Raw genomic sequence first — 55,801 nt, 5'->3', positions numbered from 1 at the left:
ATGGTAAAAAACGATCCGCAAGTGCGGAAAAAAATGCTGGAGGGGCAGCTTAATGCTCACTTTAGGTACAAAAACCGATAAACGATAAAAGTCCGCCTCGCAATCTGAGACGGACTTTTATCGTTTATAATGAGTGAATGAATGCAGTTGCAATACCAAAATAAATTAATAAAGACAAGATATCATTTAGCGTCGTAATGAGCGGGCCTGACGCAATGGCCGGGTCTACATTCAGCCTGTGCAGAATAATAGGGATGATTGTTCCGGACATCGTGCCGATAATCAAGGTCAGCAGCAGTGAAGAGCCGACAACAAATCCTAAAAGCACATTCCCCTGCCATATGATGGCGATTACCGTAATTAAGACAGAGCAGACCGCACCGATATAAATACTCGTTCTGAGTTCCCGAAAAATCAGTTTCATAATCGTTTTTTTATTCATTTCTTCTTTAGATAAACCTCTGATGACAACCGCGAGAGACTGTGTTCCTGTATTCCCTGTCATCCCTGACACCATCGGCATAAAGAATGCCAGCGCCACGACCTGCTTCAGCGTATCTTCAAAATAGCTCATGATGCTGCCTGAAATCAGCCCAATGAACAAGAGCAGGATCAGCCATGGAAGGCGGCGGTATGCTGCAACATATGCATTTGTATCGAAGGTAATGGCTTTACCTGAAGCTGCGAATTTTTCGTAATCCTCATCGGCTTCCCGAATAACGACATCGATGATATCATCGACCGTCACGATCCCGACAAGCACATTGTTTTCTTCCACGATCGGAATCGCTAAGAAATCGTAACGCTCAATCAGCCGCGCCACTTCTTCCTGATCTTGAAGCGCGTCTGCTGCGATGACACGGGTAAACATCAAGTCTTGCACCTTTTCTTCCGGTTCCCCGAGAATCAAATCGCGATATGACAGAACGCCGACAAGCTGCTTACTGTCATTTATGACATATAAGTAGTTGATAGACTCTGCGATTTCCGCGAAACTTTTTAGTTTGACGACCGCGTCTTTTACCGTGTAATGCTGAGGAATCCACACATAACGGTTGGTCATCATGCGCCCCGCTGAATCAGCCGGGTAATTCATAAGGAGCTGAACGGCTTTTGACTCTGAGGCCTCCATGCTGGATAAAAGCTGTTCCTTCAGTTCTTCATCCATTTCTTCAAGCAATTGAGCGAGGTCATCGTTGTCCATTTTGTTCATCGCGAGTGTTGCTTTTGTTTTTCCGACTTTATTTAAGACGGCTAGCTGAAATTCCCGTTCCAGTTCGCCGATCATATCAGTAATATCATCAACAGTTAAATAAGATAAATAGCGGGCGCGGTGTTTTTCCGGCATTTCTTTAAAAATAAACGCCATATCATAGGGCTGAAGCTCATCAATAACACTTCTGAAATCCCTGATTTTTCCGTCTCGCAATAATATAATGATGCGTAAAATGAGTTCGTCATAGGTCATGTTTTGAACCATTGGGACTCGTACCTCCTCTACGGAGACGTGCCGGCCTCGCCAGAAGGTGCGGCAGATCGTCTCCTCATCGTGTGATCAATTGTCTCGCTGTCATAGTATATGGGTACTTCTTCAGATTGACTCGAATGGGGAGAATCCATACTCCGCACCTCCTTTTTGTTCAGCATTTGTTTTCAAGGCATAAAAAAAGCCTTCTGGATTGAAGGGGAAAGAAGCACGGCAAAAAAAGCGTGCGGGCGCCTTCAATCGTAGAGCTTTAGCACTGTATGGCATAGGAGCAATATCCAGCTGCATTAAAAATCACCTTATGTCGATGATTTCTGTTGACCCATTGGCGTCTTTGGACATTTTTGGGCAGCAGCGTATCTCCATACAGGAGCCTCACCTAACGAAGTTCGTAATTGAATTGACACACTGAGATTACAGAAAAAAACAAGCTATGTCAACTTAAAAAAGTTATTAATGCGTTTACACCTCATCAGAAGAAATAAAATAAGGGCCATAAGCCCTTATTCTGTTGTTTGCGTTTCATCATCTTCAGAAAGCAAATGATAGGTTTCATGAAGAAATAAGGCGTACTCCCCTTCCTTCGTCGGATGTGGAACATACTCAGCCTGATTGATGTATTGTTCTTCTTTCTTTTCCATGCGCTTCGCCTCCTTTACTCATTAGATTCTCCAAAAAACCGTTCGTTATCATAAAAAAAACCCCGCGTGTGCGGGGTTAGTCGTCTAATTCCTGTTTAATTATACGTCCGTCCTTTGCAGAGATGTCAAATTCTGCTTCAGTCCCTTGTTTCGTTTGAACCTCAATTTCGTAGATGTACGCACCATCGTCTTCATCCAGCTTGCTTTCTGTGACGGTTCCAGCTGTTTGCTTTAGAGCAATCTGTTCTGCTTCTTCTTTTGTCAAAACAACTTGCTCTTTTTTCTCTTTTAACGGGTCATTGAGAGCTTGTTTGGTCTTAATATCCACATAAACATCATAATCTTCGCCGTCTTTTTCGATTTCAACTTCATAGGCTTCTTTGCCGTTATAGATGTCTCTGTCGATGTCATCCACTGTTCCGTCAACAACTGTTTTGGCAATGGACTCCGCTTCTTGTTCAATAAGTCCGCCAGTTCCAGAAACAGACTGTGTATGTTCATTATTTTCTTTCGCAAGCGCGTTGTAGCTGAACCCTCCGGCCGCTAAACAACCTGCTAATATGCCTATCATCCATCTTTTCTTCAGCATATGTGATTCCTCCCTTGTTTTGTTATGAGTTCAGTTTACACACTCAACATGAAAGGAAAACGAGAGAAAGATGAGAATTTGATGAGAAAACCATTAGTCTTCATAGATAATATTAGAAACTTTGCCGGTATAGGCGTTTATTTTCACTGTAGCTTCCTTGTCATTCGGGAGATCAACATCTACTTCAAACAAGAGAGTGCCTTCGCTTTCTTCCAAATCGGCGTCATCCGCTTTTCCTCCAGCTTCACGCTCTGCGATGGCTTTTGCCTCTTTTTCCGAAATTGTTGTCTTTTGTTTGTCTTTGCTGCTGATTTTATCAGCGGACACCACCGCTTTTGCTTTTATATCTACCTTCACTTCGTATGTTTCCCCATTATTTTTTTGAATGGTATACAACACAATACCGTGTTTTCGCGTGTGTTTTTTGACGGTGCCCGGCACCCGCACCAGAGCAAGCTGCTCAGCTTCTTTTTCTGTCATGTCAGATGTGTTCGTCTCTTTCACTCTGTTCATTGACAATATGTCACCCGATTTAGCATCAGCTTTCAGAAAATAAATTCCTTTTGGATTTTCCAGAGTCATATCATAGGTTTTTTTATCATTGGATCGCGTCACTTTTGTGATGTCGCCTTCATAGGAGGCTTCTACTTTTTTTATGACTGCCTCCTTTGACAGCACGTCCTCATGAGTCTGCTGAATGATAAGAACCGCGCAGATGACAATAGCTAAAACGGTTGCCGCCGCCGCTCCTGTTTTCATACGTTTTGTCATAGCGCTCCCCCATTCTGTTCTCTAAATTGCATTGTGACATTTGTTCCCTGTCCCGGTTTGCTTTTTACAGACAGGTCAATGCCATGCTCATCGGCAATATGTTTCGCAATGGATAGACCTAAACCCGTTCCGCCTGTTTTGCGGTTACGCGCCTCATCCGCCCGGTAAAAACGTTCAAACAGGTGCGGGAGATGCTCCTCAGGTATGCCGATTCCTTCATCCCTTACAGACAAAAACGGCCGGCTGTTTTTGGTTCCTGCGGAAATCACAATGCCCTTGTCACTATACTTTATGGCATTATCAAGCAAAATCGTCAGCAGCTGCTTTATGCGTTCTTCATCTGCCGTTACGAGCAAATGCTCTTTGCCCGTCTCGAGAAAAATGTCGCGTTTATAAACCGGCTGGAGTGTTTGTATGACGGCGCGCGACATTTCAATCAGGTCAACCGTTTTCAGATCAAGCTCCAGTTCTTTATGGCTCTTGGCCAGCGTAAGCAGCTGATTGGTCAGTTTTTTCATATGGATCGCTTCCGAATGAATGGCTTCAATGGATTCCTCAAGCACTTCTGGCCTTTTTGCCCCCCAGCGTTTCATTAGATTGCTGTAGCTTTCAATAATGGTGAGCGGGGTTTTCAGCTCGTGTGAAGCGTCTTGGACGAATTGCTGCTGTTTGTCGTAGTGCTCTTTCAGCATGCTCGCCATCTCATTAAAAGTCAGCCCCATTTGGTATAATTCGTCGTGCGACTGTCCTTTTAGAGAAATTGTTTTGAATGCTTTTTCTCTCTGGATGTCTTTCATCGTTGTCACCAATTGTCTGATTGGATTGATGATGTGGCGGGCGAGTAAGCTGCCGGCAAAGAAGGAAGCGATACAGACCGCTGCGCTGGCCGCAATTAAAATAATTTTTAGCAGAAAAAGACTTTCTTCTGTATGCTCCAGCCTTTCCACGAGCTGAAGAGATACGACTTGTCCATCTGTCCAAATGACAGGGACAGCTGCTGCTGCAAACAGTTTGCCTTTATGCTTTGTCACGTCTGTCGTTTCTCCGCTGTGAAAAGTAAGAGGGAAGTCTTTATATGCTTTTTCCTTGGTGATGGTCATAACGGCTTTCTGATCCGCATTCACTATCCGTACCATTCCGTTTGCCTGAAGATACGCCTGCAGCATATCCTGCAGAGCCACTCCTTGTGTTTCGGCGGTATGAAGAGCTTCGGCGATATTGTCCGTTTCATCGGCAAGACGGGCTGCATCCTTTGAGGTGAGTGCCGATGAAAAAATGAGATAGACCGCAGTATGGACCAACATTAATAAAATCAACAGCCAAATAGATGTATAAAGATGAATCTTAGTCTTCAGCTTCATCATTTACCCCTTAATGGTATAGCCGACTCCGCGCACAGTATGAATCAGCTGTTTTTCGTAAGGATAGTCCAATTTTTTTCTGATATACCTTATGTACACGTCGACGACATTTGTATCACCGATGTAATCAAACCCCCATACAGAGCTGAGAATTTGCTCCCTCGTCAGCACTTGTTGCGGATGCTTCAGCATATAGACGAGCAAATCAAATTCCCGAGGCGTTAATTCAACCTCTTTGTCTCCCCGTCTGACTTCACGTGTTTTCTCGTTTACTTGCAAATCGTCATATGTCAAAAATGTGCCGATAACCTCTGTTTTGCTTCCGGTTTGGCGAAGTGCCGCTCGGATTCTAGCAAGCAATTCTTCAATTTCAAACGGCTTGGTGATATAGTCATTCGCACCGATGTCCAGCCCTGTTACCTTATCTGGAATGCTGTCGCGGGCGGTTAATAAAATAACCGGTGTTCCTTGATCTGTTTTCCTCAGCCGGCGCAGCACTTCAAGCCCGCTCATCCCAGGCAGCATGACATCAAGCAGCAGCAGGGAATACGAACCTTCGGCGGCCGCGTCAAGCCCTTCAGTGCCATTATGTTTGATGGTCACGCTGTATCCTTCATATTCCAATTCAAGCTGAAGGACCCTGGCGATTTTTTCTTCATCTTCCACAATTAATATGTGCCCTTTTTCCAAATCCGCTCATCCTCTCATGTTCCTATATGAAAAAAATGATTTCATTGTTTACAAAATGATTCTTATCATCTATTATGATGTCAAAATAAAAAATTGTATACGGAAAGCACTAGGGGTGCTGTTATGGCTGAGATAAAGCGCGAACAAACGCGCTTTGATCCCTTATGACCCGATCTGGATAATACCAGCGTGGGGAAGTGCAGGTTGACCGAAAGGTGTATTTTTTCGTGCGCTTACTCGATCTATGACTGCATATTCCCTAAGGATATGCAGTTTTTTATTTTACCAAAAAAACAGGAGGTCAGAGAAATGGACAACTTATGCGGTACAAGCAGAATCGCCGGTTTTCGGTTCTCTTTATACCCAATGACGGATGATTTTATCAGTGTGATCAAGTCTGCGCTGAAAAAAACCGATACGTCAAAGGTTTGGACACAAACCGATCATATCAGCACAGTTTTGCGCGGATCGATCGAGCATGTATTCGACGCCGCCAAAGCCATCTACCTTTATGCAGCAAATAGCGAAAAACACATCGTTATGAACGGGACGTTTTCCATCGGCTGCCCCGGCGATACACAAGGAGATACATTTCTGACAGCAGATGAAAAGCGTGTCAACGAAGAATTTGTCCATACCCTGAAAGCAGAGGCTCCATGCCAATTTGCACTTTATCCGATGAATGAGCCGGATTATATGGACATCATCATGAAAGCTGTTGAAATCGCTAAGGCTGACGGCACCTTTGTACAGGGTGTTCATTACGCAAGTGAGCTAGACGGAGATGCACACGACGTGTTCCGAACGCTGGAAGCCGCTTTCCGCATGGCAAATCAGCAAACAACACACGTCACAATGACCGTGAACTTCTCGGCAAACAGTCCATCAAGAAAACAGAAAGCAGGGATAAAATGAAAAGCTGGAAAGTAAAAGAAATTGTCATCATGTCTGTAATCAGTATTGTTTTTGCCATTGTTTATTTAGTATTCACTCATTTTGGAAACGTACTTGCAGGGATGTTCGGGCCCATCGCTTATGAACCGATATACGGCATTTGGTTTATCGTGTCGGTGATTGCTGCGTACATCATTCGCAAACCGGGGGCTGCCCTTGTATCTGAAGTCATCGCAGCTCTCGTTGAATGTTTGCTGGGAAATCCTTCAGGCCCGATGGTTATCGTGATCGGCGTTGTTCAAGGTCTCGGAGCGGAAGCAGTATTTCTTGCGACACGCTGGAAAGCATATTCCCTTCCTGTGCTGCTTCTGGCGGGTATGGGGTCTTCGGTGGCCAGCTTTATTTATGATCTCTTTGTTTCCGGTTATGCGGCGTATTCACCAGGCTACCTGCTTATTATGCTTGTGATCCGTCTCGTTTCAGGTGCGGTTCTGGCCGGACTTCTCGGAAAAGCTGTCAGCGATTCTCTCGCGTATACGGGCGTCTTAAACGGAATGGCGCTGGGAAAGGAACTGAAAAAGAAACGGAAACGGGTATCAAATCATGCAAGCCTATAATACGTTACTTTCGATTGACCGGCTTCGTTTTTCATATGAAGAAAACGAGAAACCGATTTTTCAAGAGATAACGTTTGAGCTCCTAAAAGGAGAATGCGCTTTATTGTTAGGGCCGAGCGGGTGCGGAAAAAGCTCGCTTGCCCTCTGTTTAAACGGGCTTTACCCCGAAGCTTGTGACGGGGTGCTGTCCGGGCATGTATTCTTATTTCAAAAACCGATCACTGATGATGAAACCTCTGAAACGATCGCTCAGCATGTCGGAGTCGTCTTTCAGGACCCTGATCAGCAGTTTTGTATGCTGACAGTGGAGGACGAAATCGCCTTCGGATTGGAAAATTTGCAAATTCCTCAAGAAGAAATGGCAAAGAAAATTGATGCGGTTCTGGATAAATTACACATCTCTCATTTAAAGAAAAGCACAATTTCTACTCTGTCAGGGGGACTGAAGCAAAAAGTCGCGCTCGCCTGTATTTTGGCGATGGAGCCTGATCTCATTATTCTGGATGAACCGACTTCCCTTTTAGATCCTTATTCAGCGCGGGAATTCGTTCAAATGATCAAAGAGCTTCAGCAGGAAAAAGGCTTCGGCCTTCTCGTCATCGAACATCAGCTTGATGAGTGGGCGCCTTGGGTTGAAAGAACAATCGTACTGGATGGAGCAGGCAAGAAAGCCTTAGACGGGCCGACTACGGATATGTTTCAGCATCACTCAAACATGTTAAGATCAATGGGAATCGCTGTGCCAAAAATTTGTGACTTACAAGAAAATGTGATTATCCCGTTTACATTGTCAAAGGAAACGCTGTTCAAGGAACCCTTTCCTGCTGGGCATACTGAAGAAGCTGTGGTTCTTTCTGCTGAACATGCAGTGCAGGTCAAGAACTTATCGTTTTCAAGAGGACAGCAGACCATTTTCAAAGACATCAGTTTTTCATTGCGTGCAGGCTCTTTGACGGCACTTGTCGGGCCAAACGGCACAGGAAAATCTACGCTGCTATCTGTTCTCGCACGTTTGCTCAAAGCGAATAGCGGCAAGATTCTTCTGCATGATAAGCCGCTGGAGTCTTACAAAGAAAAAGAGCTTCGTAAACAATTGGGGTTTGTTTTCCAAAATCCAGAGCACCAGTTTGTGACTGATACAGTATATGATGAGCTGCTGTTCGGCCATACGGCAAATGCCGAAACCGAGAAAAGAGCGCAGAATCTGCTGCAACGCTTCGGTCTAGCACATTTGGCGGACCACCATCCGTTTGCGATCAGCCAAGGGCAAAAACGGCGGCTGAGTGTCGCTACCATGCTGATGCATGATGTAAAGGTCTTGCTTTTAGACGAACCGACCTTTGGGCAAGACGCCAAAACAGTGGCTGAATGTATGGAGATGATTCAGCATATCCAGGCAGAAGGCACCGCTGTTCTTATGATCACACACGATATGGAGCTTGTATCTTCATATGCTGACAGCGTGCTTGTGCTTCACGACACACATTTGGCCTTTGACGGAACACCGGAACAATTATTTTCTAAGGAAGCCGAGCTCGTCCAAAAAGCAAAGCTCACCCTCCCCCTTCGATATGAATGGATGACATACCAGCAGGAGGTGCGTGATGAAGCAGCCGTTACATCTCATTAACCCGGCAGTAAAAGCAGCGGCGGTTTTTTGCTGTGTCGTCATGCTGTCGTTTATTTACAATCCTTACACACCGGCGTGCTTTTATATCATAATTGTTGCGGGTGTCCTGTTTGCGGCCAGAATACCGCTGAAAAAATGGCTTTTGTTCACGATTCCGTTTTTGATTTTAGCATTCGGCTGCGTATGGACAGCCGCTGTTTTCGGCAAAATTCCCACGACTGCAGATAATATTCTGTTCCAAGCCGGCCCTTTTTCGATCAACAGTGAAAATGTGGCTGTCGGCATCTCGCTCGGGTTTCGGATTTTGTGCTTTTCTGCCTTATCAATGATGTTTGTTTTTACAACCGATCCGATTTTATTTATGCTGAGTCTTGTGCAACAGTGTAAGCTGTCCCCGAAGCTCGCGTATGGCGTCATTGCCGGATTTCGTTTTCTCCCACTGTTAAAAGAGGAGGTCCAGCTGATCCAGCAGGCACATAAAATCCGAGGCGGGGCGGCGGAAAATGGCTTAAAAGAAAAAATAAGCGCGTTAAAGCGCTATACAATCCCGCTATTAGCAAGTGCGATCAGAAAAGCGGAACGAACAGCTCTTGCGATGGAATCAAAAGGATTTACAGGCAGCCGAAACCGGACGTATTACCGGTCGCTTACCGTCAGCCCGCGCGACTGGCTGTTCTTTTTCATCGTTCTCTTGTTATTCGCAGGATCTTTTCTTGTGTCTTTATGTTTTACCTCATAAAAAAGCCGCTATGTTGAATAGCGGCTTTCTCATTATTGATGATAGTTCAATGCTTGGGCAAGATTGGTTTTAATATTAATGTTCGTAAAATCAATACCAAGCTGTACAGCGGTTTGCGCGATTTCTGGCCTGATTCCAGACAATGTGGATCTGACACCGATTAAAGTAAGCGCCTCAATCAATTTAAAGATTTGATGCGCCACCATTGTATCAACAACCACGACACCTGAAAGATCGATTAACAGATGCTCAATGCGTCTTTTCGCACATGCACTAAGCGTGTTCTCGAGAATAAACTTTGCCCGTTCAGTATCAATATCACCGACAAGCGGCAGCAGAGCTGTCGTTTTGCTCAGAGTAATGACAGGCGAACTTAATTCCAGTATCATTTCTCTCTGGGCATTTAATTGCTGTTTTGCATTCGATTCAGCGTGATCGACGAATGTATAAATGGTAAAATCAAAAACTTTCACAATCAAATTAGCCCATTTTTGTTTTTCTCCCGGTCCAAATGCCGACTCGTTTTCTTTTGCGAATTTCTCAAAATACTTCGTATATAATCTTCGGTTTCTCATAAACTCACGGATGACGTATTGCACCGGGGTATCGAGATGTTTTTGATCATTCGTCAGCTCAATAACCCATTGTTGAAATTCATCGAGAAATTGTTTTTCCGGTAAAACATACATGTAATTCAGATGCCGGTAGAACTCTCTGTCCTGCTCTTTCAGCTCCTCGGTTACAGTTGCATTATGTAAGGCATAAATTGAATTCGGATCGCTTTCCTCCATTGTGTCAATCCATTCCTCGGCCATTTGTTCTACATGCTCAGAAAAAAATGCAAATATTTTTTCATTCAGTTTCATCACACTGCTCCTTTCCCAGCTTCTATTATAACTTGACTGACAGCTGAATCCCAGTCATACACGCTAAACCCACCCATTATTTTGAAAATGACTAATCCATTGGATTGTATCCTATTTTTTCAAAATGCTTCAAACGACTCTGTCCGAGCGGCTGTTTTTTTCATATAATGTGAGATAACACCCTTGTATCCACTTGCAGGCATAAAAAAGGAGGGCTTTTTTATGAATGGTGAAATCCGCTTGATCCCGTATGTGACGAATGAGCAGATCATGGATGTGAACGAGCTTCCTGAGGGTATTAAAGTGATTAAGGCGCCAGAAGTGTGGGCAAAAGGGGTTAAAGGCAAAGATGTAAAAATTGCTGTATTGGACACCGGCTGTGATACAAGCCATCCCGATCTGAAAAACCAAATCATCGGCGGCAAGAATTTCACAGATGATGACGGCGGCAAGGAAGATGCCATTTCCGACTACAACGGACACGGCACTCACGTTGCCGGAACGATTGCGGCTAACGATTCAAACGGCGGCATCGCCGGAGTCGCGCCTGAGGCAAGCCTTTTAATTGTAAAGGTGCTTGGCGGTGAAAACGGCAGCGGGAAGTACGAATGGATTATTAACGGCATTAACTATGCTGTTGAGCAAAAGGCTGATATCATCTCAATGTCCCTTGGCGGACCGAGCGATGTGCCTGAACTGGAGGAAGCGGTCAAAAATGCCGTCAAAAACGGAGTGCTTGTCGTTTGCGCAGCGGGAAATGAAGGTGACGGCGATGAACGCACAGAGGAGCTTTCCTATCCTGCTGCGTATAATGATGTGATTGCGGTTGGTTCTGTTTCCGTAGCGCGAGAATCGTCAGAATTTTCAAACGCTAACAAAGAAATTGATCTTGTTGCACCTGGTGAAAACATTTTATCCACTCTTCCCAACAAGAAATACGGGAAGCTGACGGGCACTTCAATGGCTGCCCCTCATGTCAGCGGAGCGCTTGCTTTAATTAAAAGCTTTGAAGAAGAATCTTTTCAAAGAGAGCTTTCTGAATCTGAGCTTTATGCGCAGCTGATCCGCAGGACACTTCCGCTCGATATCGCAAAAACATTGGCGGGGAATGGATTCCTGTATTTAACTGCTCCTGATGAGCTGTCGGAGAAAGCAGAGCAGTCACATTTACTGACCCTATAATATTATTTTTCTCATATAATATATCCCGTAATTTGTAAAATAAAATTTAAAATCTCTGTTGACAATGAATTTGACTTGCTGTTAAGATTACCAACAAATGATTCAACTTTTCAAAAAATTAATAACATTTTCTCTTATCGAGAGTTGGGCGAGGGATTGGCCTTTTGACCCCAACAGCAACCGACCGTAATTCCATTGTGAAATGGGGCGCACTGATTTTCGCGCCGAGATTTATATCTCTTAAGGCACGGTGCTAATTCCATCAGATTGTTTCTGAGAGATGAGAGAGGCTATATGTTTTGTAAAAAAGCCTCTTTCTCTCATGGGAAAGAGGCTTTTTAGTTGTGAGAAAACCTCTTAATAGCCTGTATCCGCGGGTCAACAAGAGTGTTTTACATATAAAGGAGGAGAAACAATGACAACAATCAAAACATCGAATTTAGGATTCCCAAGAATCGGACTGAACAGAGAATGGAAAAAATCGCTTGAAGCGTATTGGAAAGGAAACAGCGATAAAGATACGTTTTTGAAGCAAATCGATGAATTATTCTTATCCGCAGTGAAAACGCAAATTGACCAGCAGATTGATGTTGTGCCTGTTTCTGATTTCACACAGTATGATCACGTTCTTGACACGGCGGTCAGCTTCAACTGGATCCCGCAACGCTTCAGACACCTGACTGACCGTACAGATACATACTTCGCCATCGCCCGCGGAATAAAAGACGCCGTATCAAGTGAAATGACAAAATGGTTTAATACAAATTACCATTACATCGTGCCTGAATATGACGAGAGCTTAGAGTTCCGCCTCACAAGAAACAAACAGCTTGAAGATTACCGCCGAATCAAACAGGAGTACGGCGTTGAAACAAAACCTGTTATCGTCGGCCCTTATACGTTCGTCACGCTTTCAAAAGGCTACGAGCCATCTGAAGCTAAAGCAATTCAAAAGCGCCTCGTTCCTTTATATGTTCAGCTTTTAAAAGAGCTTGAAGAAGAAGGCGTAAAATGGGTGCAAATTGATGAACCTGCGCTTGTCACCGCTTCAGCAGAGGATGTACGCGGCGTAAAAGAGTTATTCGAGAGCATCACAAATGAGCTTTCTTCCTTGAATGTGCTCTTGCAAACGTATTTCGATTCTGTTGATGCTTATGAAGAGCTCGTTTCTTATCCTGTACAGGGCATCGGGCTTGATTTCGTTCATGATAAAGGCAGAAACCTGGAACAGCTTAAGGCACACGGCTTTCCGAAAGATAAAGTGCTGGCAGCCGGCGTTATAGACGGCCGCAACATTTGGAAAGCGGATCTTGAAGAACGCCTCGATGCCGTGCTTCATATCCTCAGCCTCGCACAGGTTGATGAACTATGGATTCAGCCTTCCAGCAGCCTGCTTCATGTTCCGGTAGCGAAACACCCAGATGAGCATTTGGAACAGGATCTGCTGAACGGATTGTCCTACGCAAAAGAAAAACTGGCAGAGCTGACAGCTTTAAAAGAAGGCTTAGTATCAGGCAAAGCCGCCATCAGTGAGCAAATTCAGCAGGCGAAAGCTGATATTTTAGTGCTTAAACAATTTGCAACAGGCGCCAATTCTGAACAAAAGAAAGAGCTGGAGCAGTTAAGCGATAAAGACTTCAAGCGCCCGATTCCGTTTGAAGAACGTTTATCCCTGCAAAATGAATCTCTCGGCCTCCCGCTTTTGCCGACGACTACGATCGGAAGTTTCCCGCAGTCTGCTGAAGTGCGGAGCGCACGCCAAAAATGGCGGAAAAACGAGTGGTCTGATGAACAATACCAAAACTTTATCAATGCGGAGACGAAAAGATGGATTGATATTCAGGAAGAATTGGATCTTGACGTTCTTGTTCACGGTGAATTCGAACGGACAGACATGGTTGAATACTTTGGTGAAAAGCTGGCCGGCTTTGCCTTCACAAAATACGCTTGGGTTCAATCATACGGCTCACGCTGTGTCCGCCCGCCAGTGATTTATGGAGATGTAGAGTTTATTGAACCGATGACAGTAAAAGATACTGTATACGCTCAATCGTTAACATCCAAGCATGTAAAAGGAATGCTGACAGGGCCTGTTACGATTTTAAATTGGTCTTTCCCTCGGAACGATATCTCGAGAAAAGAAATCGCGTTCCAAATCGGGCTCGCCCTTCGCAAAGAAGTAAAAGCGCTTGAAGACGCAGGCATTCAAATCATTCAAGTCGATGAGCCAGCCCTGCGCGAAGGCCTTCCGTTAAAAACCCACGATTGGGATGAATATTTGACTTGGGCGGCAGAAGCATTCAGATTAACCACTTCTTCCGTGAAAAACGAGACGCAAATTCATACGCATATGTGCTACAGCAACTTTGAAGACATCGTCGATACGATTAATGATCTTGACGCGGATGTTATTACGATCGAGCACAGCAGAAGCCACGGAGGATTTTTGGATTACTTAAAAGAGCATCCGTATTTGAAAGGACTCGGTCTTGGTGTTTATGACATTCACAGTCCCCGTGTCCCGTCAACTGAAGAAATGTACAACATTATCGTTGATGCGCTTGCCGTATGTCCGACTGACCGTTTTTGGGTAAATCCTGACTGCGGTTTAAAAACAAGACAGCAGGAAGAAACAGTCGCAGCCTTAAAAAATATGGTTGAAGCGGCAAAACAGGCAAGAGCCAAGCAGACACAGCTTGTTTAATATGAAAACCATCTGCAGATGCAGATGGTTTTTCTTTTAGAAAACGGAAATCGGTTTTCGATGCTCTCCATCCCCTTCTTTTAAAATATCGGCTGTTCCGTTTTTATCAAATGCCACAAGGCTCAAAGACGTATCATGTATGTAAGAGGAGTTCCATATGTCATGAATGCCTCTTCCCTTTATGATATTTAACAGCATCAATATAAAGACAGAATGGGTAACCAGAAGAACATTCCCGGAAGAATGGCTGTTTAAAATCGATTGGAGAGCCAGTCTTACCCGGCTTTCAAGGTCAAAAAAACTTTCACATCCCGGCTGGCAATATGCTTCAGGATTCTGAAAATAAGCATGAAAAAGATCAGGTTCGTCTCTTTCAATATCCTCTTGTTTTTTCCCTTCCCAAGGCCCCAGTGACATCTCTCTGAATATACGATCTTTCACCAGCGGCAGGCGGCGCGATCCCAATATAGCTTTTGCCGTCTCTTCTGTCCGCTTGCTCGGGCTGATGTAAACCTGATTGAATTCAATATCCTTCAGCCGTTTTCCAAGAGCACGGGCGTTGTACAGTCCAAGTTCTGTTAGACTAGAATCCAGCCAGCCCTGCATCCTTTTGTCTACGTTCCAATGCGTCTGTCCATGCCTGGCAATATACAAATGCAGCATATGCTCCCCTCCCTTTTTTCATCTTAGCAAATCCCCCAAATATTTTGTTTATTTTTCATTTTTTTGAGAATGTTTTTTGCACTTCTTTTCGGCTATACTTATATCATTCGATCGACTGGGAGGGTTTGGGATGAATCATGAAGCGTTTTTAAAGCGGGCTGTCGAGCTTGCACGTAAAGGAGTGAAAGCTGGAATCGGCGGGCCTTTTGGAGCCGTTATCGTGAAGGATGGAATTATTATAGCTGAGGGACAGAACAACGTCACTACAAGCAATGATCCGACTGCCCACGCGGAAGTGACTGCTATTCGAAACGCCTGTAAAGCACTTGGGACATACCAGCTGGATGACTGCATGTTGTATACGAGCTGCGAGCCATGCCCCATGTGCTTAGGCGCCATCTACTGGGCACGGCCGAAAGCCGTTTACTTTGCTGCTGAGCATACAGATGCTGCTGAAGCAGGATTTGATGATTCATTTATTTATGAAGAAATTGATAAACCTGCTGAAGAGAGAACGATCCCCTTTTATCACGTGACTCTTGCGGAGCATTTGTCTCCGTTCCAAGCATGGCAGGATGTTGACCATAAAAAAGAATATTAAAGGATCAGGCATGTACGGCCTGATCCTTTGTTAATTCGCTGAGCAGTTGCTGTGCCTGAGTACACCTCGGGTTTGCTTTCAGCGCTTTTTGCAAATATAAAACTGCTGTCATATGTTGATTCAATTCAGCGTGACAGACGCCCAGCCAGCAAAGGGATCGAAAATCAGCGGCTCCTTTTACCTGTACGTACTGATGGTTTTCACCTTGCGTTTGCAGACAGGATTCAAATGCTGTAATGGCTTCTCTGACTTTTTTAAGCTGATACATCATTATCCCTTTGTAGTAGTAAAGGGTGCTGTAATCCGGATAATGCCGCAGCGCTTCATCAATATCCCGTTCAGCTTCTTCATACCGTTCAGTATCAATGAGGAGTTTAAACTTGATATAATATATAATCGCTGGAGGAATTTGTTTTTTGCTGTTACATTCATTTATGAAATTCATTGCCAGGCGGATGGCTTTGCTCGGTTCGCCGCCTCTGTCGTACTCAGCTGCTTTTTGATAAATGAGAAGCGGGTCGGCATATGACGACAATAATTCTGTATTCAATATGCTTACATTGTGTTTATGCTTGCACTTTGCCTCCTGCTCCAGATAGCCGTAATGGTGAATAACACAAGGGAGAGAGAAAGCGCCGCTTGCCTCCTCACCCACGGGCTTTTCGCAAATTCTTCCCTTAAAAGTTATCTTCCGCTGATTCCGTATCAGCCTGATCTGCATTTGTTCAAATGCTTCGTTTTCATCCCATTGCTTTCCCGTATAGTTTATAACCTTTACGTAACCAAGGGACTGCCTGCAGTCATTCAGCAGTGAACGCAACAAGCTTCCCGTATCCAAGTCTAACTCTTCATCTGCATCCAAAATCAAAATCCACTCACCCTTGGCATGCTGTAAACTGATGTTTCTTGCCTGCGAATAATCCTGTGTCCATTGATGATGATAGACTTGAGCATGAAAACTTCTGCAAATTTCTTCTGTTTGGTCGTTTGATCCGGTATCAACGACAATGATTTCATCAGCTATATGCTGCACGCTTTCTAAACAGCGGACAATATGACGTTCTTCATTTTTAACAATCATACAAACTGACAGCTTCGGTCTTTTCATTTGCTCACCTTTTCTCTAGTCTGAATCCACCTATACTACATGTATTCACACTTCGAAAAGATCATAACCAATCCGTTATTATCCGCAAAAAAACATCCTGAGAACTCTCAGGATGCCGCAAATTATTTTAATTCCAATTTCACATCAACATTTCCTCTTGTTGCTTTAGAATAAGGACAGAATTCATGAGCAGCCTCGACAAGCTCTTGGGCCTGATCCCGATCCAATCCCTTTGTATTGACGACTAGTGTGACTCCGATTTTAAAGCCGCCGTCTTTCTCATCCTTCATGAGGCTGACCTGGCCTTCTATTTCTGAATCAATGTCAATATTTTGTTCTTTGGCCACGTGTTCAAGCGCGCCGCCAAAGCATGCTGCATAGCCTGCGGCAAAGAGCTGTTCCGGGTTTGTACCGGTTTGTCCTTCTTTTTTTGCATTGGGCATGACAATGTCAAAATCGAGAACCCCGTCATCTGATTGAATATGTCCTGAACGTCCACCGCGAGCAGTGGCTTTTGCTGTAAATAATGCCATTTTTTCAGCCTCCTTATTTGTCTTTAGTTGTTATATTTCCCATACACATCTTTTTAAACATGTTTTGTTTGCCGAGAATAGGAAAAGTGGTGTTTTTCAGCTACAATAGTATGTAATGTCAGAAAGAGTTGGTGAACACAGATGGAAAATGGATTTGATCATATGAAATTAGAGAATCAGCTTTGTTTTTTGCTTTATGCGAGTTCGCGGGAAATGACAAAGCAGTACAAGCCGCTGCTTGAAAAGCTGAATGTGACATACCCTCAATATTTGGCTTTGCTTTTATTGTGGGAACACGAAACACTTTCCGTCAAAAAAATGGGCGAGCTTCTGTATTTGGATTCCGGAACGCTGACACCGATGCTGAAACGGATGGAGCAGCAGGACTTGATTACCAGAAAAAGATCTGAAGAGGATGAGCGGTTGGTGATGATCAGCCTGACAGAGAACGGAACGTTATTAAAAGAAAAAGCGGCTGATATTCCGGGAACGATTCTGGCACTCTCAGGCCAGTCAGGCGAGGAATTGAAACACTTAAAATCGGCTCTATATACATTGCTTGAAACGCTGCACCAAAAAAAATGAGGATGCCCTATGTGAGGCATCCTCATTTTTTATTCAGCGACTTCCAATGTGACATCGATATTGCCGGAGGTTGCTTTTGAATAAGGGCAGACACCGTGTGCTTTTTGGACAAGTGCCTGTAATTCTGATGCGCTGACACCTTTTCCTTTCACCTGCAGCGTCACACCCAGTTTGTAGCCTTGATCTGCTTCATCCTTTAGCAGGCTGACATGCGCCGTAACCTCTGTCTCCACTTTTACTCGTTCTGTTCTTGCTACAAGCTGAAGTGCACTGTCAAAGCAAGCTGCGTAACCTGCCGCAAACAGCTGCTCCGGATTTGTCGCTTTTTCTAATTTCTTTGCTCTCGGTGTTCCCGGCATTGCGACATCGAGCTCGAGAACGCGGTCTGATGAAATCACCTTTCCTTCTCTTCCTCCTACCGCTGAAACAGACGCTGTAAATAATGGCTGACTCATTTTTGTGTCCCCCTAAATATATTTTATACAATTGAATTTTACACAATCTAATTTATTGTGTCAATTTTTTAGCGAAAAAAAAAAGCTTATCCCGTTACGAGATAAGCTTTTTTATCGAACAGTGCCCCGCTATTCGCGAATTTGTCCTGTTCCTTTAATGATATATTTTGTAGAAGTTAATGCAGGAAGACCCATCGGTCCTCTTGCATGAAGCTTTTGTGTACTGATGCCGATTTCTGCTCCGTAGCCAAATTCAAAGCCATCGGTAAAACGGGTCGACGCGTTATGATAAACCGCGGCGGCATCGACAGCTGTTTGAAAGTAAGCTGCATGCTTATCGTTTTCAGTTAAAATGGCTTCAGAATGATTAGTGCCGTATTTCTGGATATGCTGTACAGCTTCCTGTACACTTTCAACCGTCTTTACACTGATGACAGGCCCTAAGTATTCCGTTCCCCAATCTTCTTCTGACGCCTGTTTGCTTGAAGAATGAAGTCCACATACGAATTCATCACCGCGGATTTCGACTCCCGCTTTTTCCAGCTGCGTCAGCAATTCTTTTCCGTGCTGCTCTGCCCACGCTTTGTGGATCAGCAGTGATTCAATTGCGTTGCAAACGGAAGGGCGCTGCGTTTTGGCGTTTACAACGATCCTTTCTGCCATTTCCAGATTTGCCGTTTCATCTATGAAAATATGACAGTTGCCGGCTCCGGTTTCTAATACTGGGACTGTTGATTCTCTAACAACGAGATCGATCAGTTTTTTGCCACCGCGCGGAATCAATACATCCAAGCCGTCATTTAACGTAAAAAGTTCTTTTGCTGTCTCTCTGCTCGTATCCTCAATCAGCTGCACAGCGTTGATGGGAAGCACTGACTTCTCAAGCGCTCTGTGAATAACACTGACAAGTGCTTTGTTGCTGTGAATGGCTGAGGAGCTCCCCCGCAGGACGACCGCATTCCCTGTTTTCAGGCAAAGGGTAGCTGCATCAACTGTGACGTTTGGCCTCGCCTCATAAATCATTCCGGCAACTCCGAGCGGCACACGGATTTTTTCAATAAACAGGCCGTTCTCTTTTTCAATTGTTTCAAGAGATTCGCCGACTGGGTCAGCCAGATCAATCAATAGCTCTACCGCGTCCGCGATGTCGCGTATGCGTTTCTCATCCAGCGTGAGACGGTCAATGACATCAGGTGTTAACCCATTTGCTTTTCCGTTCTTTATGTCTTTTGCATTTTCCGATAAGAGAAAATCCAATTCTTTTCGGAGTCCGTTTGCAATGAGACTGAGCGCCTCATTCTTTTCAGCCGTTGTTTTCATCATCATTTCAGCTGCTGCTTCTTTCGCCAGCTTCGCTTTTACAGAAACTTCACTCATTTTTCCGCCCCCTAGTCTTTTAAGTTGACCCAGTCATTCCTGTGAATGACCTCAAACGTTTTGTCAAAATCAAGCTCATTGCTTCGTTTGCCTTTTGCCTCCATAATTTCCTCAGATGAATAATGGGTCTGGCCTTTGCCGATCACACCGCCCGGTCCACGGACTTCCACGACAGCCCCTTTTGGAAAGCTTCCGTTCACGCCCACTACACCAGCCGGTAAAAGACTGCTTCCGTTATAAACCATCGCCTCTTGGGCACCCGCGTCAATGACAATTTCTCCTGATATTGGCGAGTGGAATTGAATCCATTGTCTCGTATTGTTGACTGAGGATAGCTCCTTGTCGCCGATATAAGTCCCATCTCCCCTGCCGTCTAGAATATCCGCCAGCTTTTGTTCACCGCTGCCTGTTCCGATGAATACTTTGACCCCAAGAGACAGTGCGGTTTGTGCGGCCAGCAGCTTTGATTTCATACCGCCCGTGCCGACCTTTGATCCAGCTGAACCCGCGTATCCCAGCAATTCAGGGGTGATCTCAGGCAGGTAATCAAATCGCTTCGCATCAGGATTTTCATTCGGATTGGCATTATACAGCCCGTTAATGTCAGTGAGAATCATGAGCTGGTCCGCATGAATCAAACCGCTGACCAACGCAGAAAGCATGTCATTATCCCCGAATGTCAATTCTTCAACAGATGTAGAGTCATTTTCATTGATAATCGGAATGACGCCGCGCTCCAGTAACTCCATTATCGTTGCATACGCGTTTCGATACCGCTCTCTTTTCGAAAAATCATTTCTCGTCAAAAGGATTTGTCCCGGGGTAAGTGAGTATTGTTTAAATTGATTCATGTATTGCTGCATTAACAGTGTTTGTCCGACCGCGGCTGCCGCCTGTTTTCCCTTGATGGTGACGGGACGGGACGGATAACCGAGACTGGAGAACCCCGCCGCTACTGCTCCCGAGGTAATCAAAATCAGTTCATGCCCCGCTTTTTTCAAAAGAGAAATTGCCTGAACGTGTTCTCTGATTTTTACCTCATCAATGCTTCCGTTGCTATTTGTAAGCGAACTGCTTCCTATCTTCACTACTATTCTTTGTTTTTTCATTTATTCTCCTCCGCGGCTTTTCGCCAGCCAACTTACAATAAAAAAACCCATTTCATCCTTATTGATAAGGACGAAATGGGTTTCCGTGGTACCACCTTGTTTGAACGCACTTCAGCACGTTCCGCTTCCCTGTAACGCCAGGTTATGCGCCTAGGTTTTCCCCCTAAGACTCCAAGGCAGGTTCGGCAGGTTTCATGCGGCAAAATGTTTCAGCCACTCATTTTGCTCTCTGTCACAGAAAGATCTGCTTACTAATCCTCTTCAACGCTCAATGATTTTTTTATATTATGCAAAGAAAAAGGCTTCTTGTCAAGGTTTTTTACACATCAAAAAAACCCGCATTACGCGGGCGTCTGGCAGTCTAGTTAAAGACAATTGTTTTATTTTCGTGAACGATGACACGGTCTTCTAAGTGCCATTTCACAGCGCGGGCAAGAACGCTGCGTTCGATCGTTCTGCCGATATTTTTCAGCGCGTCGGCATTGTCGCGGTGGTCAACACGCTCAATGTCCTGTTCAATGATCGGCCCTTCATCAAGGTCATTTGTGACATAGTGAGAAGTTGCGCCAATCAATTTGACCCCCCGCTCATAAGCCCGTTTATACGGATTGGCACCGATAAAAGCAGGAAGGAAGGAATGGTGGATATTAATGATTCGATTCGGGTGAGCTGACACAAAATCAGGCGTTAAGATCTGCATGTAGCGAGCAAGAACGATCACATCAATATCATATTGCTCCAGCAGTTCAAGCTGCTGTTTCTCCACTTCCGCTCTGATATCTTTGTTCGCTTTTAAATAGTGGAATGGAATATTCAGCGGTTCAACAAGGTCTCTCGCATCTTCATGGTTGCTGATGACAACCGCGATTTCCGCCATAAGATTGCCTGTTTGCCATTCCCAAATAAGCTCATGCAGACAGTGAAGCTCCTTTGATACAAAAATAGCGACACGCTTCAGCTCGCTGGCCATCGTTAAGCTCCACGTCATGTCGAATGTATCCGCAATAGACGAAAACGCGTCCTGGAGTTTTTCTTTTTTCTCCTGAATGCCCTTGCAATCGAAGTCAATTCTCAGGAAAAAACGCCCGCCTTCAGGATCTGTCGTGTATTGATTGGATTCAATAATATTGGCGCCATGTTCCAATAAAAACGCAGAAACCGCAGCAACAATTCCCGGCTGATCGGGACAGCTGACCAAGAGGCGCCCTTTATCTTCATTTCCGTCACGGTATTCATTTAACCGCTGGGTCATATATGATTTCATGAATAATCCCTCTTATCTTTGTAAGTCTAGACTAATTATCCATTATACTGAAGATTTGATAAAAATCAATTTATGACAGAATTTTTAAACCGACGGCCGAGCACAAGATTAAAGCGATAAAGAAGATCCGTTTGGCGTCTTTCTGCTCATTGTAAAAGAGAATGCCGATAAGCGCCCCGCCCGCGGTGCCGATGCCTGTCCAAACGGCGTAAGCGGTGCCCATCGGAATGGTTTCCATAGCAAACGATAATAAGGAAAATGAGGCGGCAAAACCGATAATGATCAGCACCACCCATTTCAAGCTTTTTTCTTTCGCAAATTGATTCATAAGTGCGACGCCTGCCATTTCCAAAAAGCCCGCGCCTAATAAACTGATCCAATGAAGCATTATGCCTCGCCTCCTTTTTCATCAGCCTCATCCTGTGTCACAAGTTTCAATCCGATCACACCGATTAAGAGCACACCGATTAACACAAGCTTCGGCCATCCGACCGGTTCGTGAAACAGAAACATTTCACTCATCACCGTTCCTGCTGTGCCAAGACCTGTAAAGACGGCGTATACAGTACCGACCGGCAGGCTGCTTGTCGCCTTCATTAATAAATAAAAGCTAACTATGATACCGACGGCAGTGCCGCTCCATGTTAAGAGTGAGTCAGCATGCTTTAAGCCCACAACCCAAACAACCTCAAACACGGCGGCCAGCACAACCAATCCCCATTTCATATCACATCATTCCTTTCTTTCTATATTGTCCGAAAACAAAAAAACCCCGGACAGTCGACTCTAATGAGCTTGACTCTCCCGGGCTTTTTTCCCTCCGTGTGCATATGCGCTGTTATGATGCGCCTATGTGTTTTCTCTCGGACCAGTCCATGTCAATTAACATGCGGAACCCTAGAAAACTTTATCTGGTCTTATGATACTACACCTTGATGCTGTCTTCAATTGTAAGATTTTCTTTCATACACAGCGATCGGTTTATTCCATTTTCTGATCGTCCGGCTGTAAAGCATGCCGATTTTCTCCGCCACCCGTATAGACGCTTTGTTATCCGGGTCAATCAAAGCCGCAATTTTGCCGTACTGCCGATGATTGAAGCCATAGTCCAGGCAGGCTTTGGCCGCTTCTTGCGCATAGCCGTTTCCCCAGTGCCGGCGTGCAAACATATAGCCGATTTCCATCGCCGTTTCATTTTCAGTTTGCTGAGGCACGATTCCGCATTGGCCTAAAAAATCCCCCGACTGTTTGTCCTCGGCGATCCAGAGACTGACCCGATACCCTTTTTCATTTCTTTTGTTCCAAGCGATCCACTCGCGGGTTTCCTGTTTATCTTTTAAACCGGAATAATACTTCATCACTTCAGGGTCGCTGAAAAGCTCAAGTAAAGCTTCTTGATCCCTGTCCTCCATACAGCGTAAACGAATCCGTTCGGTCTCAAGCTTCGTTTCAGCGCGCATTTTTGATTATATCCTGCTTCCATTCTTTTTTGAGGGCTTCAATATGGGCTTGATGATAGCGATTATGATCCGCCATATGCCAGATGCCCCATCTTACTGTTGCCTTGTCACCCTCGTAAGAAAGCGTTTGATGCAAATCGTTCTCGGTCAAGGTCTTACATACCGATTTCAGCTCGTTTACGACATGTTGGTGCCTTGTCAAAAGCTCTTCTAATCCCGGCTGATTTTTTGGTTCAGGCAATCGTCCGCTTTCATCTGTCATCGGGCCGTAAATGTCTTCAATATGTTCAGGGACCCGATTCTCCTTTATGCGCCACACCCATCTGATATCAACATTTGCGATATGTTGCAGCAGCTGTGCCGTGCTGTTTTTTGTTTGACAGCACCCCTTATAATATAGTTCTCTGTGAGTCATGCGGCTAACAATGGATGCCAGACGGAGTCTGTTTTCTTCCACTGCGGAATACAGCAGACTGACTGTCGGCGCCATGTCTTTTCTAATGAATAAGTCCCTCATGTTCCATTCCCTCCTTACCTATGTGTACATTTTGACGTAAGGGGGAACATTTCCTTTGCAGAAGTCACATCTAATCTATAAAAAAAGCGCCAAAGAATGTCGGCAGCAAATTAATTGTTATTTCCAGGCTTGTATAAATACGGATCATGGTGCGAATCGTTGGATGTATTCAAATCGAGTGAGATGTCACCGCGGTCATTTAACGTGCCGAGCGTGACCAAAGACAGCTGTTTTGGGCTGTGCCCTTTTTCCTCAAGCTTTTCATACAGCCAGCTTCGGTTTTTTTGAAGGTACTTCAAATTGTGATCAAGGATCTCACCGTCCAATATGAGGGGAATCGGGATAAAGTTCCGCTCAGCCTCCATATTCAAATCCCGCATCTGCACTGCTCTCGCTTCTTCTGTCGGGATCACGCTTACTTCTCCCGTTTCTTCAATGATGGCAAGATCAATATCAGCCGGATCAGCATAGCCCTTTTCTCTCAGTTTTCCGAGCAGCTCATTGACGGTCAGCCTCTCTTTTTTGAGTCCACGCTCATCGATATCCCCGTTTCGGATTAACACTGTCGGACTGACCACCAGCAGCCACCTCCACTTATTAGAAAGAGCAAGCTTGCTCATCAGAAGATAAAGCAATAAAAAGGAGCACGCGTAATAAATAGACATCGGCAGTTTGGATGTGAGGATCGGCTCACTGATAATGGTTCCGATTGCGAAGGTTAAAAGCAAATCAAAATTGTTCATTTGTGACACGGCTTTTTTACCAGCAAGCCGAAACAAAATATAAGCAATCGAAAACACGATAACAGGCTTGAGTAAAAATGCCCATACCATCCATAACACTGATCATTGCCCTCCATCCACTAGCCATAATGAAGATATTGTTCCCTGGGACTGTAACGCTATGCATATCTTACCTCTTCATCCAGCATCTAAATAGGCGAACGTGCAGAATGCAGGCACATAACATAGTAGAAAGCCATGTTGATTGGAGGGACAGCATGAAACATCAGCATAAGAGTGCCAATTGGCACTATGAAAGCATACAGCCAAAATCCGCAGCCTATCAGCCATACCATACAGCTGACAGGCTGGCCGGTTTAGAGCTTAAAATGGAACAATTGATCAGAGCCATCGAGGTGAACAATGAATTGCTGAGAACGATTCAAGAGCAGCAAAATCGCGTTTGCACCAGCGGAGGCGGATCAGTCATTGTACGGATGTAGAAGAAGGCGCTCGTCCGCCTTCCTTCTATTATCCTAAAAAGAGCTCTTCCCAATATTTGAGAAGAACCGCGTGTAGTTAAGAAATAGACTTCGCCATACTTAATTGAGGACCGAACAGTTCGTAATGGATAGACTCTGGCGCTGATCCGAGTTCCGATACAAGCTTATGCATGTGAGTGATAAATGAAGGTGAACCGCAAATATAATAATCCGCATCTGTATTGGCAATCAGAGCTTTGAGGTACTGCTGATCAATCTGCCCTTCATGAAATTGAATGTTACCTGCTCGGTCTTTTTCTGTTGGCTCGCGATACACAAATGCCGTTTTAACAGAAGAATGTTCTGCTGCCTCTTCTGCTTCATCGCGTAGCGCGTGGTATTCACTATTTTTCGCAGCATGGATAAACACAATCTGCCGCTCAGGCTGTTTGGAAACAGACGTTTTCAGCATGCTAATCATCGGCGTAATGCCAACTCCGGCACTAAGCAGAACGAGATCTTTACGGGATGAGAAATCTAAAACAAAATCCCCTGCCGGTGCGCTGATTTCTAATGAATCCCCCTCATGCAGCTTATTGTGTAAATAAGAAGACACCACACCGTCTTTCTTAACTGAAATTCGATAATAATCTTTTCCCGGCATATCGGACAGGCTGTATTGACGGATATGCGTATATTCAGAATCAGGAATCCGGACTTTGATGCTGATATACTGCCCTGCTTGAAATTCACATAACGGCTTGCCGTCTTCCGGTTTCAAATAGAAGGATGTAATTTCTTTGCTTTCACGCACTTTTTTCGCTATGACGAAAGGCTTATACTCCTTCCATCCGCCGGTTTGGTGTTCTGCCTGCTCATACATTTCTTTTTCAATTCTGATAAATGCGTCAGCTATTACCCCATACGCTTTCTCCCACGCCTGCATTATGTCAGGAGCCGCTGCATCTCCCAAAACATCTTTAATGGCAATCAGCAAATATTTGCCGACAATCGGATAATGTTCAGGCTCAATGCCGATACTGCGGTGTTTATGGCCGATTTGCTTGATGACCGGAATGATATGGCCAAGCCGGTCAATATTGGCGGCAGCTGCAATAACAGCATTCGCCAGGGCAGTACGCTGTGTTTTTTTCTTTTGGTTTGTTTGATTAAAAATGTTTAAAAGCTCAGGATGATCTTGGAACATGAGGTCGTAAAAACGTCCTGTAATGGATTCACCGTGCTGCTGTAATACTGGCACAGTACTTTTTATGATTTCGATTGTTCTATTATCTAACATCGTTTAACAACCCTTCCCAAAAAGATGTATTTTAAATATACCTTTAAAATACATGATCCCGCCCTTAAAAGATATATTTAAAATGAATCTTTAAAAAAGTTGCCACAAAATTATCAATTTAACGTGACAATTGTTGCTTTTGTATAGAATTCCCTAGCAAAAACGGACTAATCTTTGTGGTTTATCAGCATCAGCAGCGAAATAATCCGAAGGTACAAAAAAACCCAAAACAAATTTGTTTTGGGTTTCATGTTTACCAAGGCTTGTCTGTTCCAAGCGCATTTGCCAGCGCTTGACTGTGTTTTTTTCGGTTTTTCCGTTCACTTGCACGCTGAACCGCTGTGTTATGCAGCATGATTTCCTCTTCTGTCTCCGGTACAACTCTCGGCACAGGCACCGGCTTGCCGTTGGAGTCTAATGCGACAAAGGTCAAAAAGGATGTCGCGGCGAGTTCCCTTTCACCAGTCATCAGATGCTCTTTGATGACTTTCACAAACACCTCCATGGAAGATGTGCCCACCCACGTCACATAAGATTCCAAGCAGACAGACTCCCTTTGCCCGATCGGTTTCAGAAAATCGACAGAGTCCATCGAAGCCGTTACCGTATCACGTCTGCAATGGCGCGCTGCGGAAATAGACGCAATATCATCGATATAACTCATCAGTTTTCCGCCAAACAGCGTATTATGATTGTTTGTATCAAGAGGGAATACCCTGCTGGTTTTTACAACCTTTGACTCTTTACAAAATTTTGTTTCCTGTGCTTCCATACCTTTCTCCCCTTTGATGTCTGATCGATTAGTAAATGCACTCATATTCTCCTATTAAACAATATTCTCATCCATTTGTCTAAAATTTAAAATGGTTTGTCTGTGAGGTTTTCTTTCTGGAATGTTTAATGATCAGGATGATGAGGGAATAATATACGTATTTCAAACGGTCAGGAGGAGAAACAAATGGATGTATCCGTACCAAAACATCAGCACAAAACCGTATGCCAAACAGAATATGGCACCTTGAAGAAAGTTATTTTATGCAAACCCGAGCATATGACAATTAAGGACGTAATTAATGAAACCCAAAAACAGTTTGAAGATGACAATATTCAGGTCAAAACCGCCAAAGAGCAGCACAGCCGCTTAGTAGAAGAGCTCAGGTCACACAGTATTGAGGTCATCCTTTTGCCTGTTCAACACGGACTGCCTGAGCAGGTATTTACCCGGGATATCGGTTTTGTCATCGGGGAAAAAGCCTTTCTTTCCAGCATGACTGAGCCCATTCGCCAAGGGGAAGAAGCTGTGATAAAAGAATTTTTCCACAATCAAGGGATTCCTTATACCCGGATGCTCGATACTAGCATTGAAGGCGGTGACGTCGTCATAGATGGTGATACCGTTTATGTCGGAATCAGCCAGCGGACGGACATCTCAGCGGTCGGCCAGCTGCAAGAAGAGCTTCCTGAATACACCATTATCCCAGTTCCGCTCCATGAAAAATTTCTGCATTTGGACTGCGTATTTAATATCATTTCTGAAAGCGAAGCGTTAATCTACCCTGAAGCACTTCCGCAGCAGGAAGTGGATATGCTGGCAGACCGTTACAATCTCATTGAGGTACCGGAAAACGAACAATTTACACTTGGCACCAATGTCCTGTCTATCGGCAGAAAGACTATCATCAGCCTGCCGGGCAATCGTCATGTCAATCGTGAATTATCCAAAAGAGGCTATCACATCATCGAAATTGACTTGTCAGAAATTATCAAATCAGGCGGTGCCTTCAGATGCTGTACGATGCCGCTCATTCGAGGCGAATGAAGAATATTCCCCTTTTTCATGTTTTAAACAGCGTATTTCAGTAAGATACGTTAATATAGAGATGACATCATTTTTAAGGGGGAAATCGCATGACAAAGTACATAGGATATGTCGGAACATATACAAAAGGCGGAAGTGAAGGCATTTATTCATTTGAGCTGGATACTGACAAAAAAACACTCAGCGAGCCAAAGCTTGCTGCAAAGCTGGGAAACCCCACATATGTGACGCCGAATAAAGACAACACGATTCTTTATTCAATTGAAAAAGCAGACGGAATAGGCGGTGTTGCTGCCTATCAAATCGATAAAAACAGCGGCGAATTAACATTTCTGAATCATCAGTTAATCGATGGCCCATCGCCATGTCATGTAAGCGTCGATGATCATCAGCAATACGTATTGACAGCCAACTATCACAGCGGGAAGGTACACGCTTTTCCGGTTCAAAAAGACGGAGGTTTGCAGTCCCCCGCTTCAGAAGCCGCCCATACAGGAAAGGGTCCGCATGAAAGACAGGAAAAGCCGCATACACACTATGCGGGCTTTACACCTGAACATAATTATGTTGTAGCGGTTGACTTAGGGACAGATAAGCTGTACACCTATCAACTAAAAGACGGTGAATTGAAGGAATCTGGTAGTCATTCCTTCGCTCCAGGTGCAGGCCCTCGTCATATCGCTTTTCACCCAAAAGAAAAGTACGCTTATGTCATGACAGAATTAAGCAATGAAGTAATTGCGCTTGAATACAATCCGACAGCCGGCGAATTCAGAGAACTTCAAGTCGTCTCTGCCATTCCTGATGATTTCACAGATAACAGCCAGGGAAGCGCCATACATGTCACTCAGGACGGCCGTTTTGTTTACGTAGCAAACCGCGGGCATGACAGTATCGCTGTGTTTGAAGTGAATCAATATTCAGGCGAGCTGGCATTTGTGGAAAGAGTGTCGACTGAAGGAAACTGGCCTCGTGACTTTGTGCTGGATCCAACGGAGTCCTTCCTTGTCGCTTCAAACGAAGAAACAGGCAATCTCGTATTGTTTGAAAGAGACACAGAGACAGGCCGGCTGACACTGCTTCCTTCAACCGTTTCTGTCCCTTATCCGGTATGCGTGAAATTTTTACAGCAATCATAAAAGAAAGCTGGCTCCTAACAACGGAGCCAGCTTTTTATTTATCTCACCTTTTCTTTCGTTTCAGTATTTCGATATAAATGGCAGGCAACGAAACGGCCGGCTTCGATTTCTTGAAGCAAAGGGCGTGATTCCCCGCATTCAGGCATCGCCTCCGGGCAGCGCGTCCGAAACACACAGCCGCTCGGCGGATGAACCGGACTCGGCAGCTCCCCTTTTAAAATAATGCGCTCACGCTTGTCCTCTAACTCAGGGTCCGGAATCGGAATCGAAGACAGCAGCGCCTTCGTATACGGGTGCAGCGGTTCACGATACATTGTGCCGCTATCTGTAATTTCCATCATGTGGCCTAAGTACATAACGCCGATCCTGTCGCTGATATGCTTTACCATTGATAAATCATGGGCAATAAACAGAAACGTGAGCCCTTTTTCTTTTTGAAGCCGCTTCAGCAGGTTGACCACTTGCGCCTGAACCGACACATCAAGCGCAGAAATCGGCTCGTCCGCTACGATGAACTCCGGATTCAATGACAGCGCTCTGGCAATCCCGATCCTCTGCCTTTGGCCTCCGCTGAATTCATGTGGGTAACGGCTGCCGAAATCCGGGTGAAGCCCTACTGCCTCAAGCAGCTCGTCCACAACAAGGAGCCGCGCTTTATGAGTATTGTAAAGATTGTGAATTTCCATCGGCTCTAGAATGATTTCTCGAACTGTCATCCTCGGATTGAGTGATGCATAAGGGTCCTGAAAAATCATCTGCAGTTTGCGGTTATAGGCAAACTGCTCTTTCTCACTGAGGGCGTGAAGATTGGTTCCGCGGTATTTGACGCTTCCTTCTGTGGGATGGTATAGACGCATCAGCACTCTTCCCAAGGTTGATTTCCCACAGCCGGATTCCCCGACAAGCCCGAACGTCTCCCCCTCATGAACCTGGAAGGTTACCCCGTCAACCGCTTTGACTGTTCGTTTTTTCCCTGCGTCAAAATGCATTTTCAGCTGACTGACCTCTAGCAGTGGTGTCATGTGTCTCCCTCCTCATTCTGAAAAACAGCGGCGTGCCGCACAAAGCTCTTTTTCATATTCTGTATTTTTCAGCGTGATGATTTCGATCGATTTCCCTGTCTTAGGAGAATGAAGCATTTTTCCGTCTCCTATGGACAGACCCACGTGATGAATTGCTCCTTTTCCTTCTTCATATGCAAAAAATAGCAGATCACCGGCACCGATGTCGTGAAGCGGCACTTCCTTCCCTGTTTTCGCCTGGTCTCCCGCATCACGGGGAATACTGTACCCATTGGCTTTAAATAAGCTGTACATAAAACCAGAGCAGTCAAATCCAAATCCGCTTATACCTCCCCATAAATAAGGAAGTCCGAGAAAACATGCCCCTGTCTGAATGATGTCTTCGGCTGTTCCTTTCTTATGCTGAAAAGGCTCCGCATCAGTTTGTCTCAGAAGCCTATCTCCAAAAGGAGTCGCTACTTTGAAAAAGCCGTCCTCTTCACCAATCAGAGGCAGAGCAGTTAAGAAGCTCAGTTCAATTTCCTTTTCTCGGGTATCCCCATACAAAAAAGCTGTTGGTTTGCTGATCGACACGGTGTGATTCGATTGTGTGAGATTTGTGCTTATCAGCTGGTTCTTTTTCATCCAGCCCGGATATCCGCGTTTATCCTTGCGGGATGACTGGCCGGGCACAACGACAGACACCCATTCATCCTGTTCCTTCGTGACCAGCACCTCCTCGCCAAAGAGAACCTGCGTTTGGATCACATTATCTTTACATAACCCAAGCCGCTGATCATAGGTCATGCTCTTGAGCCATTCTCTGATCGACACGGTTGGATCGAGCATTGTGTGATCAAATGGACGAGGTGAATCAGGCGCCGTCCATATGTTGGCAACTGCTGATATAACAGTATGGTTCATGTCTCCGTTTCTCCTTTCTGAAGCACAACTCCTGTAATGCCAAGACCCGGTTTGTCTGGCATTGTAATCGTGCTGCCGCTGTATACAATTCCGCCCTTGATCAAATCCGTTTTCAGCATGAGCGGAGCATCGAAGTCAAAGCGCGTAACGTTTTTTTTGCTTGCCGCGAAATGCGCCGCAGCTGTAATGCCGAGCTTTGTTTCGATCATGCTGCCGACCATGCACTCCACCCCGCAAATCTCTGCCATGGCATTGATTTTCTCTGCTCCGCTGATTCCTCCTGCCTTCATCAATTTAATATTGATCAGGTCGGCGCTGCGGGTTTGAAGGACTTCGAATGCCTGTCGCGGAGTAAATACACTTTCATCAGCCATGATTGGCGTGTCCGTTGCATCCGTCACTTTCTTGAGCCCGGCAAGATCATCCTTATGGACAGGCTGTTCGACAAGCTCAATGTCCAGGCCGGCATCCTCCATTTTCCGAATAGCCGTTACCGCTTCTTTCGGCACCCATCCCTGATTGGCATCCAAACGAAGCCTCGCCCCAGGCCCGACACGTTTTCTGATTTCTTGAATACGGGCGATATCTGTCTCAATGTCATCTCTGCCAACCTTTATTTTTAACGTTTGAAAGCCTTGTTTAAGAAAACGCTCAGCATCCGCCGCCATCTCTTCAGGCGGGTTCACACTGACGGTGAAGTCCGTTTCAAGCGTGCTTCGATATCCGCCGAGCATTTGGTAAAGCGGCTGCCCGCCCATCTGCGCCCAGCCGTCGTACACAGCCATTTCCACAGCTGCTTTTGCGCTTTGATTTCCTGCCAGAAGATGCTGGATGTCATGCAGAATGGCCTCGCAGCCGGACAGGCTTCTTCCAAGCAGTGCCGGCTTTAAGACGTTGTGTATCGCACTTTCGATACTGTCCATGCTGTCTCCGGTAATCACAATCGTCGGTGGCGCTTCTCCCCATCCGATTGCGCCATTGTCATAAGTGATCGTTACGATCACAGATTCAGCTGTATACACTGTGCGAAGCGCCGTTTTAAACGGCTTTGTCAGCGGCACGGCGACCCGTTTTGTGTCTATTTTTATTATTTTCATACTCAATGCGCCCCTCCAGAAACGCCCGCCTCAATGACGACCGTTCTTTTTGCTGTATCCATGGCGGCGTGCACACCGACCGGAACGGCAATACTCGGCGAACAGTGGCCAATCTTAAACCCTCTAAGAGCAGGCCTTCCGGAGGACACAATATAATCTTCGAGCACCTGCTCAAGTGTCAAAGATTTCTCCCGTTTCACCGGGATACAGTTATGAAAATCACAAACAAGAATGCCGGCTGCGTCCGACAGCTTCCCTGCCATTTTTAGCTGATTCAGCATCCGGTCAATTTGATAAGGCTCCTCGTCAATATCTTCAATAAACAGGAGCTTTCCCCTCGTATCAATCTCAAACGGCGTGCCGAGTGTAGATGACAGCAAGGAAAGATTGCCGCCGACAAGCGCCCCTTCCGCTTTTCCCGGAACAAGCACCGTCAGCGGTGAAAGTTTTTCTGTATAGGTGAATGCCGTCTCTTGAAACAGCTGCTGATACGACGCTTTTGTCAGGGGATGAACGTCTTCAAGGCCTATATCTGAGCTGAGCATCGGGCCGTGAAAAGTGACGAGGCCTGTGTTTTGATGGATGGCTGTATGTAAGAACGTAATATCACTGTATCCCCAAAAGATTTTAGGATGTTTGCGGAGCAAGCTGTAATCAATGCTTGAGGCGATCCGTCCCGTGCCAAAGCCTCCGCATGCGCACAGCACCGCTTTCACCTCCTGGTCTTTGAACATCTCGTGCAGATCAGCCAGCCGCTCATCATCCTGTCCCGCTAAATAGCCGTGCTGGTTTTTTAGCGCCTTGCCCAGCTTTACCTGAAGGCCGAGCTCCTCTAAAAACAAAAGCGCCGTTTCAAGCTTTTTCGGATCAGGCGGGCTTGCAGGTGCGATGACACCGACTGTATCGCCTTTTTTCAGTGCGTTCGGCTTGTGATTCAACTCCGATCAGCTCCCTTCATTTGCTCTGCACCCTACGTATACGTACAAATAAGAGAAAAAATACCGCTCCTTCACATAAAGAGAGCAGTATTTTCTCAATCGCCGTGTTAGTTTTTATCGGCCCATTTTAAATCGATATAGCCGACAGGGTGCCGGACGATGTCCTTTACATGTTCGTTTTGCAGATTGACCTGATTATAGAAATAAACCGGAATGATCGGTGCTTCATTGATGAGAAGCTTTTCCGCCTTATGCATGAGTGAAAAACGCGTTTTTTCATCCGCTTCATTTTTCGCCTGCTTCATCAGCTGATCATATTCTTTGTTGGTCCAGCCTGTGCGGTTCATCGAATTTCCTGTTTGGAAGGCTTCCAGGAAACTGATAGGGTCCGCATAATCAGGCAGAAATGAGCTTTGTGAGAATTGGAACTTAAGCGCTTTTTGCTCCTCTAAAAACACGTTCCACTCCATATTGGCCAGCTTCACATCGACGCCAAGAGTATTTTTCAATTTTTGCTGGATGGCTTCAGCAATCTTTTTATGCTCCGGTTTCGTACTGTAAGTAAGCGTGACCGCAGGCAGCTTGTCATACTTCTCTTCCTTCATTCCTTTTTCTAACAGCTGCTTCGCTTTGTTTTCATTTGGTGTGATCAGGTCTCCGCCCGCTTCCCGAAAGTCCTTGCCGTCAGGCTGTGTAAACCCGGGCGAAACAAAAGCGTGTGCCGGTTTTTCATTGTTTTTCGTGACGTATTTTACGATTTCCTTCTGATCAACAGCCATTGCGAAGGCTTTTCTGATGTTTTCATTTTGAAACGGCTCCATATTGACATTAAAGCGGTAAAAGTATAAACCCGCCTGATCAACGATGTGCACGTTGTCTTGATCCAGCAGCTGGTCACTTAGCTCAGCCGGTACGTATGCGGTGTCCAATTCTCCAGACTGAAACATTTGGTAATCTGTATTTCTATCACTCACCATTGCCCATTTCACTTTGTCAAGCTTAACGGTTTCTTTATCCCAGTACGTATCGCTTTTTTCCATTGTGATGCTGTCATCATGCTTCCATTCCGCCAGTTTAAACGGTCCGTTGCCGACAAATGTATCAGCTTCAGCAAACCACTTTGGATTTTCTTTATCGACTTTTTCGTTAACCGGAAAATACGCCGGGTTTGACACCACGCTCAGGAAATATTTTTGCGGCGCGGCAAGTGTCACTTCAAGGGTATGATCATCCTTTGCCGTCACCTTCACATCGTCTCTTTTCCCTTTTCCGCTGTTATAGGCTTCGCCGCCTTCAATAAAGTAGCCGAGAAACGCGGAAGATGCTCCTGTTTTCGGATCAAGCATCCGTTTCCAAGCGTATTCAAAATCTCCGGCTGTCACAGGGTCTCCGTTCGTCCATTTCGCATTTTCCCGAATCGTAAATGTGTACGTTTTTTTATCCTTCGACACAGACCACTTCTCTGCCATCGCCGGCTCAGGTTCATTGTCTTTACCGAGGCGCGTTAACCCTTCCATGATGTTATTTAACGGCTGCCAAGACACATTATTAAAACCGATCGGCGGGTCAAACGAAGTCGGTTCATTTTCATTATTTAAGTACAGTACCTTTTCTCCGCTTGTCTTTGCCTTATCTTCTCCGCTTTCTTTTCCAGCCTGCTCATTTGCCGTGCATCCCATCAGCGCAAATGAAAGCCCCAGTGCAAGACCCATTCCCAATAGCTTCTTCACTTTCTTCATCCTCTTCCCCCTTTTTCGTTATTCATCCTTCGCTCCCGGCAGCACCACGTGCTCAGCCCGTTTATCCTGAAGCCAGCAGTGAACAGCGTGCGTGCCGGATCGAACGGTTTGATCAGGGTATACCCTGTCGCACACGATCATTTTGCTCGGACAGCGGGCGGCAAATGGGCAGCCCGGCGGCGGTGAAAATAAATCCGGCGGCGTGCCGTCAATCGGAATCAGCTCCGCGTCCTCAAGATCCAGCCGCGGGACGGAATTCAGCAGCCCTTTTGTATAAGGGTGCTGCGGCTTGTAAAATATATCTTTTCTCGTGCCAATTTCCGCTATTTTTCCGGCATACATTACTGCCACCCTGTCAGCAACCTGCGCAACCACCCCTAAATCGTGTGTGATCAAAATGACAGAAACCTTTGTTTTTCTCTGAATCTCTTTAAACAGTTCCAGAATTTGCGCCTGTATGGTGACGTCAAGGGCAGTTGTCGGTTCATCCGCTATTAAAATATCAGGCTCGCAGATCAGCGCCATCGCAATGACAATCCGCTGTCTCATGCCGCCGCTGAATTGATGGGGATACTGCTTCAGGCGTGCTTCAGGATCTGGAATGCCGACCAATCTCAGCATAGAAAGAACCTCTTTCTCAGCAGCCTTTTTCTTCATCCTCTTGTGACGAAGAAGCGCTTCTGCCAGCTGGTCTCCGACAGTCAGCGTCGGGTTTAACGCCGTCATCGGATCTTGAAAAATCATTGAAATATCCGCTCCCCTTATGCTCCTCATTTCTCTGTCAGAGAGACGGCAAAGGTCTTTGTTTTTAAATAAAATGCTGCCGTCTGTCACCTTCGCTGAATAGGGCGGGAGCAGTCCCATAATGCTCTGAGAGGTGACGCTCTTGCCGCAGCCCGATTCACCGACAATGGCAAAGGTTTCGCCTTTGTACAAATCGAAGCTCACGCCTCTGACCGCCTGAACCGTCCCGCCGTAAGTCGTAAAAGAAACGTGCAGATCATTGACTGACAGAACTTTCTCCATACAGCTACCTCCTTAGCTTAGGGTCCAGTGCATCCTGCAATCCGTCCCCCAGCACATTAAACGCGTACATCGTTAATGAGATGAAAAAGGCAGGAAAGAACAGGCGCCACCAATGCCCAGATAAAATGGTCGGCAGGCCGTCATTCGCCATCACACCCCAGCTGGCAAACGGCGCTTGAATGCCGAGACCGAGAAAGCTCAAAAATGATTCTGCGAATATGGCGGTAGGTACAGTTAAAGTCATTTGTACGATGATCGCGCCCATTGTATTCGGCAGCAAATTTTTGCGAATGATGCGTAAGGTTTTCGCACCAAAGGTTTTCGAGGCGAGCACATACTCATAATTTTTTATTTGCAGCACCTGGCCCCTTACAATTCTCGCCATGCCGACCCATCCCGTAACAGTCAGCGCTACGATAATGGTGCCAAGCCCCGGACCCATCAAGACCATCAGCAAAATGACAACAAGAAGATACGGCAGCCCGTACAGCACTTCAATAATCCGCATCATAACACTGTCTGTTCTGCCGCCTTTATAGCCGGCAATGCCTCCGTAAATGACACCGATCAAAAAATCAATCAGTGCAGCCATCACTCCGACAAATAACGAAATCCTCGCTCCGTACCATGTTCGTGTAAACACATCCCGGCCAAGCTCATCTGTACCGAACCAATGATCTGCAGAAGGGGGAAGGTTTTGTTCTGTCAGCGATTGGCGCGCGACACTATGAGGGGATAAAAAAGGACCGACTGCTGCCATCACAAATAGAAATAAAAGAATAAAAAGCCCGGCCATCGCTAGTTTATTTTTCTTCAGCCTCCTCCAGGCATCCTGCGCGTAGGACAAACTCGGCCGTTTGACTGAATCGGTCTCTTGGGTCTTTTCCTGATTCGGAACAAACCATTCGTCCGGCACCTGAACGTGCTGCTGCGGCTGGCGTTCATCTGTTTGTACAGGGAGATTCATACGCTTCACCCTTTCTTATGCAGTTTAATGCGCGGGTCCAGCAGACCGTAGGCCAAGTCGACCAAAAACAGCATCACGATCAAAATGACGCTGTAAAAAACGGTCGTTCCCATAATCACGGGATAGTCCCGCTGATTAATGCTTTCGACAAAATATTTTCCCATTCCGGGAATGGCGAAGATTTTTTCAATAACAAAGCTTCCTGTTAAAATGCTGGCAACGAGTGTTCCCAGTACGGTAATGACGGGCATGAGCGCGTTTCTGAGTGCGTGTTTTACGATAATTTTGAGCGGAGACAGCCCTTTCGCTTTCGCTGTGCGGATATAATCCTGTGTCAGGACTTCGACCATGCTTGATCTTGTCAGCCTGGCGATAATCGCCATCGGTCCAACTGCAAGCGCTGCGGTCGGAAGCACCATATGGATCGGGCTCGTCCACGTAGCGGCGGGAAATAGTTTAAAATTGACGGCAAACTGCTGAATAAGCAACGTCGCCATAATAAAATTCGGGATGGAAATGCCGAGTACCGCGAGGCTCATCGCAGCGTAGTCCAAAAAGCCGTTGCGGCGCAGCGCGGCGGTTACGCCAAGTATCAGCCCTGAGATCACAGCAATGACAATTGCTGCCATCCCAAGTTCGAAGGAAACGGGAAATCCGCGCTCCAGCATATCATTTACACTGTCTGACGGTTTTTTAATAGAAGGGCCAAAATCGAATGTAATGATGGATTTTAGATAGATGATGTATTGGATAATGAGAGGATCGTCTAAGTGATAGTAGGCTTCGAGATTTCTTTGAACCGCTTCATTTGTACCCCTCTCCTCATTAAAAGGAGACCCGGGAATGACCTTCATCAGAACAAAAGTCAGGGTGGTAATGACCAAAATCGTAGCTGCCATTGCCAAAAAACGCTTCATTATATATCTTGCCAAAGCCTTTACACCCCTTTAGGAGAATGATGTTCGCATCGCCAGTTCAGTCATGACAAGCATAGCCTGGTAGGCTTCAAGCATATCCTTCGCCTGAAATTGAACGGTTGTGGTTCCCGGTTTGATTTCTGTACCCGGCATTAGATGAGCCCACTCAGCTTGGCCGTAATTGGCAAATTCAATGCTCAATACAGGCCTGTCAGGCGGTGTAAGCGGTTTAACTTTATCCTTGTTCTGCAGGGCATATGCGGTTTTTTCTGTCAGCAGCCGGCCGGCTTTCGCAGGCGACAGACATTTAACTGCAGATCTTGAAATCGTTTGTTTAACAGCAGCTGTCGTGACATTCGGGATGAGCTCTTCAGCTTCTTTGGCCGCCCGGTCATCACCGGCTACCATTAATACCGGGACATCGTAATAACCGGCAACGTAAGCATTTAATCCAAGCTCACCGACAGGCTGATCATTTATGTAAAAATGACGGACACCGAAAATCATGCTATGGGACATGACACCGGGAGTTGATGCTCTTGCGTGATAGCCGAGAAACAACGCGCCCGTGAAAGTATCATCCAGCCCCTGCACCATCGAAAATGGTTTAACATCGCCGGAAATCAAATCTGCCTCCGGATGAAGCTTTTCAACCATCAGATTATTCATTTTCGAATGGCTGTCATTCACCAGCACCTCCGTACACCCGCTGTTAAACGCTTCGGTAATACAGTAGTTTGCTTCCTCGGTCATGATTAGCCGTCCGCGTTCATAATTACGCTTGCCGGAATCAACAAAGGTATCATCCGGAAGACCTGAAATACCCTCCATATCTACTGACATGTACAGTTTCATAGCGCTCCTCCTTTTTTACTAAATTATGAATATTCTAACAGATTATATTAAAAAAAGAGGAAAAATGCAATATAGCTGGGAAAAATCACTAACGGTCAGAGATAAAAAAGAATCCTCTTTCAAGGATTCATGTTTCTTTTGCTGCCTGTTCTGTCAGCTGCTCATATTTTTCGAGTGTTTTTTCAAATACTTGATCAAATACATTCGGCACGGAGGCACGTATCACCGCCGCCCCCTCTCCTGTAATTCCGCCTTTCGTTGCAACACGGTTCAGCGTCTCCTCAAAGGACATCTTCTTTTCAATCAGCAGCTTGCCTGTCCCATACAGTGAGTGTATCAGGAAATCAAAGGCTTCTTCTTTTGTCAGGCCGCTGTTTCTCACAGCCGCCAGCGCTAATTCTTCAAACACTGCGGCAATGAAGCCAGGAGCAGAGCTCGTCAGATTACTGGCGGCATCCAAATTGGATTCTTTTATTTCTCGCACACTGCTGAAAGCCGATAACAGTTCATCCAAACGTTCTTTCTTCTGTGCCGCCAGAGCTTCACTGTGAACAACCAGCGAGATGCCGGCTTCTGCTTCAGATGTAATGGCCGGGATCACCCGTGATATTCCAGCTGCCGTTTCAGCCTCTAAAAGCCGCAGAGGCACACCAGCCGCAACGGATACAATATGAGTATTCCGGTTCACATACGGGTGCAGCCGGCGCACTGTTTCAATGACATGGAGCGGCGGGACACATATAAAGATCAACGCGCACTTTTCCGCCCATACCTCAAGCGGTTTTGCCGAAACGTCTGGATAGTCAGCGAGCAATGCCTGAAGCCGATCGCCCTTAGTTCTTGTCTCAACAAACAGCTCATTTTCCTCTATTTGTTTATGCTTCAGCAGCTGTCTGGCGATCATATCCGCCATGCTGCCATATCCGATCAATCCGATTGGTTCCATCGTTTCAGCCCTTTCATGTACAATATTCCTTATAAAGTGTACCGGTTTTCGCACTCTTTCACAATTTCCCATAAAGTTTTCATTTTTATCCCACAGTTTTTGTTTATGATAAAATCAAGTCATAAAACTGCCATAATCAAGATGTAATGAGTTGAAAATAGAGAGAAATGGAGTGAACATGATGGATAACTATCGTGACGAAAATAGAACAGAAGGACAAGAGAATGAGGTTTTTTTAACGAAAGAGAATGATCAAAACCCTTCTTACTCAGCCCGCAATGTGATTCATGATCAAGAGAAGAAAAAGCGCGGATTCGGATGGTTCAGGCCGCTGCTTGGCGGAGTCATCGGCGGAAGTCTCGCCCTTGGCATTTATACGTTCACACCGCTTGGCGACCACGATTCTCAGGACGCAGCGAAACAGACGTCCAGCCAGCAGCAAACTCAATCTGTTACAGCTAAAAGCACCTCCTCTGAATCCAACAAAAGCTCGACGGGCTCAAGCAGCTCATCTGCATTTAAGAGCGAGGATTCTTCTAAAATCTCAAATATGGTGGAAGATCTATCACCGGCGATTGTGGGTATCACAAACCTTCAGGCTCAGTCAAATAGCTATTTGTTTGGTTCCGGCTCTGATTCTAGCGAAGATACAGAAAGCGGCTCAGGATCAGGTGTCATTTTCAAAAAAGAGAACGGCAAGGCTTATATCATTACGAATAACCACGTTGTAGAAGGCGCAACTTCACTTAAAGTGTCTTTATACGACGGCACTGATGTGACAGCAAAGCTTGTAGGCAGTGACTCTTTAACAGATTTAGCGGTTCTTCAAATCGGTGATGACCACGTAACAAAGGTAGCAAACTTCGGTGATTCATCGGATCTCAGAACAGGCGAAACCGTCATTGCAATTGGAGATCCGCTCGGTAAAGACCTGTCTCGCACAGTAACACAAGGAATTGTAAGCGGCGTGGATAGAACAGTTTCAATGTCAACATCAGCCGGTCAAACAAGCATTAACGTGATTCAAACTGATGCCGCAATTAACCCGGGTAACAGCGGCGGTCCGTTGTTAAATACAGACGGCAAAATTGTCGGCATTAACAGCATGAAAATCAGTGAAGATGATGTTGAGGGCATCGGATTTGCCATTCCAAGCAACGACGTCAAACCGATAGCTGAAGAATTGCTGTCTAAAGGGCAAATTGAACGTCCATATATCGGTGTCAGCATGCTCGATTTGGAACAGGTGCCGCAAAACTATCAAGAAGGCACACTTGGCTTATTCGGCAGCCAGCTGAATAAAGGCGTATACATCCGAGAAATCGCTTCAGGCTCCCCTGCTGCAAAGGCCGGGCTGAAAGCCGAAGATATTATCATCAGCTTAAAAGGCAAAAAAATCAACACAGGCAGCGAATTGCGCAATATCCTATACAAAGACGCAAATATCGGCGACACCGTCGAAGTGAAAATTCTCAGAAACGGCAAAGAAATGACGAAAAAAATCAAACTCGATCAAAAAGAAGAAACACCTTCTTAAGAAAAGCGCCTCAGGCCGCAAAAGCGGTCTGAGGCTTTTTGTTAACAAAAGAACTATCTACTCTACGAAACTTTCTACCGATACATCCGTATACAGGCTGATTTCATTCTAATCAGATGCTTGAAGCATTGTTTAAAAGGAGGTATGACATGAAAACCATGGGATTGAGCATGATTTGCGCAGGATTGGCTTTTCTGATGCTAAGCTATCTCCTTCCTGCAGCAACATTGGCATGGGGAGTTACACTGGGTGCCAGTATTCTATTAAACATAACAGGTACGGCTGTGATCATGCGTTTCTTAAAAACCCCTCAATCTAACAGCTAATTTCAGCTTGCCTGAACCGCAGTGCAAGCTCACAATCCCTTCTTCTCTCCTTCTCCCTTCCATATCAGCATCTTTTACTTTGATACATAAAAACCCCTGTCCGTAAAGGACAGGGGCTTCTGGTCAGGACATATGCTGGTCCCTATAGAGTCTTTTATTTTCAATCCCGTACGATTTCTGTACGATGTAAAGCGGCCGGTCTTTGGCTTCATCATAGATTCTGCCGATATATTCACCAATCATCCCCAGTATCAGAAGCACGATGCCGCTGAACAGGAGCTGGATGACAATAAGCGATGACCAGCCGGTAATGGTGCTGTCAGTGAACAGCTTCAAATACAGCACGATAAACATATACAGAAAACCTGCGCCTGACATTATGACCCCGGCATAGCTTGCCAGCTTCAGCGGTTTATGTGAAAATGTCGTAATGCCGTCCATTGAAAGCTTCAGCATTTTCTTAAGCGGGTATTTCGTTTCTCCGGCAAGCCTTTCATCACGTACATACTCAACTGCCGTTTGTTTGAAGCCTACCCAGCTGACGAGGCCTCGGACAAAAGGATTTTTTTCCTTTAATTTTTTCATTTCATCACAGACTTTTCTGTCCAAGAGACGGAAATCCCCGGTATCTATCGGGATATCAATATCTGTCATGCTGCTGAGAAGCCGGTAAAACATGGCCGCTGTCTGTTTTTTGAAAAAGGTTTCCCCTTTTCGTTTTGTCCGCACGGCGTATATGACCTCATAGCCCTCCTTCCACTTTTCAATCATGTCTAAAATTAACTCAGGAGGGTCCTGCAAATCGGCGTCAATAACGACGATTGCATTCCCCTGTGCATAATCCATTCCCGCTGTAATCGCGATCTGGTGCCCAAAATTCCTGGAAAAATCAATGATTTTCACTCTCGAATCAATCAGACTGTGTTCCCTTAAAATCTCAATACTGCGATCTTTGCTGCCGTCATTGACAAAAAGCAGCTCATAGTTTTCCTTCGTCTGATCCATGACCTCTTTTAAGCGCTGATAGGTTTCATGAATGACAAGCTCTTCATTATACACAGGTATCACAATTGAATATTGAATATGTCTGCTCATGTTTTTTCCTCCTACTCATCAGCATTTAGTTCGTATAATGTAGCTGACTGGTTCATTCCGCCAGGCCCGCCGCCCATTTTGCCGGTTTGGCCTGAAGCGTTGCTCTTGCTTGCCGTACCTGATGAATCAGTCTGATCAGAGCCTGACTGCCATTTATCAGAAGAAACTTTCTTGCCGTTTTCTTGTACCCATTCGACAATTTCATTGTTTCCGCCTTTCGCCATTCCTGAAGCCAAGAAGTATTTTACTTTCCCTTCTTTTACGAGCTTTTTAAATTGAGTCAGCGTGATGGCCGGGTCAGAACCGCTGAATCCGCCGATCGTCATGACGGCCTTTTTCGTTTTGATAATATACGGAGCCGCTGTGTTTGAATCAGTTGTCGCGAATAAATATTCCGCTCCGGAGCTGTTTTCTTCTAAATACTCAATCAATTTTTCATTTACACTCGACTCGTTCATTCCCATGCCTTTTCCGCTGCTTGAAGCGAGCTGCGGCCCTGTTTCAGGAAGAGAGCTGTTCCCTCCGTACAGGAGAGGTGTGCTTGCCCAATAAATCGGCATCACAAGCAATACAAGAAGCCCTGCAAGTGATATATAATATGTGAGCGGTTTTTGGCGCTGTTTTAAAATCAGAAGAGCAATGGCAGATAACGCACCGATAACTCCTACGCCGATACTCCATCCAACACTGATTTGATCGTTGTAGTTTCTCAGAATAAACAATTCAAATCCCGTTGTGGCAACCATCCCCGCCGGCAAAAGCCAAGACTTCCAGCCTGTATGGCTTCGGTATAACTGAACGAGCGCAACCCATCCAGCTCCGACAAGTGCTGCAATCGGCGGCGCCAGCATAATGAGATAATAATGATGGAAAAATTCTGCTACACTGAAGAATCCGGCAATCGGCACAAGCCATGCAACCCAGAACACCGTCTCCTTCTGCTCAACAGATAATCTTCTTCTTTCTCTCGCGCCTGCAATCAGCAAGCCTGCCATTCCAATAATCGCAAATGGCAGCAGCCAGCTGATTTGATCAGATAGTTCTTGTTGGAAGAGCCGAAGCGGGCCAGGTGTTCCCGTTCCGAACATTCCTGTACCTGATTGCATTTTCGATCCGCCTGAACCGCCCTTACCTCTGTCGCCGCCTTGTCCGCCTTGTCCGCCATCTCCTCCGCCGTTTGGAGGGCCTCCTTGACCGCCGCTTGGCATTTCCCCATTGGATGGCGGTGCCGTCATATTGCCATTTGCAGATTTGTCATCGTTTGATGAGCTGCTGCTTGTTGACTGATTAGGCGGTGCCTGAGCGTCAGATGAACCGTTCTCCGAAGAAGGCATTTCTTTTGCTGCGTCTTTGCTTGACCCGCCCTGACCGCCGCCGGAATTTTGTCCTGTCAGCCGCTGAATTCCGTTGTATCCGAAAGCCAATTCCAAAACAGAGTTGGTCTGGCTGCTTCCGACATAAGGACGTTTGCTGGCAGGGATATTGTCAACGATGAGAGGCCATGATAACGAAACTGCCGCTAATACGACTAATGCACTTCCTAGTGAAATGATTTTTTTCTTGATTGTGGCATTTGCGGCAATCAGGTAGAACAATAAGAAAGCCGGTAAAATCATATAAGCTTGAAGCATTTTTGTGTTGAAACCTACACCAACTACGAAAAATGCTGCTAACAGCCAGATCAGCTTTCCTTTTCTGATGGCTTTAAAGAGAAGCCATGTAGCCAGCAATAAGAAAAATACCAGTAACGCATCAACATTATTTGTCCGGGCGACAGCCACCGCAATTGGTGTGCATGCCATGATGACAGAGGCGATCCTTGCTGCCGTCTTACCGAATGTCGGTTTTATTAACAGATACATTAAAAGGACAGAACCTACACCAGCAAGTGCCTGAGGCAGGATGACGCTCCAGCCGTGCATACCGAATATAAGTGCGCTGATGGTTTGTATCTGGAACGTAATAGGCGGTTTATCAACCGTTATAAACCCCGCCGCGTCGAATGAGGCATAGAAAAAATTATGAAAGCTTTGCATCATACTTGTGACGGCAGCGGTGTAATAAGGATTCACCGTATCGTCATTCCAGATGTTATAGATATTTAAGAATGCAGATGCGAGCAAAATGAGAATCAGGAAGATGTCCAGCTCGCGCTTTTTCTTTTCCACGTGTGTCTTCACTCCTTTTCGTCTACCTTTGAAATAGTGTAACAAGCAAATGTGAAAAAACTATTAATAAACAAAGGCAATAGTTTTGCCGAAACCAATTCAAACGATCTGCCCTTAAAAACAAAGGTTTTTGAGTCTTTATCCTAATTCAAATCTGATATTTTCTACCTAATCAGCATGCGGTATATGTCAAAATTTAAGATATTGATAAAAACAAACCCGTTTTTGAACAAAAAAAGCCTTCCGGTGACGCCGGAAGGCAAAGAATCACAATATATCGTTATTGAATCGGCTTCAGTCTTGCTTCGATTTCCTCTCTTCTATGCTCAAGATAAGGCGGAAGAGCGATGGTTTGGCCAAGCTCATCAATTTCTTCATCAACCATAAAGCCCGGACCGTCTGTAGATAACTCAAACAGAATGCCGTTCGGTTCTCTGAAATACAGCGCCTTGAAATAGTAGCGCTCAACGATGCCTGAGTTGCTAAAGCCTTCCTGGCTGATGATGCGGTGCCATCCGGCAAGCTCTTCTTCGTCTCTCACGCGAAATGCGACATGATGGACACTTCCTTTTCCTTGACGTTCGCGCGGAAGATCATTTCTTTCAATTAAATGGATTTCTGTGGCCGCACCGCCTTCCCCAGATTCTAAAATGACCGCTGTTCCCTGTCCTTCAACCGGCTCCCGGCTGATCTCTGTAAATCCAAGAATATTGGTTAATACGTGTAAGGTTGGTTCAGCGTATGGCACTGTCAGTTCAACAGGCCCTAACCCGCGAAATGAAAATTCTTCCGGAATGCCGCTTTGTTTAACAGGCAGACCATAACCTTTTCCTTTCTCATCAGCAGTCAGCACAAGGCGCTGTCCTTCATGATCTTCGAACGCCAATATGTCACGTCCGGCTCTTTGGGCGATACCGCTATGCGCCACCTGATGCTCTTCAAAACGTTCTTTCCAGTAATGCAGCGCGTCTGTGCTTGGAACACGTAATCCAATCGAAGAAATACTGTTTGTTCCCGCATGAAACGGCGCAATGCGGGGAATCTCAAAAAACGTCAGTTCTGTTCCCGGATTTGCCACTTCATCTCCGTAGAATAGATGGTACATCGTCGGTTCATCTTGGTTTACGGATTTTTTGACAAGTTTTAAACCTAAAACTTTACTATAGAAATCCAAATTTTTTTGCGCGTCAGCTGTTAATGCGGACACGTGGTGAATGCCGTTGACTTTCATATGCTGTCCCTCCAGGTCAATTTATCTCGATTTCGAGATATTATATCAAAGATGTCTATTTATTTTCCTAATTACAAAATATTTTATTCACATACGAAAGTCAACATATCAGCTTCATCTGGGTCCGGCATCCTGCTAAGTCCCGCCGCCAGCCATTTATTGTGTTCATTCTCCACTAGAACACCTTTCGCAAAACACGAACTTTATAAAAGATTACATTCACTTTTATTCGTTTTAAACGATAACAAATAGACGTTTTCACAGATTTCACGAATGAAAATATAGCAATTATTGAAAATCAGAAAATTTATTTTATTTCAGTTTTCTAAAATAGGGTTTACAATATGAAAAATAGATTCTTCATCACGAAGCTTCATCATAGGAGGTTAAGGACATGCATAATGAAGAAAACGGTTTGAAAAAAGAGATAGGCCTCTTGTTTGCCCTTACTCTTGTTATTGGAACCATTATTGGTTCCGGCGTTTTTATGAAGCCCGGCGCTGTGCTCGCTTATTCAGGAGACTCAAAGACTGCGCTATTTGCGTGGCTGTTAGGCGGTATATTAACGCTGGCAGGCGGACTGACGATTGCAGAAATCGGTACGCAGATTCCGAAAACAGGCGGACTTTACACGTACCTTGAAGAAGTTTACGGCGAGTTTTGGGGATTTTTATGCGGCTGGGTGCAGATCATTATTTACGGCCCGGCGATTATCGGTGCACTCGGTTTATATTTTGGATCTTTAATGGCAAATCTTTTTGGCTGGGGTTCAGGATTATCGAAGGTAATCGGTATTATAGCAGTTATCTTTTTATGTGTGATTAATATCATCGGTACAAAATACGGCGGTTTTGTTCAAACACTGACTACGGTCGGAAAGCTGATTCCGATTGCCTGTATCATTATTTTCGGTCTTTGGAAAGGCGATCAGCATATCTTTACGGCAGTAAACGAAAGCATTTCTGATATGAATTTCGGGGCAGCCATTTTGGCTACATTGTTTGCTTATGACGGATGGATCCTGCTTGCGGCTCTCGGCGGAGAAATGAAAAATCCCGAAAAGCTGCTGCCACGCGCAATGACGGGCGGATTATTAATTGTAACAGCAATTTATATTTTCATTAACTTTGCATTGCTTCACATCCTGTCTGCGAACGAGATTGTGACACTTGGAGAAAATGCAACAAGCACTGCTGCCAGCATGCTGTTCGGTTCAATCGGCGGAAAGCTGATCAGTATCGGAATTATTGTCAGCATCTTCGGCTGTTTAAACGGAAAGATTCTTTCTTTCCCGCGTGTGACCTTTGCAATGGCTGAACGAAAACAGCTGCCTTTTGCTGAGAGATTGTCCCGCGTGCACCCGACATTCCGCACACCATGGATTGCAATTTCATTCCAAATTGCTGTAGCGATTATCCTGATGCTCATCAGCAACCCTGATAAGCTTTCTGAAATCTCTATTTTTATGATCTATATCTTTTACGTAATGGCCTTTTTTGCAGTATTTATTCTTCGGAAACAAACAAAGGGAAAAACGCGTGCTTACAGTGTTCCGCTTTACCCGTTCATGCCGATATTGGCGATCGCAGGTTCATTCTTTGTATTGGGAAGCACACTCATTACAGACACATTAAGCTGCGGATTATCAATTCTCATCGGCCTGGCCGGACTCCCTTTGTATTATTGGATGCAAAAACGAAAAGCCAGCTAAAAAAACGGTTCCCTTGTTTAGGGAATCGTTTTTTGGTGAATCAGAAGATAAATGTTGACAAAAAAAACACAACTTTTGATATACTTTTTACGTTAACCAGAAAGATTTTGCAAACTTGGTTCGTTTTTTTGAGATGAAGTAGGCCAAAATAAGGAGACACGTTTTACTGAAAAAGTCAAGCCGCGTTTTTTTCGACTTTTCCTGTTTTTTTTCGACAAAAGGCTATATAATAATTTGATGTGTGCATTGTTCATTCAAACTATGGAGGGTTTTTAATGATAAGAAGAAAAAAAGATAAGTTCTCACTCCTTTTAACAGAAATTGCAAAGAACATAGACGAAACTGCAGAATATTTTTTGAATTTTAAGGTCACTAACCAAACGACGCTTAAAGAGTTTGCAGATACGTTAAAGGAATATGAAACAAAAGGTGACAATCATGTTCATGTCATGATCAAAGAGCTTAACAAAGCATTCATCACTCCTATTGAGCGCGAGGATATCCTTCAGCTGACAAACAGCCTGGACGATGTGCTTGACGGAATCGAACATTTCTCTGCCATGATGGAGATTTTCTCAATTACTTCATCAGACGAGCATATCGATAAATTCAGCGGCTACATCAGAGAATGCGCGAAAGAAATTTTGATAACAATTGAGCTGCTGGCAGAAAACCGCTTAAAGGATATTCAGCCTCACGCGATCAAAATTAAAGAGTATGAGCACAGCTGTGACAACCTGCACAGAAAATCATTAAAGAATCTTTTCGGAAATGAAACAGATCCAATTAAAGTCATTCAATATCGTGAAATTTACGAAACGCTTGAGGAAATTGCCGATTCTTGCCAAAGTGTTGCCAATAATCTTGAAACCATCATTATGAAAAACGCGTAACGAGGGATAAAAATGGATATTCTATTTATATTAACGATACTAATTGTCATTTTTGCTCTGGCGTTTGATTTCATCAACGGGTTTCATGATACGGCGAACGCAATTGCGACTTCAGTATCAACAAAAGCGTTAAAACCGCGCCATGCCATTATAATGGCGGCAGTGATGAACTTTGTCGGAGCAATGACGTTTACAGGTGTTGCCAAAACCATAACGAAAGATATTGTAGACCCTTATACTTTGGAAAATGGCTCTGTTGTTATTTTAGCTGCTTTAATCGCAGCAATAGCGTGGAACCTGCTCACTTGGTATTATGGCATCCCAAGCAGCTCATCCCATGCCATTATCGGGGCGATTGCCGGTGCAGCCGTAGCGGCAGCCGGATTTACTGCGTTAAATTATAAGGGTTTCATTAAAATCATTGAGGCACTCATTTTATCACCAATTATTGCCTTTGTCCTTGGTTATATTCTTTACACCATCGTCAAGCTGATCTTCAAGGACAGCAATTTGGCGAAAACGAACAAGCAATTCCGCAGAGTGCAGATTATAACTGCTGCCCTGCAATCGTATACACACGGAACAAACGATGCGCAAAAAGCAATGGGAATTATCACAATGGCTCTCATCACAGCAAATTTACATACTTCTGCTAATGATATTCCAACCTGGGTGCAATTCGCCTGCGCGACAGCCATGGGTCTCGGAACTTCAATCGGCGGATGGAAAATCATTAAAACCGTTGGCGGAAAAATCATGAAGATTCGTCCGGTAAACGGTGTATCCGCTGACTTAACCGGGGCAGCCATTATTTTCGGCGCCACATTTATTCATTTGCCGGTCAGTACAACCCACGTCATTTCTTCATCAATCCTTGGCGTCGGTGCATCACACCGGGTAAAAGGCGTAAACTGGGGCACAGCTAAGCGGATGCTCATTACATGGGTCATCACGCTTCCAATTTCAGCGACACTTGGTGCCATCGCCTACTTTATCTTAAATATGATTTTTTAATGTCTCACCGCTTCTGTCAAAGGAGCGGTTTTTTTGATGAAACAGGAAAACCAGCCGCATTTCTAGAATACAATAATCAGAACCTAATTCAGATGCGAGGGATTGATGTATGCTTTTTTTCTTTCAAATCATGGTCTGGTGCACTATGGCCGCTTTAGGCTTTTACGTATACGCCACGTGGCGGTTCGAAGCGAAGGTCAAAGAAAAAATGTCCGCCATCCGAAAAACATGGTATTTGCTGTTTGTTTTTGGTGCCATGATATACTGGACATATGATCCCTCTTCCCTGTTCACAAACTGGGAGCGGTATGTGATTGTCGCTGTCAGCTTTGCTTTAATTGACGCGTTTATCTTTTTGAGTGCTTATGTTAAAAAGCTGGCCGGCAGTGAACTGGAAACAGACACAAGAGAAATTCTCGAAGAAAACAATGAAATGCTCCACATGTATCTCGATCGGCTGAAAACATACCAATATCTATTGAAAAACGAACCGATTCATGTTTATTATGGAAGTATAGAAGCATATGCTCAAGGAATTGATAAACTGCTGAAAACCTATGCTGATAAAATGAATCTGACAGCCAGTCTTTGTCACTATTCGACACAGCCTGATAAAGACCGGTTAACAGAGCATATGGAGGATCCCGCTGACGTACAAACGAGGCTGGATCGAAAGGATGTCTATTACGACCAGTATGGTAAAGTAGTGCTCATTCCCTTTACAATCGAGACACAGAGCTATGTCATCAAACTGACGTCTGACAGCATTGTAACAGAATTTGATTATTTGCTTTTCACATCATTAACGAGCATATATGATTTGGTGCTGCCAATTGAGGAGGAAGGTGAAGGATAATGGAAAACGCGTTTCAAAACGGATGCCATCCACAGGCAAAGAAACCGTTCAAAATCCTGAAAAAACGTTCAACCACCAGTGTCGCAAGCTATCAAGTCAGTCCGCACACAGCAAGAATCTTCAAAGAAAACGAACGGCTGATTGATGAGTATAAACGAAAAAAAGCATGATCACACTAAAAGGACAAGGGAAAACAGCTCTTGTCCTTATTCCTTTTCTTAAGGGGCTACATATAATAAAACAAACAGAGGATAATATCAGGTGATACAGTGAAAAAATTGGTGCGGCGTGTGAAGGTTATTGATTACGGGAGGTTTGGCTTTTCCGGGTATTCGCTTCGGGTGAGAGAGCGGAGTGCCACAATATTGAAACATTTAAAAAAACGGACAAAAAAAAGCGACATTTAAACAACATGTCGCTTTTTATATTCATTATTTTTATCTGTTTGATTAAAGAGCCGTGCATAAATGATTTCTAAATATTTCATTGGATAGATTAGATATTTCACGATCCGGTTAAAAACACGCGATCCAAATAGATACGTTATTCCTAATGCCATCGTAAAACATAATATCAATCGGGTGTCAGGGCTTTGCTCATTTAGCCAGCTATTATGAGTAAATAGCGGGAAGACAAAGATCATATGAAATAAATAGATCGCAAGAGAGTTTTCTCCCCATTGGGTCAACTTATTTTTGCCGGCCCCAACTATATTCAATAACAAGAAAATGCCTAATACAGCTAAGGAATAATGAAAAAATACAATACCAGTATAGCTGTGATTCTCTATATGGAACTTTTGATAGCCAAGAAAACCAAAAAACAGCTGATTAAATTTATCATGATGAAAATCTAATATAATGAATACCAATACAGAGATAGCTAAAGTTGAAAACAATTTAAACTTAAATTTTTCTAAAGAACTGTATATTTTCCCCATCAGATCTCTTGAACAATAAAAACCAGCCAGGAAAAATGGAAGGAAAACAAAAGTCCTTAATATAGAGAGCGTTTGCGTATGCATATTGCTATAATATATTTTGATCAATTCTATAAACTGATCTGCATAAAATCTGGAATAAAAACTTAACCCCAACAACAAGATCAGTAAAGCCAGCTTTAAGATTTTTCTCCTGTTTATTTTCTTTAAAATAATAGCCAACGTATACCAGCTACCCAGACTGACAATATACCATAAATGAGTATGCGGGCTGCCGTAAGTAAATTGAATGACAGAAAAATTACCTGCGTAGTAACGGTACACACAGTAAAAGGTTTGAAAAATAACATATAACAGAATGAGATTAATCACTTTTTTGATTGATGGCCTTTTGGAAAAATAACCATTTAAAAAAATAAAAGCAGGCATATGGAATGAATAAATGAATTCAATCATATTTTCCAACCCGCTTTTACTAACACCCAGCAGATGGGCAAATACAACCAAAAATATCAATACGCCTTTGACATTATTTAGTTTCATATCTTTTTGCATAGTATAACCACCCAAAATACAAATTCATCATATTCAGTATGGTTTTACTAACATGCATTGTCAATGTTTTCTTTTTCTACAAAACTAATAAAGCACTGATCTTTTCTTTCGTCGCAGGTCCGTAGATACCATCGGCGGTTAGAGCGTTAACAGACTGAAAACGCGCAACCGCGTCAGCAGTTTTCGGCCCGTAAACGCCGTCAATTCCGTTGTTCACAGCTCCTTTATCAGGATAAAAGTAGAGAGCCGCCAGCGCTCGTTGCACCTGAAAGACGTGTTCGCCTGAGGTATATGGTGTTGTCAGTTGAATGATGCCGTCAGGGAGCGGATAGAGTTCTGGCTCTACAGCGGACGAGGGGGCACTTACAATTAACACTTGACCTACTTGAATGAAATTTGGATCTTCGATATTGTTCCACTCTTGCAGCTGAGCTACAGTGACACCGAACGCTCTCGCTATGGATGTAAGTGTGTCACCTTGTTTCACGATATAAGTTTGGCTGCCGCCACCGCCAATCCCAGCTTTAAACGAGTCCCACGTATCCAACAGTTTGCGAGGGCATTCCTTCCCTGACCAATATTTGTGAGGCACCACGTTAGCGAGGCTGATAGCGTGTTCAACCATCAATGTTTTAATGAGCCACTGAGCATTAGCAGTTGCTTTTGCAAAGTCGCCATCCGCATTTTCACAAATTTCAATCCCGATAGAAGCCCGGTTGCCGCTTCCGTTCCCGTCTCCTGCATGCCAGCCGTTTTCATTTAACGGCAGATGCTGATAAATCTCTGTATCATCAACTGTAAAATGCCAGCTTGTTGCCGTATCAGGGTTTTTCAAATAGCGGGCATGCGCTTGGGCGTCGGCGCCTGCTGCCGTGTTCGCTGTATTGTGTACGGTAATATAAAGAGGTGTCATCGCGTAGCCTGGGCGGTTATTGGCACCGACCGGAATAAAGTCTTGAATAATGTTAACCATTTTCATCTCTCCTTATTTCGTCAGATTATTTTCCTTTAGCAAATCGCGTTGCTTTTTCCCTTTTTCTGTTACATAGTTGTTTTTAAACCAAGCTGCTAGTGTTGTCCCAATTGTGAAGATCACTGATCCTGCTGAATACAGAGCATCTGCAAGCTGATTCACCTGCTCTTCCTGTATATCCAATGGTGATTTGCCAAGCATCAGCATGCTCTGGTTGATGAGCGCAAGCAAAAGAAGCACCGTCCTAGTGACCGTGCCTTTATCATACGTTTTCATGATAATCCCCCTTAATGCTGCAGCAGGTTGTACATAATGGCGATGGCTCCGCCGATGATCCCTGTGCACACTGCTGTGATGATGGCACCTGTGATGGTGCGTTTAATCCATGTTGTATTTTCTTCAATTTTGTTTAATTTTTCGTTGAGCGTCATGATTTGCTGGTCTTGCCGGTCAGACACTCGTTCTAATGCGGAAACCCTCTGCTCCAGCGCTTTTTGTTCACCTTTTATGTCTGCTAAATCCTGCTGAAAGACATTAACATCTATGTCTTGCTGCATCATTCACTCCTCCTTTACATATGAATCACCTCCTTTCCGAGGCCAATCGCAATGGTTAAGAGACCGCGGTTCCTTTAATTGATAGACTCCCGCCGGTCATGTTGGCAATCTCCATCACGATCTCCTTAAAGCCTTTAATATCAAAGGACCAAGCCTCATCCTTGCCTAAGGTGCTGCAAGCGGCAGAAGCATCATCCGATTTCACACCTTTAATTGGAAGTTTCTGTCCTGACAAAGATTTTCCCCAAAATTTCACCTCACTCGTTTCCGCTGTGCCGAATACTTCAACGAGTAAATGCGAGGCGCCTTCTACGGGTAAGGCAGCACCTTCGCCAGCCGACTCGGCATTCTCATGAAAAACAAAATCAATTGTTTTGCCGGCCTCCACTTTCAGCCGTCCGTCATCTGTCTGATTTTCCTTAAAATCAATTTGCAAAGGAAGATTTTCATTTAAGCGTACGTCCAATTCACCTGCGCCGACTGATTGATATAACACAAACTCCGATTGCTGGAGATTTCCGTTCACATATCGGAAGCGGTAATAGCGTTTAGAAAGGTACACCCAGTCTGTCGCTGTCAGAACACCCGCAGCTACATAGACAGCTGCCGTCGTTGTCCAAACATTGTTATTGTCGCTTTCTTCTATAAAGAGCGTACCTTCACGATCTGCATACGCACAGCCCTTCACTTTCGAAATCAGAACTGCGCCAAGCCGGTCTTGTCCGAGCTGGCTGTATGCCTCAGTGGCCTTTAGCGCGGCATTTGTTAAAATCTCTGCTACACCTGACAGATTCGAAACAGGTGTGACAAAATCGTTTTTTTCTCCTCTATACGGCTTCACAGCTCCAGCTTTTCCAGTCTTATCGAGAGGAAACTCATATTGATACTTGACCATTTATATCCTCCTTTTCATGTAAAAACGAGCAAAATAAAAAAGCCTATATGGCTTTACCGGTAATTTCTTCATACTGGTCAGAAGTGATCAGTTTTTTGTTCACGCCTTCTGCCAGATCCTCTTTAGAACAATCTTTGAATTGTATGGCCTGCTTCACCATATCTGTCGTCGCCCAATCATAATGTAAGGCAAGCACCCAATAATTCATTCAGCACTCTCTCCTTTCAAAGATAATAATGAAAGCTTTATATCTGACAGCTCGCTCCCCAACGTTTTGTTCAGTTCTTCAAGCTGCTTGCGTGCCAGCTTTTCCTGCGACAATTCCTGAGCAAGTACCTCCACCTGATCAGGCGGCTCGTACGGCGGGTTTTTTTGCAGCTCTTCCCACCAGGATTCGAGTTCTTTTTGTGTTGGGATCGGGGTGCGCAGGTTCCATTTTTCAATGTAGGAACCATTTCCGTCATTCCGCAGCTCGAAATCCTTTCTTGGCACAGCGTCAGGGTATTTGTACATGATTGCGTCGTATAATATCATTTTGCACCTCCTATAGTGTAGGGAAATTTCGGCCTCCGAGTTCTAGGATATCAAAGTAATTTTTACTATTAGGATTATCAAAAATATATCGTGATGCTGTACCTGTATATCCTACGTAAACATAGATTTCAACATAATCCCCTGCGTTAAGTGGTACTGTGGCTGATCCAGTAACAGTTGCATAAAACTCTTTTGAGTCATCATTGTCTTTAGGAGAGGGCATCCTAAACTGATTCATTAATTTATATTGAGAACCATTAACATATGCGTACAACTCAAAATTAGAATATTGTAATGTATTTTCAATGTATAAACTGGCATTCACCAAATACATACCAGCATGGCTAGCTATAAATCTGCTATTTGATAAATCAAATAAGTTGTTGCTGTCTTTTATTATATTTTTAAAAATGATTTTATTTTGTTCTCCCTTATTAAGAGCTTGTTTTCCGGTTCTTCCGATGATAGCATGTGCGAAACCAGATATTTTTTCCCAAGGAGTCCATCCAGATTCATTCCACCAGTGACGTATCCAAGTTCCTACATGGTCATTTTTACCATTCGTAGTATCGCCATTTCCATAAAAATATTGAGCAAATCGATAATGCGACCACTTTTCATTTTTGATCATTCCATATCCAAGCGGGTATCCTGTATCATTGTTATTATTTATAGTACAAATAGTTATGCCCAGCGGATAATCTGTGCCAGGTGTTCTTGCATCTTGAATTGCTACAGAGCTCTGCTGGACTATTAATTTTTCATTTGTGTAGTTTGTGTCAACGTAATTTTTAGCGTCCGT

Annotated in this window: 63 protein-coding genes and 4 riboswitches (2 of these 67 only partly in view); of the genes, 20 read left to right on the top strand and 43 right to left on the bottom strand. The window is 44.7% G+C overall.

From position 1 onward, the window contains the following. On the top strand, positions 1–81 hold the final stretch of the coding sequence (gene tnrA, locus LJF29_RS08530) for a MerR family transcriptional regulator TnrA (RefSeq protein ID WP_003239028.1). It extends 252 nt beyond the left edge of the window; the window shows 81 of its 333 coding nt (coding positions 253–333); the start codon falls outside the window, past its left edge; its stop codon occupies positions 79–81. Between the two features lie 43 nt (positions 82–124). Here tnrA and mgtE read toward each other — a convergent pair whose 3' ends face one another. From mgtE to ykoG, 7 genes are all read right to left on the bottom strand, one after another. Then, on the bottom strand, positions 125–1,480 hold the full coding sequence (gene mgtE / locus LJF29_RS08525; RefSeq protein ID WP_229148032.1) for a magnesium transporter: 1,356 nt from the start codon (positions 1,478–1,480) through the stop codon (positions 125–127). 17 nt (positions 1,481–1,497) lie between these two features. Continuing rightward, the gene (locus LJF29_RS21170; protein ID WP_267495994.1) at positions 1,498–1,620 is read right to left on the bottom strand and encodes a hypothetical protein; all 123 of its coding nucleotides are present in this window, start codon (positions 1,618–1,620) and stop codon (positions 1,498–1,500) included. A gap of 94 nt (positions 1,621–1,714) precedes the next feature. Beyond that, positions 1,715–1,880: riboswitch (M-box (ykoK) riboswitch) on the bottom strand. Between the two features lie 109 nt (positions 1,881–1,989). After that, entirely contained in the window at positions 1,990–2,127 is a 138-nt protein-coding gene (locus LJF29_RS08520; RefSeq protein WP_003218541.1) for a transcriptional regulator SplA domain-containing protein, read from the bottom strand. 76 nt (positions 2,128–2,203) lie between these two features. Then, positions 2,204–2,716 carry a PepSY domain-containing protein gene (locus LJF29_RS08515; RefSeq protein ID WP_229148031.1) on the bottom strand — a complete coding sequence of 171 codons (513 nt, stop codon included), beginning with the start codon at positions 2,714–2,716 and terminating at the stop codon, positions 2,204–2,206. Positions 2,717–2,809: 93 nt separating this feature from the next. Further along, entirely contained in the window at positions 2,810–3,487 is a 678-nt protein-coding gene (locus LJF29_RS08510; protein WP_229148030.1) for a PepSY domain-containing protein, read from the bottom strand. Further along, positions 3,484–4,848 (bottom strand): sensor histidine kinase, encoded by a 1,365-nt coding sequence (locus tag LJF29_RS08505; RefSeq protein WP_229148028.1) that lies wholly within the window; start codon positions 4,846–4,848, stop codon positions 3,484–3,486. Before LJF29_RS08505 ends, LJF29_RS08510 begins: the two co-directional genes overlap by 4 nt. Positions 4,849–4,851: 3 nt before the next feature. After that, positions 4,852–5,538 (bottom strand): two-component system response regulator YkoG, encoded by a 687-nt coding sequence (ykoG, locus tag LJF29_RS08500; RefSeq protein WP_229148026.1) that lies wholly within the window; start codon positions 5,536–5,538, stop codon positions 4,852–4,854. A gap of 101 nt (positions 5,539–5,639) precedes the next feature. Beyond that, positions 5,640–5,751, top strand: a riboswitch (TPP riboswitch). Between the two features lie 96 nt (positions 5,752–5,847). Between ykoG and LJF29_RS08495 the strand changes: the two genes are divergently transcribed. Genes LJF29_RS08495 through LJF29_RS08480 form a run of 4 tightly spaced genes read left to right on the top strand, consistent with a single transcriptional unit; the run spans position 5,848 to position 9,418 of the window. Then, positions 5,848–6,453, top strand: a complete 606-nt coding sequence (locus tag LJF29_RS08495) for a Ykof family thiamine-binding protein (RefSeq protein ID WP_229148025.1) — start codon at positions 5,848–5,850, stop codon at positions 6,451–6,453. Further along, positions 6,450–7,049: an ECF transporter S component gene (locus LJF29_RS08490; protein WP_168747579.1), complete on the top strand. Its 600-nt coding sequence runs from the start codon at positions 6,450–6,452 to the stop codon at positions 7,047–7,049. The genes LJF29_RS08495 and LJF29_RS08490 overlap by 4 nt, the downstream gene beginning before the upstream one ends. Next, positions 7,036–8,679: an ABC transporter ATP-binding protein gene (locus tag LJF29_RS08485; protein WP_229148024.1), complete on the top strand. Its 1,644-nt coding sequence runs from the start codon at positions 7,036–7,038 to the stop codon at positions 8,677–8,679. Before LJF29_RS08490 ends, LJF29_RS08485 begins: the two co-directional genes overlap by 14 nt. After that, complete coding sequence (locus LJF29_RS08480; RefSeq protein WP_229148023.1) at positions 8,654–9,418, top strand: CbiQ family ECF transporter T component; 765 nt, start codon at positions 8,654–8,656, stop codon at positions 9,416–9,418. Before LJF29_RS08485 ends, LJF29_RS08480 begins: the two co-directional genes overlap by 26 nt. A gap of 32 nt (positions 9,419–9,450) precedes the next feature. Here the strand turns inward: LJF29_RS08480 and rsbRB are convergent, their stop codons facing one another. Continuing rightward, on the bottom strand, positions 9,451–10,284 hold the full coding sequence (rsbRB, locus tag LJF29_RS08475; RefSeq protein ID WP_010333964.1) for an RsbT co-antagonist RsbRB: 834 nt from the start codon (positions 10,282–10,284) through the stop codon (positions 9,451–9,453). A gap of 222 nt (positions 10,285–10,506) precedes the next feature. Between rsbRB and isp the strand changes: the two genes are divergently transcribed. Together isp and metE are read left to right on the top strand one after the other, a co-directional pair. After that, positions 10,507–11,466: a serine protease Isp gene (gene isp, locus LJF29_RS08470; protein ID WP_024121126.1), complete on the top strand. Its 960-nt coding sequence runs from the start codon at positions 10,507–10,509 to the stop codon at positions 11,464–11,466. A gap of 131 nt (positions 11,467–11,597) precedes the next feature. Beyond that, a riboswitch (SAM riboswitch) is annotated at positions 11,598–11,753 on the top strand. 128 nt (positions 11,754–11,881) lie between these two features. Further along, positions 11,882–14,170, top strand: a complete 2,289-nt coding sequence (gene metE, locus LJF29_RS08465; protein WP_229148022.1) for a 5-methyltetrahydropteroyltriglutamate--homocysteine S-methyltransferase — start codon at positions 11,882–11,884, stop codon at positions 14,168–14,170. 36 nt (positions 14,171–14,206) lie between these two features. Here metE and LJF29_RS08460 read toward each other — a convergent pair whose 3' ends face one another. Continuing rightward, entirely contained in the window at positions 14,207–14,833 is a 627-nt protein-coding gene (locus LJF29_RS08460) for a histidine phosphatase family protein (protein ID WP_229148021.1), read from the bottom strand. A gap of 130 nt (positions 14,834–14,963) precedes the next feature. Between LJF29_RS08460 and LJF29_RS08455 the strand changes: the two genes are divergently transcribed. Further along, the gene (locus tag LJF29_RS08455; RefSeq protein WP_229148020.1) at positions 14,964–15,434 is read left to right on the top strand and encodes a nucleoside deaminase; all 471 of its coding nucleotides are present in this window, start codon (positions 14,964–14,966) and stop codon (positions 15,432–15,434) included. 4 nt (positions 15,435–15,438) lie between these two features. Here the strand turns inward: LJF29_RS08455 and LJF29_RS08450 are convergent, their stop codons facing one another. Together LJF29_RS08450 and LJF29_RS08445 are read right to left on the bottom strand one after the other, a co-directional pair. Continuing rightward, a complete protein-coding gene (locus LJF29_RS08450; protein ID WP_229148019.1) occupies positions 15,439–16,542 on the bottom strand; it encodes a glycosyltransferase family 2 protein in 1,104 nt (367 codons plus the stop codon). Positions 16,543–16,664: 122 nt separating this feature from the next. After that, positions 16,665–17,075, bottom strand: coding sequence for an organic hydroperoxide resistance protein (locus LJF29_RS08445; protein WP_229148018.1), 411 nt, complete (start codon positions 17,073–17,075; stop codon positions 16,665–16,667). A gap of 141 nt (positions 17,076–17,216) precedes the next feature. Here LJF29_RS08445 and LJF29_RS08440 point away from each other — a divergent pair, with 141 nt between their 5' ends. After that, complete coding sequence (locus tag LJF29_RS08440) at positions 17,217–17,660, top strand: MarR family winged helix-turn-helix transcriptional regulator (RefSeq protein WP_010333957.1); 444 nt, start codon at positions 17,217–17,219, stop codon at positions 17,658–17,660. Positions 17,661–17,689: 29 nt separating this feature from the next. On the opposite strand, the gene LJF29_RS08435 is transcribed toward LJF29_RS08440, so the two are convergent. From LJF29_RS08435 to LJF29_RS08395, 9 genes are all read right to left on the bottom strand, one after another. Beyond that, positions 17,690–18,115 carry an organic hydroperoxide resistance protein gene (locus tag LJF29_RS08435; RefSeq protein WP_010333956.1) on the bottom strand — a complete coding sequence of 142 codons (426 nt, stop codon included), beginning with the start codon at positions 18,113–18,115 and terminating at the stop codon, positions 17,690–17,692. Between the two features lie 129 nt (positions 18,116–18,244). Continuing rightward, positions 18,245–19,492 (bottom strand): glutamate-5-semialdehyde dehydrogenase, encoded by a 1,248-nt coding sequence (gene proA, locus LJF29_RS08430; protein ID WP_229148017.1) that lies wholly within the window; start codon positions 19,490–19,492, stop codon positions 18,245–18,247. A gap of 11 nt (positions 19,493–19,503) precedes the next feature. Continuing rightward, positions 19,504–20,601, bottom strand: coding sequence for a glutamate 5-kinase (gene proB / locus LJF29_RS08425; protein ID WP_229148016.1), 1,098 nt, complete (start codon positions 20,599–20,601; stop codon positions 19,504–19,506). A gap of 361 nt (positions 20,602–20,962) precedes the next feature. Next, entirely contained in the window at positions 20,963–21,865 is a 903-nt protein-coding gene (purU, locus tag LJF29_RS08420) for a formyltetrahydrofolate deformylase (protein ID WP_168747561.1), read from the bottom strand. Between the two features lie 70 nt (positions 21,866–21,935). After that, complete coding sequence (locus LJF29_RS08415) at positions 21,936–22,253, bottom strand: DMT family transporter (protein WP_229148015.1); 318 nt, start codon at positions 22,251–22,253, stop codon at positions 21,936–21,938. Next, positions 22,253–22,591, bottom strand: a complete 339-nt coding sequence (locus tag LJF29_RS08410) for a DMT family transporter (RefSeq protein ID WP_229148014.1) — start codon at positions 22,589–22,591, stop codon at positions 22,253–22,255. The genes LJF29_RS08415 and LJF29_RS08410 overlap by 1 nt, the downstream gene beginning before the upstream one ends. 73 nt (positions 22,592–22,664) lie before the next feature. Next, positions 22,665–22,777, bottom strand: a riboswitch (guanidine-I (ykkC/yxkD leader). Positions 22,778–22,809: 32 nt separating this feature from the next. Further along, positions 22,810–23,325: a GNAT family N-acetyltransferase gene (locus LJF29_RS08405; RefSeq protein WP_229148011.1), complete on the bottom strand. Its 516-nt coding sequence runs from the start codon at positions 23,323–23,325 to the stop codon at positions 22,810–22,812. Beyond that, the gene (locus LJF29_RS08400; RefSeq protein WP_229148009.1) at positions 23,315–23,842 is read right to left on the bottom strand and encodes a DinB family protein; all 528 of its coding nucleotides are present in this window, start codon (positions 23,840–23,842) and stop codon (positions 23,315–23,317) included. The genes LJF29_RS08405 and LJF29_RS08400 overlap by 11 nt, the downstream gene beginning before the upstream one ends. Before the next feature lie 110 nt (positions 23,843–23,952). Then, the gene (locus tag LJF29_RS08395) at positions 23,953–24,684 is read right to left on the bottom strand and encodes a DUF421 domain-containing protein (protein WP_229148008.1); all 732 of its coding nucleotides are present in this window, start codon (positions 24,682–24,684) and stop codon (positions 23,953–23,955) included. Between the two features lie 158 nt (positions 24,685–24,842). Here LJF29_RS08395 and LJF29_RS08390 point away from each other — a divergent pair, with 158 nt between their 5' ends. Next, entirely contained in the window at positions 24,843–25,067 is a 225-nt protein-coding gene (locus LJF29_RS08390) for a hypothetical protein (protein ID WP_229148007.1), read from the top strand. Positions 25,068–25,143: 76 nt separating this feature from the next. Here the strand turns inward: LJF29_RS08390 and hmpA are convergent, their stop codons facing one another. Further along, entirely contained in the window at positions 25,144–26,346 is a 1,203-nt protein-coding gene (gene hmpA, locus LJF29_RS08385) for an NO-inducible flavohemoprotein (protein ID WP_229148006.1), read from the bottom strand. A 253-nt stretch (positions 26,347–26,599) separates the two neighbouring features. After that, positions 26,600–27,118, bottom strand: coding sequence for an acyl-CoA thioesterase (locus LJF29_RS08380; protein ID WP_010333945.1), 519 nt, complete (start codon positions 27,116–27,118; stop codon positions 26,600–26,602). 186 nt (positions 27,119–27,304) lie between these two features. Between LJF29_RS08380 and LJF29_RS08375 the strand changes: the two genes are divergently transcribed. Together LJF29_RS08375 and LJF29_RS08370 are read left to right on the top strand one after the other, a co-directional pair. After that, a complete protein-coding gene (locus tag LJF29_RS08375) occupies positions 27,305–28,165 on the top strand; it encodes a dimethylarginine dimethylaminohydrolase family protein (RefSeq protein ID WP_010333944.1) in 861 nt (286 codons plus the stop codon). Positions 28,166–28,254: 89 nt separating this feature from the next. Beyond that, positions 28,255–29,304, top strand: coding sequence for a lactonase family protein (locus tag LJF29_RS08370; RefSeq protein WP_229148005.1), 1,050 nt, complete (start codon positions 28,255–28,257; stop codon positions 29,302–29,304). Between the two features lie 38 nt (positions 29,305–29,342). On the opposite strand, the gene LJF29_RS08365 is transcribed toward LJF29_RS08370, so the two are convergent. From LJF29_RS08365 to proG, 10 genes are all read right to left on the bottom strand, one after another. Beyond that, positions 29,343–30,326 carry an ABC transporter ATP-binding protein gene (locus LJF29_RS08365; RefSeq protein WP_229148003.1) on the bottom strand — a complete coding sequence of 328 codons (984 nt, stop codon included), beginning with the start codon at positions 30,324–30,326 and terminating at the stop codon, positions 29,343–29,345. 12 nt (positions 30,327–30,338) lie between these two features. Then, the gene (locus LJF29_RS08360; protein ID WP_229148002.1) at positions 30,339–31,229 is read right to left on the bottom strand and encodes a C40 family peptidase; all 891 of its coding nucleotides are present in this window, start codon (positions 31,227–31,229) and stop codon (positions 30,339–30,341) included. Then, a complete protein-coding gene (ykfB, locus tag LJF29_RS08355; RefSeq protein WP_229148000.1) occupies positions 31,226–32,326 on the bottom strand; it encodes a dipeptide epimerase in 1,101 nt (366 codons plus the stop codon). Before ykfB ends, LJF29_RS08360 begins: the two co-directional genes overlap by 4 nt. 2 nt (positions 32,327–32,328) lie before the next feature. Further along, complete coding sequence (locus LJF29_RS08350) at positions 32,329–33,264, bottom strand: S66 peptidase family protein (protein ID WP_229147998.1); 936 nt, start codon at positions 33,262–33,264, stop codon at positions 32,329–32,331. A 107-nt stretch (positions 33,265–33,371) separates the two neighbouring features. Then, complete coding sequence (gene dppE, locus LJF29_RS08345; protein ID WP_229147997.1) at positions 33,372–35,003, bottom strand: dipeptide ABC transporter substrate-binding protein DppE; 1,632 nt, start codon at positions 35,001–35,003, stop codon at positions 33,372–33,374. An 18-nt stretch (positions 35,004–35,021) separates the two neighbouring features. Further along, on the bottom strand, positions 35,022–36,029 hold the full coding sequence (locus tag LJF29_RS08340) for an ABC transporter ATP-binding protein (protein WP_229147995.1): 1,008 nt from the start codon (positions 36,027–36,029) through the stop codon (positions 35,022–35,024). A gap of 4 nt (positions 36,030–36,033) precedes the next feature. Next, positions 36,034–36,996, bottom strand: a complete 963-nt coding sequence (dppC, locus tag LJF29_RS08335; RefSeq protein ID WP_229147994.1) for a dipeptide ABC transporter permease DppC — start codon at positions 36,994–36,996, stop codon at positions 36,034–36,036. Positions 36,997–37,001: 5 nt separating this feature from the next. After that, the gene (gene dppB, locus LJF29_RS08330; protein WP_010333935.1) at positions 37,002–37,928 is read right to left on the bottom strand and encodes a dipeptide ABC transporter permease DppB; all 927 of its coding nucleotides are present in this window, start codon (positions 37,926–37,928) and stop codon (positions 37,002–37,004) included. Between the two features lie 15 nt (positions 37,929–37,943). Next, positions 37,944–38,768 carry a D-aminopeptidase DppA gene (gene dppA, locus LJF29_RS08325; protein ID WP_229147990.1) on the bottom strand — a complete coding sequence of 275 codons (825 nt, stop codon included), beginning with the start codon at positions 38,766–38,768 and terminating at the stop codon, positions 37,944–37,946. 127 nt (positions 38,769–38,895) lie between these two features. Beyond that, complete coding sequence (gene proG / locus LJF29_RS08320; protein WP_229147989.1) at positions 38,896–39,714, bottom strand: pyrroline-5-carboxylate reductase ProG; 819 nt, start codon at positions 39,712–39,714, stop codon at positions 38,896–38,898. A gap of 181 nt (positions 39,715–39,895) precedes the next feature. Here proG and htrA point away from each other — a divergent pair, with 181 nt between their 5' ends. After that, entirely contained in the window at positions 39,896–41,251 is a 1,356-nt protein-coding gene (gene htrA / locus LJF29_RS08315; RefSeq protein ID WP_229147986.1) for a serine protease HtrA, read from the top strand. A gap of 149 nt (positions 41,252–41,400) precedes the next feature. Next, positions 41,401–41,577, top strand: a complete 177-nt coding sequence (locus LJF29_RS08310) for a hypothetical protein (RefSeq protein ID WP_168747531.1) — start codon at positions 41,401–41,403, stop codon at positions 41,575–41,577. Between the two features lie 123 nt (positions 41,578–41,700). On the opposite strand, the gene LJF29_RS08305 is transcribed toward LJF29_RS08310, so the two are convergent. From LJF29_RS08305 to LJF29_RS08295, 3 genes are all read right to left on the bottom strand, one after another. After that, complete coding sequence (locus LJF29_RS08305; RefSeq protein ID WP_229147975.1) at positions 41,701–42,672, bottom strand: glycosyltransferase family 2 protein; 972 nt, start codon at positions 42,670–42,672, stop codon at positions 41,701–41,703. An 11-nt stretch (positions 42,673–42,683) separates the two neighbouring features. Then, the gene (locus LJF29_RS08300) at positions 42,684–44,840 is read right to left on the bottom strand and encodes a glycosyltransferase family 39 protein (protein ID WP_229147974.1); all 2,157 of its coding nucleotides are present in this window, start codon (positions 44,838–44,840) and stop codon (positions 42,684–42,686) included. Between the two features lie 280 nt (positions 44,841–45,120). Next, the gene (locus tag LJF29_RS08295) at positions 45,121–46,071 is read right to left on the bottom strand and encodes a ring-cleaving dioxygenase (protein WP_229147973.1); all 951 of its coding nucleotides are present in this window, start codon (positions 46,069–46,071) and stop codon (positions 45,121–45,123) included. Between the two features lie 394 nt (positions 46,072–46,465). Between LJF29_RS08295 and steT the strand changes: the two genes are divergently transcribed. The 6 genes from steT to spoIISC all read left to right on the top strand — a co-directional run bounded on the left by steT (position 46,466) and on the right by spoIISC (position 50,952). Continuing rightward, complete coding sequence (gene steT / locus LJF29_RS08290) at positions 46,466–47,782, top strand: serine/threonine exchanger (protein ID WP_168747524.1); 1,317 nt, start codon at positions 46,466–46,468, stop codon at positions 47,780–47,782. Positions 47,783–48,057: 275 nt separating this feature from the next. Further along, entirely contained in the window at positions 48,058–48,675 is a 618-nt protein-coding gene (locus LJF29_RS08285) for a DUF47 domain-containing protein (protein WP_010333926.1), read from the top strand. A gap of 12 nt (positions 48,676–48,687) precedes the next feature. Beyond that, positions 48,688–49,689 carry an inorganic phosphate transporter gene (locus tag LJF29_RS08280; RefSeq protein WP_010333925.1) on the top strand — a complete coding sequence of 334 codons (1,002 nt, stop codon included), beginning with the start codon at positions 48,688–48,690 and terminating at the stop codon, positions 49,687–49,689. 109 nt (positions 49,690–49,798) lie between these two features. Further along, positions 49,799–50,545 (top strand): type II toxin-antitoxin system SpoIISA family toxin, encoded by a 747-nt coding sequence (locus LJF29_RS08275; RefSeq protein ID WP_229147971.1) that lies wholly within the window; start codon positions 49,799–49,801, stop codon positions 50,543–50,545. Continuing rightward, on the top strand, positions 50,545–50,715 hold the full coding sequence (locus LJF29_RS08270; RefSeq protein ID WP_010333922.1) for a type II toxin-antitoxin system SpoIISB family antitoxin: 171 nt from the start codon (positions 50,545–50,547) through the stop codon (positions 50,713–50,715). The genes LJF29_RS08275 and LJF29_RS08270 overlap by 1 nt, the downstream gene beginning before the upstream one ends. 84 nt (positions 50,716–50,799) lie before the next feature. Then, on the top strand, positions 50,800–50,952 hold the full coding sequence (gene spoIISC, locus LJF29_RS08265) for a three component toxin-antitoxin-antitoxin system antitoxin SpoIISC (protein WP_229148176.1): 153 nt from the start codon (positions 50,800–50,802) through the stop codon (positions 50,950–50,952). On the opposite strand, the gene LJF29_RS08260 is transcribed toward spoIISC, so the two are convergent. The 8 genes from LJF29_RS08260 to LJF29_RS08225 all read right to left on the bottom strand — a co-directional run. Beyond that, the gene (locus tag LJF29_RS08260; protein WP_229147970.1) at positions 50,949–52,040 is read right to left on the bottom strand and encodes an acyltransferase family protein; all 1,092 of its coding nucleotides are present in this window, start codon (positions 52,038–52,040) and stop codon (positions 50,949–50,951) included. The genes spoIISC and LJF29_RS08260 overlap by 4 nt on opposite strands. A gap of 76 nt (positions 52,041–52,116) precedes the next feature. Further along, entirely contained in the window at positions 52,117–53,013 is an 897-nt protein-coding gene (locus LJF29_RS08255; RefSeq protein ID WP_229147969.1) for an N-acetylmuramoyl-L-alanine amidase, read from the bottom strand. Between the two features lie 12 nt (positions 53,014–53,025). Next, on the bottom strand, positions 53,026–53,289 hold the full coding sequence (locus tag LJF29_RS08250) for a phage holin (RefSeq protein ID WP_010333919.1): 264 nt from the start codon (positions 53,287–53,289) through the stop codon (positions 53,026–53,028). Positions 53,290–53,300: 11 nt separating this feature from the next. Then, a complete protein-coding gene (locus LJF29_RS08245) occupies positions 53,301–53,570 on the bottom strand; it encodes a hemolysin XhlA family protein (protein WP_044156228.1) in 270 nt (89 codons plus the stop codon). Between the two features lie 55 nt (positions 53,571–53,625). Beyond that, positions 53,626–54,465, bottom strand: a complete 840-nt coding sequence (gene xepA, locus LJF29_RS08240; protein ID WP_229147967.1) for a phage-like element PBSX protein XepA — start codon at positions 54,463–54,465, stop codon at positions 53,626–53,628. 43 nt (positions 54,466–54,508) lie between these two features. After that, positions 54,509–54,673 carry an XkdX family protein gene (locus LJF29_RS08235; protein WP_229147966.1) on the bottom strand — a complete coding sequence of 55 codons (165 nt, stop codon included), beginning with the start codon at positions 54,671–54,673 and terminating at the stop codon, positions 54,509–54,511. Further along, the gene (locus LJF29_RS08230) at positions 54,670–54,999 is read right to left on the bottom strand and encodes an XkdW family protein (protein ID WP_010333915.1); all 330 of its coding nucleotides are present in this window, start codon (positions 54,997–54,999) and stop codon (positions 54,670–54,672) included. The genes LJF29_RS08235 and LJF29_RS08230 overlap by 4 nt, the downstream gene beginning before the upstream one ends. A gap of 10 nt (positions 55,000–55,009) precedes the next feature. Further along, positions 55,010–55,801 carry the final stretch of a terminase gene (locus tag LJF29_RS08225; RefSeq protein ID WP_420709690.1) on the bottom strand. Its footprint extends 1,323 nt past the window's final position, so 792 of the gene's 2,115 nt are visible here — the last part of the coding sequence; the start codon falls outside the window, past its right edge; the stop codon is at positions 55,010–55,012.

The organism is Bacillus sp. LBG-1-113, assembly GCF_020708615.1.
Lineage (GTDB): Bacteria > Bacillota > Bacilli > Bacillales > Bacillaceae > Bacillus > Bacillus mojavensis.
This window is presented reverse-complemented; position numbering and strand designations above follow the sequence as displayed.

Coding starts and splice junctions, on each gene's coding strand:
- mgtE (WP_229148032.1), bottom strand. CDS start 1,480: ATGGTTCAAAACATGACCTATGACGAACTCATTTTACGCATCATTATA.
- LJF29_RS21170 (WP_267495994.1), bottom strand. CDS start 1,620: ATGGATTCTCCCCATTCGAGTCAATCTGAAGAAGTACCCATATACTAT.
- LJF29_RS08520 (WP_003218541.1), bottom strand. CDS start 2,127: ATGGAAAAGAAAGAAGAACAATACATCAATCAGGCTGAGTATGTTCCA.
- LJF29_RS08515 (WP_229148031.1), bottom strand. CDS start 2,716: ATGCTGAAGAAAAGATGGATGATAGGCATATTAGCAGGTTGTTTAGCG.
- LJF29_RS08510 (WP_229148030.1), bottom strand. CDS start 3,487: ATGACAAAACGTATGAAAACAGGAGCGGCGGCGGCAACCGTTTTAGCT.
- LJF29_RS08505 (WP_229148028.1), bottom strand. CDS start 4,848: ATGAAGCTGAAGACTAAGATTCATCTTTATACATCTATTTGGCTGTTG.
- LJF29_RS08495 (WP_229148025.1), top strand. CDS start 5,848: ATGGACAACTTATGCGGTACAAGCAGAATCGCCGGTTTTCGGTTCTCT.
- LJF29_RS08490 (WP_168747579.1), top strand. CDS start 6,450: ATGAAAAGCTGGAAAGTAAAAGAAATTGTCATCATGTCTGTAATCAGT.
- LJF29_RS08485 (WP_229148024.1), top strand. CDS start 7,036: ATGCAAGCCTATAATACGTTACTTTCGATTGACCGGCTTCGTTTTTCA.
- LJF29_RS08480 (WP_229148023.1), top strand. CDS start 8,654: ATGAAGCAGCCGTTACATCTCATTAACCCGGCAGTAAAAGCAGCGGCG.
- rsbRB (WP_010333964.1), bottom strand. CDS start 10,284: ATGAAACTGAATGAAAAAATATTTGCATTTTTTTCTGAGCATGTAGAA.
- isp (WP_024121126.1), top strand. CDS start 10,507: ATGAATGGTGAAATCCGCTTGATCCCGTATGTGACGAATGAGCAGATC.
- metE (WP_229148022.1), top strand. CDS start 11,882: ATGACAACAATCAAAACATCGAATTTAGGATTCCCAAGAATCGGACTG.
- LJF29_RS08460 (WP_229148021.1), bottom strand. CDS start 14,833: ATGCTGCATTTGTATATTGCCAGGCATGGACAGACGCATTGGAACGTA.
- LJF29_RS08455 (WP_229148020.1), top strand. CDS start 14,964: ATGAATCATGAAGCGTTTTTAAAGCGGGCTGTCGAGCTTGCACGTAAA.
- LJF29_RS08450 (WP_229148019.1), bottom strand. CDS start 16,542: ATGAAAAGACCGAAGCTGTCAGTTTGTATGATTGTTAAAAATGAAGAA.
- LJF29_RS08445 (WP_229148018.1), bottom strand. CDS start 17,075: ATGGCATTATTTACAGCAAAAGCCACTGCTCGCGGTGGACGTTCAGGA.
- LJF29_RS08440 (WP_010333957.1), top strand. CDS start 17,217: ATGGAAAATGGATTTGATCATATGAAATTAGAGAATCAGCTTTGTTTT.
- LJF29_RS08435 (WP_010333956.1), bottom strand. CDS start 18,115: ATGAGTCAGCCATTATTTACAGCGTCTGTTTCAGCGGTAGGAGGAAGA.
- proA (WP_229148017.1), bottom strand. CDS start 19,492: ATGAGTGAAGTTTCTGTAAAAGCGAAGCTGGCGAAAGAAGCAGCAGCT.
- proB (WP_229148016.1), bottom strand. CDS start 20,601: ATGAAAAAACAAAGAATAGTAGTGAAGATAGGAAGCAGTTCGCTTACA.
- purU (WP_168747561.1), bottom strand. CDS start 21,865: ATGAAATCATATATGACCCAGCGGTTAAATGAATACCGTGACGGAAAT.
- LJF29_RS08415 (WP_229148015.1), bottom strand. CDS start 22,253: ATGCTTCATTGGATCAGTTTATTAGGCGCGGGCTTTTTGGAAATGGCA.
- LJF29_RS08410 (WP_229148014.1), bottom strand. CDS start 22,591: ATGAAATGGGGATTGGTTGTGCTGGCCGCCGTGTTTGAGGTTGTTTGG.
- LJF29_RS08405 (WP_229148011.1), bottom strand. CDS start 23,325: ATGCGCGCTGAAACGAAGCTTGAGACCGAACGGATTCGTTTACGCTGT.
- LJF29_RS08400 (WP_229148009.1), bottom strand. CDS start 23,842: ATGAGGGACTTATTCATTAGAAAAGACATGGCGCCGACAGTCAGTCTG.
- LJF29_RS08390 (WP_229148007.1), top strand. CDS start 24,843: ATGAAACATCAGCATAAGAGTGCCAATTGGCACTATGAAAGCATACAG.
- hmpA (WP_229148006.1), bottom strand. CDS start 26,346: ATGTTAGATAATAGAACAATCGAAATCATAAAAAGTACTGTGCCAGTA.
- LJF29_RS08380 (WP_010333945.1), bottom strand. CDS start 27,118: ATGGAAGCACAGGAAACAAAATTTTGTAAAGAGTCAAAGGTTGTAAAA.
- LJF29_RS08375 (WP_010333944.1), top strand. CDS start 27,305: ATGGATGTATCCGTACCAAAACATCAGCACAAAACCGTATGCCAAACA.
- LJF29_RS08370 (WP_229148005.1), top strand. CDS start 28,255: ATGACAAAGTACATAGGATATGTCGGAACATATACAAAAGGCGGAAGT.
- LJF29_RS08365 (WP_229148003.1), bottom strand. CDS start 30,326: ATGACACCACTGCTAGAGGTCAGTCAGCTGAAAATGCATTTTGACGCA.
- LJF29_RS08360 (WP_229148002.1), bottom strand. CDS start 31,229: ATGAACCATACTGTTATATCAGCAGTTGCCAACATATGGACGGCGCCT.
- ykfB (WP_229148000.1), bottom strand. CDS start 32,326: ATGAAAATAATAAAAATAGACACAAAACGGGTCGCCGTGCCGCTGACA.
- dppE (WP_229147997.1), bottom strand. CDS start 35,003: ATGAAGAAAGTGAAGAAGCTATTGGGAATGGGTCTTGCACTGGGGCTT.
- LJF29_RS08340 (WP_229147995.1), bottom strand. CDS start 36,029: ATGGAGAAAGTTCTGTCAGTCAATGATCTGCACGTTTCTTTTACGACT.
- dppC (WP_229147994.1), bottom strand. CDS start 36,996: ATGAATCTCCCTGTACAAACAGATGAACGCCAGCCGCAGCAGCACGTT.
- dppA (WP_229147990.1), bottom strand. CDS start 38,768: ATGAAACTGTACATGTCAGTAGATATGGAGGGTATTTCAGGTCTTCCG.
- proG (WP_229147989.1), bottom strand. CDS start 39,714: ATGGAACCAATCGGATTGATCGGATATGGCAGCATGGCGGATATGATC.
- htrA (WP_229147986.1), top strand. CDS start 39,896: ATGGATAACTATCGTGACGAAAATAGAACAGAAGGACAAGAGAATGAG.
- LJF29_RS08310 (WP_168747531.1), top strand. CDS start 41,401: ATGAAAACCATGGGATTGAGCATGATTTGCGCAGGATTGGCTTTTCTG.
- LJF29_RS08305 (WP_229147975.1), bottom strand. CDS start 42,672: ATGAGCAGACATATTCAATATTCAATTGTGATACCTGTGTATAATGAA.
- LJF29_RS08295 (WP_229147973.1), bottom strand. CDS start 46,071: ATGAAAGTCAACGGCATTCACCACGTGTCCGCATTAACAGCTGACGCG.
- steT (WP_168747524.1), top strand. CDS start 46,466: ATGCATAATGAAGAAAACGGTTTGAAAAAAGAGATAGGCCTCTTGTTT.
- LJF29_RS08285 (WP_010333926.1), top strand. CDS start 48,058: ATGATAAGAAGAAAAAAAGATAAGTTCTCACTCCTTTTAACAGAAATT.
- LJF29_RS08280 (WP_010333925.1), top strand. CDS start 48,688: ATGGATATTCTATTTATATTAACGATACTAATTGTCATTTTTGCTCTG.
- LJF29_RS08275 (WP_229147971.1), top strand. CDS start 49,799: ATGCTTTTTTTCTTTCAAATCATGGTCTGGTGCACTATGGCCGCTTTA.
- LJF29_RS08270 (WP_010333922.1), top strand. CDS start 50,545: ATGGAAAACGCGTTTCAAAACGGATGCCATCCACAGGCAAAGAAACCG.
- LJF29_RS08260 (WP_229147970.1), bottom strand. CDS start 52,040: ATGCAAAAAGATATGAAACTAAATAATGTCAAAGGCGTATTGATATTT.
- LJF29_RS08255 (WP_229147969.1), bottom strand. CDS start 53,013: ATGGTTAACATTATTCAAGACTTTATTCCGGTCGGTGCCAATAACCGC.
- LJF29_RS08250 (WP_010333919.1), bottom strand. CDS start 53,289: ATGAAAACGTATGATAAAGGCACGGTCACTAGGACGGTGCTTCTTTTG.
- LJF29_RS08245 (WP_044156228.1), bottom strand. CDS start 53,570: ATGCAGCAAGACATAGATGTTAATGTCTTTCAGCAGGATTTAGCAGAC.
- xepA (WP_229147967.1), bottom strand. CDS start 54,465: ATGGTCAAGTATCAATATGAGTTTCCTCTCGATAAGACTGGAAAAGCT.
- LJF29_RS08235 (WP_229147966.1), bottom strand. CDS start 54,673: ATGAATTATTGGGTGCTTGCCTTACATTATGATTGGGCGACGACAGAT.
- LJF29_RS08230 (WP_010333915.1), bottom strand. CDS start 54,999: ATGATATTATACGACGCAATCATGTACAAATACCCTGACGCTGTGCCA.